This is a genomic window from Paenibacillus sp. UMB4589-SE434 (assembly GCF_030226685.1).
In the GTDB taxonomy this organism is placed as follows: domain Bacteria; phylum Bacillota; class Bacilli; order Paenibacillales; family Paenibacillaceae; genus Paenibacillus_B.
On sequence record NZ_JASOYK010000001.1, the window covers coordinates 749,727 to 807,397 of the forward strand.

32 protein-coding genes and 1 pseudogene (1 of these 33 only partly in view) are annotated in these 57,671 nt (G+C 44.8%); 29 read left to right on the plus strand and 4 right to left on the minus strand.

The window, feature by feature from the left end; all coding sequences use genetic code 11:
• Positions 1–123: 123 nt before the first annotated feature.
• From QP775_RS03285 to QP775_RS03320, 8 genes and pseudogenes are all read left to right on the plus strand, one after another.
• Positions 124–1,119, plus strand: a complete 996-nt coding sequence (locus QP775_RS03285; RefSeq protein ID WP_239327687.1) for a LacI family DNA-binding transcriptional regulator — start codon at positions 124–126, stop codon at positions 1,117–1,119.
• A gap of 240 nt (positions 1,120–1,359) precedes the next feature.
• Entirely contained in the window at positions 1,360–1,839 is a 480-nt protein-coding gene (locus tag QP775_RS03290; RefSeq protein ID WP_285103568.1) for a DinB family protein, read from the plus strand.
• Positions 1,840–1,972: 133 nt separating this feature from the next.
• A complete protein-coding gene (locus QP775_RS03295) occupies positions 1,973–2,779 on the plus strand; it encodes a PA14 domain-containing protein (protein WP_285103570.1) in 807 nt (268 codons plus the stop codon).
• Positions 2,780–2,788: 9 nt separating this feature from the next.
• A pseudogene (locus QP775_RS03300) lies at positions 2,789–3,834 on the plus strand (hypothetical protein); the annotation flags it as partial.
• A 30-nt stretch (positions 3,835–3,864) separates the two neighbouring features.
• The gene (locus QP775_RS03305) at positions 3,865–4,254 is read left to right on the plus strand and encodes a discoidin domain-containing protein (RefSeq protein WP_285105675.1); all 390 of its coding nucleotides are present in this window, start codon (positions 3,865–3,867) and stop codon (positions 4,252–4,254) included.
• A gap of 225 nt (positions 4,255–4,479) precedes the next feature.
• On the plus strand, positions 4,480–4,833 hold the full coding sequence (locus tag QP775_RS03310) for a VOC family protein (protein WP_285103572.1): 354 nt from the start codon (positions 4,480–4,482) through the stop codon (positions 4,831–4,833).
• Positions 4,834–5,033: 200 nt separating this feature from the next.
• On the plus strand, positions 5,034–6,044 hold the full coding sequence (locus QP775_RS03315; protein ID WP_285105677.1) for an ABC transporter substrate-binding protein: 1,011 nt from the start codon (positions 5,034–5,036) through the stop codon (positions 6,042–6,044).
• 430 nt (positions 6,045–6,474) lie between these two features.
• The gene (locus QP775_RS03320) at positions 6,475–7,128 is read left to right on the plus strand and encodes a FusB/FusC family EF-G-binding protein (protein WP_285103574.1); all 654 of its coding nucleotides are present in this window, start codon (positions 6,475–6,477) and stop codon (positions 7,126–7,128) included.
• A gap of 319 nt (positions 7,129–7,447) precedes the next feature.
• Here QP775_RS03320 and QP775_RS03325 read toward each other — a convergent pair whose 3' ends face one another.
• Positions 7,448–8,323, minus strand: coding sequence for a pentapeptide repeat-containing protein (locus tag QP775_RS03325; RefSeq protein ID WP_483311984.1), 876 nt, complete (start codon positions 8,321–8,323; stop codon positions 7,448–7,450).
• Between the two features lie 287 nt (positions 8,324–8,610).
• Between QP775_RS03325 and QP775_RS03330 the strand changes: the two genes are divergently transcribed.
• From QP775_RS03330 to QP775_RS03395, 14 genes are all read left to right on the plus strand, one after another.
• A complete protein-coding gene (locus QP775_RS03330) occupies positions 8,611–8,958 on the plus strand; it encodes a T9SS type A sorting domain-containing protein (protein WP_239327692.1) in 348 nt (115 codons plus the stop codon).
• Between the two features lie 631 nt (positions 8,959–9,589).
• A complete protein-coding gene (locus QP775_RS03335; protein WP_239327693.1) occupies positions 9,590–10,696 on the plus strand; it encodes a YheC/YheD family endospore coat-associated protein in 1,107 nt (368 codons plus the stop codon).
• A gap of 264 nt (positions 10,697–10,960) precedes the next feature.
• Complete coding sequence (locus tag QP775_RS03340) at positions 10,961–11,263, plus strand: alpha-helical endospore appendage domain-containing protein (protein ID WP_239327694.1); 303 nt, start codon at positions 10,961–10,963, stop codon at positions 11,261–11,263.
• A gap of 40 nt (positions 11,264–11,303) precedes the next feature.
• On the plus strand, positions 11,304–11,666 hold the full coding sequence (locus QP775_RS03345; protein WP_239327695.1) for an alpha-helical endospore appendage domain-containing protein: 363 nt from the start codon (positions 11,304–11,306) through the stop codon (positions 11,664–11,666).
• A gap of 110 nt (positions 11,667–11,776) precedes the next feature.
• Positions 11,777–12,463: a hypothetical protein gene (locus QP775_RS03350; protein ID WP_285103577.1), complete on the plus strand. Its 687-nt coding sequence runs from the start codon at positions 11,777–11,779 to the stop codon at positions 12,461–12,463.
• Entirely contained in the window at positions 12,426–13,349 is a 924-nt protein-coding gene (locus tag QP775_RS03355) for an MBL fold metallo-hydrolase (protein ID WP_285103579.1), read from the plus strand. The genes QP775_RS03350 and QP775_RS03355 overlap by 38 nt, the downstream gene beginning before the upstream one ends.
• 562 nt (positions 13,350–13,911) lie before the next feature.
• Positions 13,912–15,291 (plus strand): YheC/YheD family endospore coat-associated protein, encoded by a 1,380-nt coding sequence (locus tag QP775_RS03360; RefSeq protein ID WP_285103581.1) that lies wholly within the window; start codon positions 13,912–13,914, stop codon positions 15,289–15,291.
• Positions 15,288–16,397: a YheC/YheD family endospore coat-associated protein gene (locus QP775_RS03365; RefSeq protein WP_285103583.1), complete on the plus strand. Its 1,110-nt coding sequence runs from the start codon at positions 15,288–15,290 to the stop codon at positions 16,395–16,397. Before QP775_RS03360 ends, QP775_RS03365 begins: the two co-directional genes overlap by 4 nt.
• 38 nt (positions 16,398–16,435) lie before the next feature.
• Complete coding sequence (locus QP775_RS03370) at positions 16,436–17,524, plus strand: alpha-helical endospore appendage domain-containing protein (RefSeq protein WP_285103585.1); 1,089 nt, start codon at positions 16,436–16,438, stop codon at positions 17,522–17,524.
• Between the two features lie 301 nt (positions 17,525–17,825).
• On the plus strand, positions 17,826–18,140 hold the full coding sequence (locus QP775_RS03375) for an alpha-helical endospore appendage domain-containing protein (protein ID WP_239334048.1): 315 nt from the start codon (positions 17,826–17,828) through the stop codon (positions 18,138–18,140).
• A gap of 339 nt (positions 18,141–18,479) precedes the next feature.
• Positions 18,480–19,601 carry a glycosyltransferase gene (locus QP775_RS03380; RefSeq protein ID WP_285103591.1) on the plus strand — a complete coding sequence of 374 codons (1,122 nt, stop codon included), beginning with the start codon at positions 18,480–18,482 and terminating at the stop codon, positions 19,599–19,601.
• Between the two features lie 327 nt (positions 19,602–19,928).
• Positions 19,929–20,624, plus strand: coding sequence for a glycosyltransferase family protein (locus QP775_RS03385; RefSeq protein WP_285103593.1), 696 nt, complete (start codon positions 19,929–19,931; stop codon positions 20,622–20,624).
• A gap of 75 nt (positions 20,625–20,699) precedes the next feature.
• Entirely contained in the window at positions 20,700–22,964 is a 2,265-nt protein-coding gene (locus QP775_RS03390; protein WP_285103595.1) for a glycosyltransferase, read from the plus strand.
• Positions 22,961–24,205: a glycosyltransferase family 2 protein gene (locus QP775_RS03395; protein ID WP_285103597.1), complete on the plus strand. Its 1,245-nt coding sequence runs from the start codon at positions 22,961–22,963 to the stop codon at positions 24,203–24,205. The genes QP775_RS03390 and QP775_RS03395 overlap by 4 nt, the downstream gene beginning before the upstream one ends.
• Positions 24,206–24,332: 127 nt before the next feature.
• Here QP775_RS03395 and QP775_RS03400 read toward each other — a convergent pair whose 3' ends face one another.
• The gene (locus tag QP775_RS03400) at positions 24,333–25,001 is read right to left on the minus strand and encodes a class I SAM-dependent methyltransferase (RefSeq protein WP_285103599.1); all 669 of its coding nucleotides are present in this window, start codon (positions 24,999–25,001) and stop codon (positions 24,333–24,335) included.
• A 322-nt stretch (positions 25,002–25,323) separates the two neighbouring features.
• Between QP775_RS03400 and QP775_RS03405 the strand changes: the two genes are divergently transcribed.
• From QP775_RS03405 to QP775_RS03425, 5 genes are all read left to right on the plus strand, one after another.
• Complete coding sequence (locus tag QP775_RS03405; RefSeq protein WP_285103602.1) at positions 25,324–26,559, plus strand: alpha-helical endospore appendage domain-containing protein; 1,236 nt, start codon at positions 25,324–25,326, stop codon at positions 26,557–26,559.
• A 74-nt stretch (positions 26,560–26,633) separates the two neighbouring features.
• The gene (locus tag QP775_RS03410) at positions 26,634–27,860 is read left to right on the plus strand and encodes an alpha-helical endospore appendage domain-containing protein (protein WP_285103604.1); all 1,227 of its coding nucleotides are present in this window, start codon (positions 26,634–26,636) and stop codon (positions 27,858–27,860) included.
• Positions 27,861–27,892: 32 nt separating this feature from the next.
• Positions 27,893–29,143 (plus strand): collagen-like triple helix repeat-containing protein, encoded by a 1,251-nt coding sequence (locus QP775_RS03415; RefSeq protein ID WP_285103606.1) that lies wholly within the window; start codon positions 27,893–27,895, stop codon positions 29,141–29,143.
• A 123-nt stretch (positions 29,144–29,266) separates the two neighbouring features.
• Positions 29,267–30,139, plus strand: coding sequence for a hypothetical protein (locus tag QP775_RS03420; protein ID WP_285103608.1), 873 nt, complete (start codon positions 29,267–29,269; stop codon positions 30,137–30,139).
• A 467-nt stretch (positions 30,140–30,606) separates the two neighbouring features.
• Positions 30,607–31,467 (plus strand): SDR family NAD(P)-dependent oxidoreductase, encoded by an 861-nt coding sequence (locus QP775_RS03425; RefSeq protein WP_285103610.1) that lies wholly within the window; start codon positions 30,607–30,609, stop codon positions 31,465–31,467.
• A 75-nt stretch (positions 31,468–31,542) separates the two neighbouring features.
• Here the strand turns inward: QP775_RS03425 and QP775_RS25710 are convergent, their stop codons facing one another.
• The gene (locus QP775_RS25710; protein WP_350338955.1) at positions 31,543–31,902 is read right to left on the minus strand and encodes an alpha/beta fold hydrolase; all 360 of its coding nucleotides are present in this window, start codon (positions 31,900–31,902) and stop codon (positions 31,543–31,545) included.
• Positions 31,903–31,976: 74 nt separating this feature from the next.
• Positions 31,977–32,180: an alpha/beta fold hydrolase gene (locus tag QP775_RS25715; protein WP_350338956.1), complete on the minus strand. Its 204-nt coding sequence runs from the start codon at positions 32,178–32,180 to the stop codon at positions 31,977–31,979.
• A gap of 1,664 nt (positions 32,181–33,844) precedes the next feature.
• On the opposite strand from QP775_RS25715, the gene QP775_RS03435 reads away from it, so the two are divergent.
• Positions 33,845–53,731, plus strand: coding sequence for a non-ribosomal peptide synthase/polyketide synthase (locus tag QP775_RS03435; protein ID WP_285103612.1), 19,887 nt, complete (start codon positions 33,845–33,847; stop codon positions 53,729–53,731).
• Positions 53,732–53,898: 167 nt separating this feature from the next.
• On the plus strand, positions 53,899–57,671 hold the 5' portion of the coding sequence (locus QP775_RS03440; protein WP_285103614.1) for a non-ribosomal peptide synthase/polyketide synthase. 15,466 nt of this gene lie beyond the right edge of the window; the window shows 3,773 of its 19,239 coding nt (coding positions 1–3,773); its start codon is at positions 53,899–53,901; the stop codon falls past the right edge of the window.

Here is a 57,671-nt window from a genome sequence, read left to right on the forward strand (position 1 = left end):
TATAAATCGGAGTGTCTGAGAAAAGCTAGAAGATCAATTTATTTCTACTATCAATATAGGGTTTACAATACCATGCCCATACTTAAGAAGGTTTTGGTAAACCGACGGAGGGGCGGGGAAACAGTGGTCAGTATTAAGGATATCGCTAAAAAAGCGGGGGTGTCCATTTCAACCGTATCGTATGCCTTGAACGGCAGCAGTAAAGTGACAGACGAGACAAGTTCGAAAATATTGGCCGTGGCCAAAGAGTTAAACTATGTACCCAATGCGGCCGCAAGAACGCTTAAGAAGCGAGAGTCCAAGATTATAGGCGTATTCTTAACAGACTTTAAAGGGGATGTATACGGTGAGCTGCTCGGCGGCATGAAAGAAGTATGTAATGCGCAGGGATATGACCTGATCGTATGCAGCGGCAAACAGTCCCACCGCATGCTTCCTGAGCGGATGATTGATGGGGCTGTAATTTTGGATCAAACGTTTTCGAGCGAGGAATTGATTAAATACGCGGATCGCAATCATAAGATTGTGGTGCTGGACCGTGAGTTGGGACATCCCAACATCAATCAAGTGCTGTTGGACAATAAGGCAGGAGCTACATTGGCGACAGAGTATCTGGTAGAACAGGGACATCAAAAGATCTATGTCGTTACGGGTCCTTCCGGCTCGTTTGACTCTAATCAACGGTTGAAGGCTGTAAAGTTGGTAGCAGATCGGGCTGACGATGTGGAATGGATTGAAATTGCAGGCGATTTCAAGAAAAGCGGCGGTGAACGTGCTGCGGAACAAATCTTACAGGAGTATGCAGCGCCCGTTGCTGTATTTTGCCTAAATGATGAGATGGCAATTGGCTTATGCAGCCGAATCGCAGAGACCGAACTCCGAATTGGAGAGCACATTCATGTGATCGGCTTTGACCACATCGAGCTTACACGTTATATGCAGCCACCGCTCGCTACAATTGATTACTCTAAGCATAAATGGGGGGCTTTGGCAGCTGAGCAGCTCATCAAAATCATGTCCGGCAACAAGGTGGAGCATGAGCGGATTTATGTAACACTTGTGGAAGGCGAGTCCGTCCGTAAAAGGAAGCGATCTGAGCTGCATCCATCTGGTGCATAGCGTACGAAATATATTTTATGATGGCAAGACACAGGCATGCGTCATAGATTCGGTTTGTTGGCATTCAGTTGTCGGTAAATACGAAAATGATGAGCGCATGCTTGTGTCTTTTTTATGCCCATTTTCAAAATAATCGTAATGATTCTTGCTGCTCTTCAATAGCCAAAACAATATCCTTGCCGACTAATAATAATGAGGGTAAAATATTCCTGAAAATAGAAGTAAAGGGGTGTAGTTTAGATGAATGCAGCTGATTTAATCCTATTTAATTTTGAAGAGGTAAGGCGTAGAAGTTTAATAGTATGGAGAGCAATACCCGCAGACAAGTTAAGTTGGAAACCTGATGAAGAAGCTCTTACTTGCGCTGAAATGATTCGACATCTATTGCAAGCTGACTTTCTTTATCACCATGTTCTTATAGGAAGAGGTGAAAAGGGACTTGCTAATTTGTTTAATCCCTTTGAGGCAAAAGAATTTATTTCAGTAGAAGATGAACTTGAATTTGCACAGCCCTATCGTGAGGAATTCTTGAAATACATCAAAACCATTCATCTAGACGACTATGCAAATATCGAGATAGATCTCTTTGCAGCAGGGGGCTTTATTAGAACGCTTGGGGATATGTTATTACGTATTCCTTACCACGAGGCTGTTCATACAGGGCAGTTGTTAGACTATATGAGAACCATGGGAATTAATCGCCCTAAGATCTGGGATTGATTGTTTAAATCAGATCCTTGCAGCAATTTCGATGGTATGAGCTAGCCATATCTCTTTCTTGCTTGCTAGGGCGGCGGGAATTATGTTGCGTTAACTGCATTAGAACAGAATATAGAAGGAGTGAGGGCATCGAATGAAGTCTGCAAAGTGGGCAGTCTTAAGTGTGGTCATGGCACTGTTATTTACCATTCTACCCTTGTCAGTGATTGCAGCGGCCACAGGCGTGCCGGGTACACCTGTTGTAGCGCATGATAACTGGGATGGGGATGGCACCTACAAAATCTCTATGAATATGTATTGGGGAGAGAACGGGACGTCGCTGGAACTTTACGAAAATGGAAATTTGATCGATACCACTGCCTTGACAGATCATTCACCGAACCCGCAATCATCAGTAAAAGATTTTACTGGCAAAGCTATCGGCACGTATACCTACACGGCTAAGCTGATTAACACTTATGGGAGCACTTCCAGCCAGCCCGTTGTGGTTACTGTATCTAATGGCGGCACTAATGTACCAACAACCGGGAATGGCACAGGCTTAACAGGTTATTACTTCGATAATCAGGATTTGACTAACTTAAAGTTAAAGCGTTCAGACTCTGTGATTAACTTTGAATGGGGTACTAACTCGCCAACTCCAAGTGTGGATCCAAATACATTCTCCATTCGTTGGTTAGGGGAAGTCCAAGCACAGTACGATGAAACTTACACGTTTACAACCCTATCCGATGACGGAATTCGCCTATGGGTGAACAATCAACTGCTCATTGATCAATGGGACAGTCATGGTACGACAGAGCATTCAGGAACAATTGCTCTCCAAGCAGGCCAGAAGTACGCCATCAAAGTAGAGTACTACGATGATTCGGCTGATGCGACAGCTAAGTTATATTGGAGCAGCACGTCTACTGCAAAAGGTATCGTCCCGCAGACGTAGTTGTACCCATTGGCAGCACCTGATATTGAAGCAACCAATTTTACGAACAACGAAACGATCCATTACTCGCTGCCGCTCATTCGGGGAATCATCAGCGATACAAGCGCAATATCAATTACGTTAACCAACACTTCCTCCAATCGCAGCACAAAAGTGATGCAAGGCCTAGCGGAGCAAGGGCAGTTTAAAGTGTTTGCCGATCTGGTTCCAGGAGAGAACAACCTGATTATTCAGAACGGTACCAAGCAAACAGCATTAAAATTAAACTACGTGCCCCAGACCAACAAGGCAATTACTCGCATTTTCTGGTATGTCCCAAGTGATGGTAATACAAAGTACCAGACGCAATTAGCAAATGATCCTCAGAATTACACAGCAAAGCTCAGCACCTACATGAAAGTTGTCCAATCGTTTACCGCAGAGTCGATGAACAATAATGGATATGGCCGTGAGACTTTTAATCTGGAGCAGAATCAGACGACAGGAAAGGTCGAGGTGCACGTGCTAAAAAGTAATCACCCTGCCTCTTACTACTACAACACGACTTACAACAAAGATAATCTCTATGGAGAAGTAGCTGATTTAATCCCGCAGCAGCACCCTCAAGCAGGCACGAAGAATCTTGCTTTTGTTGGTTTTACAAAGTACGATGCGCAGCTGAGTATATGTACGCCCATATCGCGCTTGGTGGCGGTGATTATGGTGTGTTTGGAGGCTCTACAGTATGGTTATTCCCAAACGATGAGACCCAGATTCAGAGCAAATTTGCTGATCTGAGCGCGGTTGATCCTGATTATGTGGGTGAGCCGGCTGCTACGGTGCAGAAAGCAATCTCGATCGGCTACGGTGCAGCTTTGCACGAACTTGGACATGCTCTCGGACTCCCGCATGAGGGAGGTCCAAATTCAATCATGTGGCGTGGTTTTGATTGGCTGCACCGATTCTTTGTGTTGAAGGATGCAGGAGGTTATATCTTTAAAGATAACGAACTTCCAGTCTGGGACCCCGTTAGTGCAGTTACACTCCATAACAGTCCATTTTTTAAAACAAATCAGCAGCCTCAAGGCCTTACCGTAGGTGGAACAGTGACGGCAAGCAACTCGAATAGCCCAACCAGTGAAGGAAAAGAAAATGCGTTCGACCATAACGAGGCATCCAAGTGGCTGGTATTTGACAGCAATCCTTACATTCAATATCAATTTTCAGATAACGCTGCCTATGCAGTGAAATCATATTCAATTACTTCAGCGAATGATGCCCCTGAACGAGATCCATTGAACTGGACGCTGTCTGGCTCGAACGATGGAACGAACTGGACGGCGCTGGATACAAGGGCAAACGAGAGCTTCGCGAGCCGTTATCAGACGAAGTCGTACACGATAAGCAATACGAGCGCTTATCGTTATTACAAAGTCAATTTGAGCAACAATAGCAACGGAATACTGCAGCTTGCTGAGATTCATTTATACGATTGAATCGATAACGGAGAGAAGCAGCGGATTTACGAATTCAGCATCAATCTGCTTACAGCTTGTGTATAAATAACGAAGCAGCATACGCTTAGAAGCGCTTGCTAGCGCTGCTTCTAAGCGTATGCTTTATTTATAAGAGTCTGTATTTTGATAATCATTCTTTTGCTGAACAAGCTTAATTGTGTTCAAGTATGATCCTATTAGACAGGCATTGAATGGAGGTTGTACATGAAAGTTACACGAATCGTCGCTAATATCCATACGGATAAGATCGAAGCAGCCAAACGTTTTTATCAGGACGTACTTGGACTCGAGCTTTTGATGGATCATGGCTGGATCACTACTTATGGCTCACGTGAGAAGATGTGCGTTCAAGTTAGCTTTGCCTCCGAGGGAGGATCAGGCACACCCGTACCTGATCTCTCTATTGAAGTTGATGATGTGGATACAGCGTTTGAACGTATGACAGCTGCGGGATTTTCAATTGAATATGGTCCTGCGAATGAGCCATGGGGCGTACGCCGTTTTTATGTCCGCGATCCGTATGACAAGTTGATAAACATCGTTGCCCATTTGCAATGAACTGACTTGCTGCCAATAGAGAGAAGTTGGTAGAAAAGGTTGCGATAAATAGGATTATGATATTAGAATTGTACAAAACCAAATGCGGTTCTTGATTTTGTCCATTGTGATTCGTCTCCAATTTAGATAAGGTTAGCTATGTAAATGATAACGATTATCATTAACACAGCTTTATATCGATGCAGGAGGGAATTATCGTGATGAAGGTCGTAAACAAAACAATTGCAGTAATCGCGCTGACTACTGTGATGGGACTATTATTAATAGGGTGCACAGGAGGCGGTAAGGCGGCTGATCCAGCGCAGTCCAGTAACAGCAGTACAACGGATACAACTGCCAAGGGCAGCGCCAATGAAGAAACTGCTTCAACAGAGCAGGCATCTACCCGTACCTATAAAGATTACAAGGGTCATCAAGTAGACATTCCGGCAGCGCCGAAAGCAGTGGTGTTTGCAGGAGAAACAACAGGCGATTTGATCGAACTGAACATACCAATGATCGGCATATATGGAGATGAGCTGAAAGGTCGAGTTTATCAGGAGAAAGCAGCGAGCATTGAAAACGTTGGTTTCCCGATCAATTTAGAGAAAGTTACCTCTTTAAATCCTGATCTAATTATTGTTGGGGATACTGATGAGAAAATTTATGAACAGCTTTCCAAAATTGCACCTACGATTATGTTTGATACGTTCGGATCGCTTGATTATCGAATGAAAGAACTGGGTACTATTTTTGATAAAAAGACGGAGGTAGAGGCATGGCTCCAAGCCTATAACAAGAAGGCTGAAGAGATGTGGAAGCAGCTATATGCAACCGTGCTGAAGCCCGGTGAGACGGCATCTGTGTTTACTTATTATCCGGGGGATCGTTTGTTTGTGATGGCAAGAGCTGGACTGCCACAGTTCCTTTATGCGGAAGGTGGGTTTAAACCAACCGCCCCAATCCAGGGTATTCTGGATGCCAATGAAGGATTCAGAGAGATCTCGGCTGAGAAGATAAATGAATTTGCAGGCGATCGGATCTTTATTCTAGATCCTGTGAACGAAGAAGCTAAACAATCGACAGAAGCGCTGTTGAAGAGTCCTGTATGGAAGACGCTCCCTGCAGTGAAACAGGGAAAAGTATACCGCATGTATATCCAAAGATCCGATTCGGATGCAAATACGCGGCAGTGGATGCTGGAAGAGCTTCCTAAAATGCTGGGAAAATAATTAATAATTATTGCAGAAGTGATTCAGCAGAACGTAGAAGCAAGCTGTTCCAGCCATTGGTTGGACGGCTTGCTTATTCTGTTATGTCTTGTATTGAGGATAACAGCATACAAAAACGTTATCACCTGCATAGAACTGATGATAACTTTGATAAGATCTACATGTAATGACGTGAAGGTATTCTGACATAAGTTGCGAAAATGATGGTTTCTCTTTTATAATATTCTATATCTGGGAGGTGGTAAGAGGTGGTAATACATTTTGCCAGAATGAGCAACGACTCATGCAAAGCCTAACATAGGGGCGATACTTTGCGTGGGGTCGGACAATTAGGTAGTGGGATTATTGTCGCCCAAGAGAGCTGATATCGTTTCTAATAATGGGCTTTGCACCTTGTTTTCTTTTTATTATAAATAAGGGGCTGAAAAGCATGGTCAATCAATTTATTAGAAACCATCAATATAATATTATTAAGAAGCAGGTTGAATTGCTGCGGCGTGCCTGTAATACAGTATCTGATACTAAGGTAGTTGAGTCGGTAAGATACAGTACACATGACAAAGTGACAGCGTTGTTCCCAGACTCGGCAGAAGAGCGTGATCTGGTGGGGAGTTTTGCAGAACAAAGTACTGTGGAGCAATTCCAGCACTATTTGCGATCGTTGGAGCCTAGTCTGTTAGCATTTGAGCAGGTGACGGAGAAGCAGCTTCAGAAATTATTTCCTAAGAACAAGAAGCTGAAAGCTCCTGCGTTGCAAGCTATTGATTTCAGGCGGATTACCTATATTGGCTGGACGGATATCGCTACTAATAAGATGTTTTTGGCATACCATCTGGATGGCAAGTTGGTTGGTGTCGAGGGCAGATTTACCCGACTGAACAAAAAGAGTACTTGTTTTGTGTGCAGGCGGCAGGAGGAAGTAGCTTTATTCTCGGCAGTGACGAGATCTAAGCCAGCTAACGCAACGTCAGATTACTATAAAGCAATCGGTAACTATTTGTGTGTGGATAGCCGCACATGTAACAGCAATATAACAGATGTCAGTGCATTGGAGAAATTTATCCATCAGGTAGTGGATAAATAATATTATAATTCGAGAGGTTGTCGAAGTGATTCGGCAGCCTTTTTTTTGCGAATGTAGTCAGTGGGGTTGATAATTAGACGTTGTTAGTATACGGATCAGATGACTGCCTTTATTGGCAAGGCATGGTTATGGCTATCCAAAGAGAGGATCATAACCATGCAAGTACCGATATAGGATAATCGGATGATACCCAATTAGAGTTATTTGATGATTAGCTGTACATCAATTCTAACAAGAGGAATTCAAGCCTGTTGTTTATACAATTTCTTACGCTGGGTTACAAGCAAGTCGGATATTTGCAACGTATCCAATTGCTGTGCTAGGCAGTCCAATGTGTTGGGCGAGTAATGTGCGACGGCAACTTAGTAGAGGCATCACCCTTTGCCGCATTAAGTTGGGCTTGAGTCAGAAAAATACTGGTGGTGAGATCTGTTCCGCGAAGATCTGTATCTCGAAAGTCGGCCCCGATAAGATCCGCCCAGCTCAAGTCAGCTCCTCTCAAGTCAGCTGCAATTAAATAGGCACCTCTCAAATTCTCTCCTTTGAGATCAGCTTCTTTCAGCTTCGCTCCGATAAGATCTGCACCGCGGCCGTATGATTTGCGCTTGTGGCGTCCTTTGGTGCTTTTGTCTATACGAACTGCATCCGCCCGCACAAGTTCGCTGACTTGTAGAAGCAGTACATTTACACGGGCCCGATGAGCTGGCATATCAAGTTTGGCAAGTGATTCAGGCTCTAGATTCGTGAAGCCTTCCGTCTCATAAAGTGCTGTTCGAAGCGCACTGTGAATAGAGTGCGCGGATTGTAGCGTAAGCGCTTCGGTTAAGTACCAGAGCAATTCATGAAGCTGCCACATGATGGGGAACACGTCAAACATTTGCTGCGCAGATTCTGGAACTTGCCGCCAATCACGACCAGCATAGGTTTCTTGGGAGAGCTTTTGTCCCGCGCCAAAGCAATCATAGACGGTACAACCTCGAAAGCCTCGCTGCCGAAGGCTATTATGCACACCGCACAGGAAATTTAATTGCAAGTTGGAACAGGGTGTTCCTGCCTGCTTGTCTACCGCGAAATCTACCGAAGCTGCAAAGGGCAGCGCCACACAACATAAGCCAAAGCATTCTTCACACTTAGCGCGGAGATGTTGCCGATTCATATCTGGGAGCGTTCCCGTCACATCTTGATGATCCGACACGTTGTATTCTCCCTCCATCTCAAAATATTTTATAGTCATTATATCCTAGTACTGAATAGTTGTCCCGTCAATCGTTATGCAGCTAATAAGTCCAGTAGGAAACGAGTAAAAGGGATATATAGTAACGAAGGAGATGTGAAGTAGGCATAAATTGATCGATAACAAATAGTAATCACATCGTATTAAAAAATATATCGAATATTTTATAAACCATATATTTACTGTGACAAATTTGTGTATTATATTATTGTTGCAATCCATCCTACCAACGAAAGGAACGATGTGAAGTGAGAAAAAGAACACTAGTCTTCTTTCTTCTTTGTGTAGCATTATTTACCGCAATTCCTTTATCCATTGCATCAGCCGCTCCATTTTCTACACAGATTACAGGACAGGGTGAACTGGTTGTGACAGGCTCTTATTCGGCAGGTATTCCTAACCAGGGAGTTCCAGCAGAAATGGATGTCAACGTGTACAATCAGAACGGTCAGTTGGTCTATTCTACGACTTTTCTGAATGGATACGGTGGGGGAAGCTTCTACGCAAATACCGCTAACTTACCAAGCGGTACTTATACCGTCTCGTTATTAGGACCTCGATTAATCGTCTCAAATCTTCAAATTTATTTTAAATAACGTGCTTTTAAATATAATGAAATAAATTTCCAATCTACTACGGAGATTGGTCATTTCCCCTCATGGCGGACAACGTACTAAAGACATCTGGTTAGATGGACTTAACGTTGCTGACCGGAGGGGATTTTTTGTGATAATAACAGTGCGTACGGATTACAGTTGTCAAGAGGAGGAAAGTCTAGCGAGTGTAATAAGACATGGTAATGAGATCTATCGAGAGGTCGCAAAATTAACTTTGGATTGTGATATGGAATATGTATAAACACGGGGAACACAGCGTTAGAAAGGTTAATATAATCTTCTTAACAAGAATCTAATAGGGCTACTTTTTATCGATCGAGATATTCAACCTAGATATTCCGTTGTGTTATGTGGCACCATTAAGCCAATCTTACATATTCTGATTTATACGCTCTGTACAGACCTTTTCTCCCTATTGGAAGGAGGTCTGGAACAATAAATAATAAACATACATCAATAGGTGATTGTTTGTTGCTCAAACTCCAACAAGCAGTCACCATTTTTCCCATGGTAAGCAGGATGTACTTTTAACAAGAAGCTTCATATATGAAGTATTGCTTTCATGCAGTAAGAGCAAACATTCAGTTGACACATGAAAAGAGTTGATTACATGTCAAAACCTTTGTTAGGCATCCTGACGCTGTACAAGAATAAAAGGAAGGAAATTGAGGAACGTCATGTGTATGAAAAAATGATTGTGGCCGGACATCAATTGGATATGGACGTGTGTGTATTTACGCCTCAAGATGTAGATCATACCAGAAAGAAGGTACACGCTATGGTGTATCATTCTAACACTGGTGTGTGGACACGAAAGTGGTCATTATTGCCGGATCTCATATTTGATAGGTGCCGCAATCAACGCTCCGCACAGTTTTCATCCATGAAACATTTCCGTGCCAAATTTGGGCATTTAACTTTTCTTAACCAGCCGCTGCGTAATAAATGGAAGATCTACAAGATGTTATCCCACAGTCCTGAGTTCAGAAAGGTGCTGCCGGATACTGTACTTTACAGCGAACCCCAAGATATATACAACATGCTTAACAAAGTGGGTATGGTATACGTAAAGCCGATCAATGGTACAGGAGGTAGGGGGATTTTACGTCTTGAGCGCAAAAAGAATCATCCTAACTATCTATATGTAGAAGGACGCAACCGCAACCGCCGTGTGATCCGACCGCAATACGTAAAGCTAAATCGGTTAAGAACATATATGAAAGCTTGGGCGCAGCAGGATCGTTATATCGTGCAACGGGGCATCGCACTCAAGCTGTCAAATGGTAAAGTTCATGACTATCGGATGCTAGTCCAGAAAGATGAATATGGGAAATGGTCTATAACGGGTAGTGTGGGCCGAGTGGGGGCGCATAATAGTGTTACTTCTAATCTACATGGTGGTGGTCATGCTGTTCCCATGAGGGCTTTGCTGCAACGTTGGATCGGAGATCAGCGTCGCATTGATTCTATTCAGCACAATGTCGAGAAGGAAGGTATCCGTATTGTTAAATTTCTTGAAAAAAAATGTGGGTCATTATGCGAGCTGGCGCTGGATTGGGCAATAGATAAGCAGGGCCGCTATTGGTTGTTGGAAGTGAATCCCAAACCTTCACGAGAAGTGTTTAAAGGAATTGGCGACAAGGCTGCGTATCATAAAGCGGTTATCCAACCTATCCGATATGCTAAGTGGATATATATGAATAAGTCTAAACGATAGATGCGTATTCCTCCTTGATGTTCAGCACAGCTAGATGAAGACTAAGGATTTGACATAGAATCTCAGGTCAGCGTGTGCCATCCATCCTAGGTGCGCGCTGTTTGAGCTGCACTGAAAGCCATTGCGTATACGTCTATCCCCGTTCAATTGTATTCATAATTAAATGGATAATCTCATAAGAATATGTCGAGTGTAAACAAGCGTGATGGATTAGGGTGGAGTGTGTTTGTATCATCTAAAAGGGTTAAAGGGAGATGAGAGTCCATGTCAATGCCAAATATTCCAGATATTAAACCTGAAATCGTCTTAAAACGGAACGAAGTCATCAATTTACTGCTTACCTCAATTGCACTGGAAGAGATCGGAATGTCCCATATTATAAATGCCGAAGGTGAGAAAATACAGACGATCTTAAAAGACCACTGTGTCACACTTGACGATGCGTTAAGAATAAACCACAGTGTTGAGCGAATGCTGCGAAACGTCATTAAAAATCAAATGCTGCTGCAGTTTAAGTTGGAGGATATTATCTCATTGGAAGAACGCGAAGAGTTTTTCGAAGAATAATTCATAATTCGCGATACGATCAGAAGGAAGGAGGAGTACTGTGAAAATAAATGACGAGTCTTTTTACGAGGAAACCAATTCGAAAGATCAAGCGGTAGCCCATTTAATTAAGGCAATTGCTTTAGAAGAAGAAGCGTTGTCCAAGTTAATGAATACAGAAGCAGACAAGGCTCTAGCGTTTGTTGGTAAAAACCTCGATTTTCCAACAGGCCCCTCTACATCGGAGATTATCCAGTTTAATCATACGGTCATTCAGCTATTGGATACGATGCTCATGGCAGAGTGGCTGCTTCTTAAGAAGATCGACACGTTATCTTTTGTTCATGACTATCGCTCTACAAGTAAGCCAGAAGAAAGGAAAAAACATGAAGTTTCTTATCATGATGACGCATTTGATTATTAAAAAATCAATAAAAAGTAGAGGCGTTAAGGATGTTACACTCTAATACACGAATCAGCGAAATTCCTTTCTCTCGTATGGAAAGTGCAATCTTATATTTAGTTAGAGGTATGATGTCGAGACGTCAGCATTCGAATAAACAAGAAACTACGACTTTTGAATTTCATATTCGTTCGCTGTTGCATATCATAACGGAGCTGCATCGATTTCAAGAGCGTAGGGGCAGCAGGATACAGCCGGATCATGCACCAGAAGAACCGAATGTCCAGAAAAAACAGATTATATCCGAAATTATGAATTCAACACAGCTCATCCGAGATAGTATGAACGAGCACCCGTTTGACAACCTTGTACATATGGATCTCATGAATGTAAAGTTAGATATTATTGTAAAATATCATACAGGAAGCCAGTCTTATGACTACAATTCATCTGAAGCGCTTCAAATTACCCCAGTCATACAGGAAAACGGTACTGAAAGTGAAGTGGCTGCAGTTCACCAGGATACAAATGTGATAGAGGTCGTATCCGAAATGATGGAGACGGACTCCGACTCCATCGTGCATCATGAGGATATATCCTTCTTGTATGCGCCTAAGCAGGTCACAACCTTTATTAGAAAGCAACCAAACAAAAATACGAAATCCAGTTCATTACAAATACCTCCTGTGACGAGCTTTATTAAGGCAAAAGTGGGGAGTATGATTTATGAACAAAATATAGAATATGAAGCCGGAACCTTCACTAAAGGGGAATCCATCCATGAAAGATACAAAGTTAGAACTGATAAACGGCAATAGCTACATGTATGATGCTAATTTGGCAGTAGGCGTTTATTTTAATGAGAATAGTCGTGCAGCATTGCTGATTGACAGTGGTGCAAACGAAAACGCCGCGAAGCGGATTGAACATTTTGTCAAGAAAAAAGGATACTACATTTCATCTATTATTGTGACCCACGGACATCTCGCACAGTTGGGCGGACTCCCGTATTTTAAGAAGAACTATGCGAATTTGAGGGTATATGCAACTTCGTGGACAGCTCAATTTATGGAACACAGAGCTCTGGAGAACTGGTTATCTGGGCATATTCCCTGTGTAGTCAATGAAATCGAAGAAGAAATGGTGAAGAACGCGGTGACTGACATCATACCATTTCGAGATCATGATATCGTTATTGATGAGATAACTTTTTCAATCGTGACTCTTCCAGGGCATTTTCCAGGAATGGTAGGAGTCGTGACACCTGATCAAGTATTTTATAGTGCAGATGCTATCTTTGGAAATAAGACCTTAATCAAACAAAAGTTATTGTATTACACAGATATTAAAGGGGCTAAAGATTCCTTAGATAAACTTGCTGCTCATAAACATGCATTCTATGTGCTGTCTCATGGCGGAAAGTATAATGATGTTAAGTTGTTGATCCAACAACACCAACATCTGATCGATGAAACCTCTAATTTTATTTTTGGAATTATTAGTGAGCATCCGCTGACACTGGAATCCATCGTGCAAAGAGTGATGAAGGAATATCAACTGAAGAATAAACCGGGTCATTATACACTTACGAATACCATTGTTCGATCTTACCTGACTGCATTACATGACGGCTCCAAATTAAGAGCCTCGGTTAACGATGGGATATTGTATTACTATGATCGTGCCTCTGTCGTGCTTGTCTAGTCGCTATTCCTTCCCTCCTTAAGGATGATAATAGATCATGTTAATCATGAAAATAACTAAAAAGATTATCAGGAGATAACGTCTTCACATATGTACCTGTAGTATGCGTTCCGTCATACAGGTACAAACGTGAAGACGTTATTCTATTTTGTAGGACTGCTTGTTACAAATGTCCCGACTGTTAATAGACTAGGTTCTCATAAGCTTCGTTTAGGTTCATCTTGCACTTGAACTATATACATTAGGAACAGGACCTAAAGTAAGTAGTTTATAAGAAAGATAATGGAGTTATCCTTAGCAAAGGTAGAAAAAGGTTTGGACAAATATTAAAAGTGAATGTAAATGGTGTAAACTATCACTTTTCACATTAAAGTAGCTGTGATTAAGAACTAAATAACATATTATGAGCGTCAATTGGACATACATTCATGAGTCAGCTCTTAAAGTGATTTTAGTATAGTTAAATTACAAAAATCACATCAGTCACCAATGCGATCCCCTCTCCGTATAATGTAGCCTCCAACGATCTAGGCAAATGTAATGAATGGCAGGAGGTACATCTATGCACTTCACATCGTCCCCCTCTAAATTTAAGCATTTTACTGCTACTGTCAATCAACTATCCAATCACATATTGGAACAGTTTAAACGCAAAGAGCAATCTGTCCGTTATCAACAACCAGAAAGAGAGAGTAAACCTGCTGCAGCTGAACAGAAACGAAGACGGGTTAAACAAATGATCATTAGAAGAATACGTGAGCACGAAACGGAAGGTCCTTCAGTTCGACACAGCAAAGCAGATACTGTTCCAAATCAGCCCAATATGCACTCGAAACCACTAATCGGTATACTGACGGATGTCGTGTTGCCCTCTACACAATATCCATTTGGTTCACGTACGCCTTTTATTAGGCAATTGGTGAGTGAGGGATTGCACAAAGGTAAATTCATCATTTTTGGCCCTGACGATATACGTTTGCGGGAAAGCAGCGTGCTCGCCTATAGCCTGGATGAACGGGGACGATGGGATCGTCATCTATCACGACTGCCGGATGTGGTTTACAACCGGCTACTGAATCGGAAGATGGAACAGTCCGTTGGCATTAAACAGGTGCGACAATTATTTCAGAACAAAAAAATTCCTGTGTTCAATTGGAGTTACTTTAATAAAACAGATGTTTATCAACTCGTATCCAAGAATAAAGCGATGTACAAACATATACCAGAATATTATGTCAATCCTACGATTAAACAGCTCCATAATATGCTTTCTCGCCATCAATTTGTATACCTTAAGCCGACGGCGGGAAGTCTTGGCATTGGTATTTATAAGATTGCTTCGCAGCCTGACAAGAAGTATCTGGTGCGTTATCGTCAAGATGGATCGAACAAACAGGAGAGCTTTCATGGGCTTCAAGAGATGATGAAGTTTCTCCGCCAAAAAGAGGGCAGTAGACTGAAGCAGTATTTTGTACAACAGGGTATTCAACTGATCGAGCTTCATCAGTGCCCAGTGGATTTCCGTGTCCATGTCCACAAAGATGGGGATAAGGGCTGGTGTATCGCCGGTATCGGAGCAAAGAAGGCTGGCCTTGGGAGCATCACGACCCACCAAAGAAGCGGGGGCCAGATTATGACTCCTGAACAGGCACTTAGCCCGACTTTCGGCAGATCAGCAGCAAAATTGTTACAAGATGCTAAAAGTGTGGCCATTCATCTTGCACAGGCAATCGAACATCAGTATGCACATTTGGTTGGCGAGATCGGATTTGATCTTGGAATTGATAAGTCTGGGCGGATCTGGATGTTCGAAGCGAATTCAAAGCCAGGGCGATCGATTTTTAAACATCCTGCGCTGAAAGCAAAAGGTAAAGCTTCCATTAGATATATCGTGAATCATTGTGTTTATTTGGGAAAAGCCCGTGGGAGGTCAACAAATTGAAAAAGCGTAGAGCACCACTGGTCGTAGCTGTGTTAACTGCTGCAGACAAGCGGCGCAGTTTCAAAGGCGATCACCGTAATTTTAAAGATATTATTAAAACAGGCACTTCAAAGGGGATACTCACCTATATTGTAACTGTTGAAGATCTTCGATTACGTCAATCCCAAATATGGGGGTACCATTATGTAAAAGGAACTCAGAAATGGGAAAGAAAGAAATCTCCACTTCCTACCGTTATTTACAACCGCCTGCCTTCACGTAGAGTAGAAAGAAAGGCATATGTCAAAAAAAAGCTCCGCGCATGTTTGACAAGCGAGAAGATCAAACTCTACAATCCCTTTTTTTTTAACAAGCGCCGCTTGTTTGAAGGTCTAAAAAAAGGAACATTGTCACGTATTCATCTCCCTGCAACAGAACCGCTTACACCATCCTCTTTTCGTCAAATGGTAACCGAATTTGATCTCTTATACTTAAAGCCTGAAACAGGAAACTCTGGCAAAGGAATTATGACAGCTGCCTATGATCCGACCAATCCGCAGCCGTATTTAATAAAAATTCAAAATAGTCGGCAATCCTCAGCTGTTCGTCATTCAACTAAACAAGAAGCATGGCACACCATTCGAGCACACGCCAAGAACAAGGCTTATATTATTCAACAAGGGATTCAATTGGCGACCATAAAAGGTAGAGCTTTTGATCTCAGGTTGTTGGTCCAAAAAAATAATGATGGGATATGGAAAGTAACGGGGGTCGGCGCCAGGATTGCAGGCACTAAAAGTATCACTACTCATATACCGCGCGGAGGAATGTTAGGAAATCCGGCTGCAATGCTTCGAACTTTATTTGGGAGCAAGAAGGCAAGTGATGTAATGAAGAATGCTAAACTTGCAGCTCTAGAGACGGCAGCTTTTATTGAAGTGAATGAGAAGTACAAACTTGGAGAGATGTCACTCGACGTTGGGGTGGATACAAAAGGGAATTTATGGTTGTTTGAGGCGAACGCAAGGCCGATGAAGTTTGATGAAAAGAAAATTCGTAAGTTATCGCTAACCCGCATTTTTCAGTATTCCTCTTACTTAGCACGTTTGAAAAAGGATAACTCATAAGCGGCTTGCTCGTGAGTTGCGTAGGGGAGAGAACAACCATGTCACAAGCTAATATTCCGAATGTTACACCAAGCATTACGTTAACACGTGATGATTCATTTAACTTGTTACTGTCATCTATTGCCATCGAGGAACTTGGATTAGGTCATATTATTAATGCAGAAGCAGAAAAAATACAGTACGTTGTAGGCTCGCTACCAGGTCTGACAGTGCCAGCTACAATTAGTGACTTATTACTGATTAACCAAAGTGTAAAATCAACACTGCAAGAAGCGATCAAGACAGAAATTTTGTTAAATAACAAATTAGACTCTATATTATCGGTACTTCCTGGCGCTACAGGAACAGGTGTTACAGGAGCGACAGGTGCCACAGGTGGAGCGGGAGCAACGGGAACGACAGGTGCCACAGGCGGAACGGGAGCAACGGGAACGACAGGTGCCACAGGCGGAGCGGGAGCAACAGGAGCGACAGGTGCCACAGGCGGAGCAGGAGCAACGGGAGCGACAGGTGCCACAGGCGGAGCAGGAGCAACGGGAACGACAGGTGCCACAGGCGGAGCGGGAGCAACAGGAGCGACAGGTGCCACAGGCGGAACAGGAGCAACAGGAGCGACAGGTACCACAGGCGGAGCGGGAGCAACAGGAGCGACAGGTGCCACAGGCGGAACGGGAGCAACGGGAACGACAGGCGCCACAGGTTCTGGGACGTCAGTTAACAATGCAAAAGTGGCAAGTTTCGTTCAACAAACGGTGGATCCTGGGAATGCTTATATATTTGAGGTAAACCTTGCGATTAACGGTACGGACATTTCGCATACTCCGGGCTCCACAGATATTATTCTTGCCCCCAATAACACCTATCTTATTCTAAGTTATTTGGAAGGCTTCCAAGTTCCATCTGAGGGAATTGGCTACGCTCTTCGCTTAGACGGTATTCCTTTGTTTGGCAGTCATGTCGGTAATGGCGGTGCCACGGGAGTAGAAGAACAATTATCGGGGAGTTTTATTCTGACGACAGGTGTCGTCGCAAGTGTACTCCAGATGTATAATGATCGTGCTTCTGATACCACGACAGCGTCCGATGGCTTTCCTGGTGCATCATTAACGATTATTCGATTGGCGTAAATGGATTTGAGAACATCTGAAAAAGTTGTATCTATTCTCCCGTGTTTGGTCGCGAATCACTAAACTAAAATAACTGCGGCTGGATACTGAGAGTGATGAATTAAAAATATTCGAATTGGTTCAGTTGGATAGGTTATGGTGCATAGACATAGAGGGAGCGAGTCGATAGGAGAGGCAAGAGCGACTACTATAGCAGAGAATTAGCTTCACAAATGGTTTGGCCTATGATTTAAGTGCCTCAGTTATGGTTTTACGGTATGTGGAGCGCCCAAACTTAAAAAAATTATGAGGTGATCTGAGTATGTCTCAAGCGAATATCCCTAATATTACCCCAACGATTTCCATTACAGTTGGTAATTCGGTTAACCTATTGCTCGCATCTATTGCTCTTGAAGAATTGGCTCTTGCTCACATTGTGAATGCTGAGGCAGAGAAAATTCAGTATGTGTTGGGTACATTGCCTGGGGGCGTAACATTGTCTCCAGCAGCTACGATCTCTAACTTGCTTGCTATCGACAACAGTGTACAAAGAACACTTCAAGATGTCATCAAGACACAAATCTTGCTGCAGTTCAAATTGGAAAATATTTTAAGTAGTTTACCAATTACACCTTAATAATCTAAGCGCTTCATGTATAAGCAGTGCATACATCAAAGTATGACGAATGATCAAGTCCTATTATATTACGACATATGCTAATGTAGTTGCTCAACCCTGCTCTTCATTCCACTCGTTCCAACTTCGTGATGTTGACTTGTTCACATAGATCAATTTTAGTAAGACCAACTCCACACAACAAAAGTCTCACCTCTCCATTAAATAGGCTGCCGTATAGTTTTGGCAGTCTATTTGACATGTGTTTGCGTATACGCGATAAGTTCTGTTGTAACAGCAGCACGCATATCGTCACTAGTAGAGCTTTTATTTCATTTGGAGTGGGCAGGAGGAATAGTAGTGGAGTATCCGAAAATATCCTTATGTATGATTGTTAAAAATGAAGAAGACTGTATTGCTCGCTGTTTGAATAGCGTTAAACATGTAGTTGATGAGATTATTATTGTTGACACGGGGTCTACTGATAACACAGCTGACATCTGCCGATCATTCGATGCGCAGATTGTGGAGTATACATGGAATGAGCACTTTGCCGATGCCCGCAACTATGGTCTTCAATATGCAACAGGAGATTGGATCTTATGGATGGATGCGGATGAGGAATTAGATCCTAATGATGCTTTACAATTAAAACAACAAGTAAACACTGCTTCAGAAGCTATTCTGTGGATCCATTTAATTAATTTTATAGGGAACGAACCAGATGCGAATGATGCTTTTCATATTGCACATTCGCGTATGTTTCGCAATCATATCGGATTTAAATTTACAAAATCTATACACGAAATGTTAAATTTGGAAGAAGTATTACCCGAATATGATCCCTCTCAACAACAAACGCTGCCGATCAAGATTTATCATTATGGATATATGAATGAATACATCATTAATAAAAAGAAATCTGAACGTAATATCCGTCTCCTCGAACAAGAGCTACATAAAGAAGACCACCATCCGTGGATCAAGTATCATATTGCGACGGAATACTATCGACTCAAACAGTATCAAAAGGCGTTTGAATATGTGAACTTAGGCATTGTACATTTTCTTCAAGAACGGAAGGCTCCTCCGTCTCTGCTGTACAAGTTAAAATATTCGATTCTTATCACGTTAGGAAGTGTAGAGGGGGCTTGGCAAGGGATAGATAGAGCCATTCTGATGTACCCTGACTATGTGGATTTGTACTTCTATAAGGGTGTTATTTATTACCTGAAGGAATGGTATTCACAAGCGATTGAAGTGTTTCAACAATGTATGATTTTGGGTGAGAATAATATTAAGCACCTGACGCTTAAGGGTGTAGGCAGCTTTCATGCAAGTTATTATATCGGTTTGTGTCATGAGAAGTTGGGAAATATGGAACATGCTGTTCAAGCCTATGAAGCTGCAATTCAGATCTTCCCGAATTATAAGCCGGCACTGGAAGCTATAGGGCAGATAAGTGGCAGCCTAAATAGCTGAGCTACTTGTATGCATAACAAAAACATCTCTTTCCATTATGTTGGAAGGGATGTTTTTGTTATGCGACGGAACATGTAACTGGCATCAAAACAGTTCAGTATTCAAATCACCATTGGAAGTGAGGTGTCCAGTGCAGTATATACCTGGATGCGTAATTTCCAACGTATGAAGTAATTTTTAGAAGCATATATATTTTATACCTTGTGCATTTTTCTGGTTTTTGGATTAGATGTCTAGATGAGAAGTGTGGGGCACGTAGCCAAGAAGGATACAGAGATATGACAGTATATCGGTCAGCTCCATTCTGCTCATTTATACTAGTCATCGATGACAGCAGCGGAAAGGATCGAGAACATTATGGGACTACAGCGGATCTTGTTTGTGATATGTGTTAATAACGATACATTATACGAGCAAACAAAAAGGCAGGTTGCCAATTTGATTGTACCGCCTGGCCATTCGGTAGAAATTTATGAGATCCGTAACGCAGACAGCATGGCCAGTGGATATAACTATGCCGTTCACATGGATGCAGCTTTCAAAATATATATCCATCAAGATACTTTTCTAATACACAGAGGAATGTTGGTTGATTTGATACAATTATTTCATCATCATCCAGAACTAGGAATGGTGGGGCTTGCCGGATGTGTAGATATGCCTGCCAATGGAATTTGGTGGGAAGGAACTAAGCTTGCTGGTCAAGTTATCGAGCATCGACAGGATACGTACCAACTCCTGCGTTTTGACCATGGTTGGCACGAATCGGCTGATTATATTGCCGTCCAGGCCATTGACGGATTATTTATGGCAACTAAGGTGGATATTCCCTGGAGAGCAGACTTGTTCAACGGCTTTCATTTTTACGACTCCTCCCACTCAATGGAAATACAACGTGCAGGTTATGTAGTAGGTGTTCCCGTCCTACAAAGCCCGTGGTGCATTCATTATAATGGAGACGATTTTGATCAGGTGACTTATGAGCAATATCGAACAATTTTTGTTCAACACTATATGTCATAACAAGGTTCTTTATATGCTACATATCAGAGGGTATGGCGAGTTATATATGTCTTTTTCACGGAAAGGATGACCGGGATGTATCAGGCAAACGCAAGCAATCCGGTAGAAACTCGATTGTCTTTATGTATGATTGTCAAAGATGAAGCAGCACTCATTGGAGCATGTTTGCACAGTGTAAAAGATGTTGTCGACGAAATCATCATTGTGGATACTGGATCGACGGATGACACTGTCGCTATATGTCAATCATACGGAGCGCATGTATACAAACTGGGGTGGAGGAACGACTTTGCTGAAGCGCGCAATTACAGTCTGCAGCACGCAACAGGAGATTGGATCTTATGGATGGATGCGGATGAGCAGCTCGATCAGGATACGGCTTCTTCTTTACGAGACATACTTGCGGTGCAAGACTCCGACATTGCCGTCATTGAACTAATTAACTACATCGGCAGTGAACCGGCTAATAAGGATCTTGCTTACTTGGTACGTCATCACCGGCTATTCCGTAATCATAGAGGTTTTCAATTCAAGGGTGCCATACATGAGCAATTAAACGTTCAAGAAGTGTTAGGGACAAATATTAATGTGTATATACTGCCTGTTAAGATTCACCACTATGGCTATATGGACGTTCATGTAAAGAATCGTGAGAAGTCTGAGCGTAATATGAAGTTACTTGAGCAGGAAAAGCTGAATGAAGGGTACAACCCATGGATTGATTATCATCTGGCAAGTGAATATTACCGTCTTGGACAGTATGAGCAAGCTTATGCGCAAGTGAACGTCGGCATAAAGGGATTTATTGAACGGGGAAAGTTGCCTCCTTCATTATGTTACAAGTTAAAATATGATGCACTTCTGGCTAACGGAAGTTATGAGGGTGGCTGGCCATCCATCGAAAGGGCTATTCAACTGTATCCCGACTACGTTGATCTTTATTTGTACAAAGGTATTATCCTGTTCCACAAACAAAAGCATGAGCTCGCACTAGAGGCATTTCATCAATGTCTCACGCTCGGTGAAGAGAACTTACAGCATCTAACGATGCGTGGGGTAGGCAGCTTTCATGCCTGGTATCATATCGGATTATGCTACGAGAAGCTGGGTCGGCCTAAGGAAGCTGTTCATGCTTATCAGCAAAGCCTTGCAGGCTATAGCCAGCATGAGAAAGCGAGGGAGGCCCTTTCGCGTCTGCTTCAACAGGAACAAGAACAAGCTGCTTCCATTAAGATAAGCTTGTGTATGATTGTAAGGAACGAAGAAGAAAGCTTGCAGCGCTGTCTGGATAGTGTGATTGGACTTGTGGATGAGATAATTATTGTAGATACCGGATCAACCGATAATACGAAGCAAATTGCAACGCAAAATAAGGCTAAAGTATATGAATTTGAATGGATTGACGACTTTGGGGCCGCAAGGAACTATGCATTTAGTAAAGCGACTCAAGAGTATATTTTATGGTTGGATGCAGACGATGTGATACAGCAGAAAGATCATGCTGCGTTTAAGGAATTAAAGCAAACCTTGTCGCGTGATATCAAAAGTGTCACGATGGCCTATGTTCTGAACACAAACGAGGCAGGTGAACCTTTATTCTCTATCCGACGCAATCGGCTTGTGCGACGGGATGCTAATTTTAAATGGCATGGCCCCGTCCATGAATATTTAGCAGTTGGCGGACAAATTCAACATAGTGATATCGCCGTATATCATAAAAAAGATAAGCAATACACGGATCGCAACCTGCGCATCTATGAAAATCGTTTGGCAGCGGGCGAACAATTTACACCACGTGATTTGTATTATTACGCTAATGAATTAAAGGATCATGCTCGATATGAGGATGCATTGGAGTTCTATGAGAAATTTTTGCAAACAAAACAGGGGTGGGTGGAGGATTGTATTCAAGCTTGTCTGAAGATGGAGACTTGTCATGATAAGCTGAACAATGAAAGCAAGCGGCTTACTACTTTGTTCCGATCCTTCGAATTTGATAAACCGCACTCCGATATATGCTGTCAGATCGGTGAAATCTTGCTGAATGATCAGCGTCTTCATCAAGCCATTTACTGGTTCGAGCAGGCAACTCAGCTCGTTATTCCTTCAGATCAATTAACGATGACTCAAGAATCTACCTGGACATGGGTTCCGCATTTAAAATTGTGCGTTAGTTATGACCAAATCGGTCAAACGGAGAAGGCATGTTATCATAATGAGATTGCCCTAAGTTATTTGCCTGACCATCCAAGCATGCTGTATAATCGCGATTATTTTAAGCAAAAGCTGGGAGATCGCTTTGAGTTTGTGACAGCAAGCAGTGGGAGGGAAGTTCTTTGAAGACGAGTATTATCATATTGACACGAAACCAATTTCATCTTACTGTCCTATGTCTGGAAAGCATCCGCAAGTATACCCCGCAACCTTATGAGATTATCGTGGTTGATAATGGCTCGACGGATTTGACAACAACCTATTTGAAGATTCAGTTGGATATTACTCTCATCTGTAACGAGGATAATGCGGGTTTTGCAGCAGGCTGCAATCAGGGATTGGCAGCAGCTACTGGTGACAATATTTTGTTTTTAAACAATGATACAGTAGTGACGCCTCATTGGCTAACATCGATGTTGGAAGTGCTGTATTCCAGTCCTGATATTGGTATGGTGGGACCACTTACCAACTATTCGAGCGGGCATCAAATTATTCCGGTGACGTATACAGACCTGCTTGATCTGAATCAATTTGCGCATGAACATGCCGCCCGTTACCAAGGAAGTACAACAGAAGTAAGACGATTGATCGGATTTTGTATGCTTGTCAGACGGAAGGTGCTTGATGAAGTTGGGGGCTTTGACGAGTTATATGGACTTGGAAACTTTGAAGATGATGATTTATGTTTGCGGGTCGCACACGCTGGCTACCGGTTATTTATTGCCAATGCCAGCTTTATTCATCACGTCGGTCACGCAACGATGAATGACATAAAGAAAGATAATGTGCAGCATCTGATGGCCATTAATCGACATCGAGCACAGGAAAAATGGGGAGCCGATATTTTTGATTTAATTTATAAAGAAGACATTCGACTGACTTGCTGTGTGTTGGCAACATCGAAGTGTGCGGCTACAACGCTAACCTTGGACTCCATTAAAGATATTGCAGATGAGGTTGTACTTATAGATCAACAAGGTGAATGCGCAGATGTGTTAGAGTCTTATGTTGGCAAATATGTAGAAGGACATTCTGAGCGAAACAAGATCAAGCTGTGGAAGCTTGGGATCGAACAGGCAGCGGGACCCTATCTTCTGTTGATTGAAGCTGGAGAATATATATCTGATGAAGACAGAAGGCAGCTCAGAGTCTTAAAAAGATCGATAAAGCCTGAAGTTGCTGCTGTATTAATGAAGTGCGAATATAATGGCATCTTAAATGATTCCTATCAAGTACGATTATTCCATAACTCCTTTCCATTTCCCTATTTAGATGACTTAAGCCTACACGATCGTGAAGTGCTAGAAAGTGAAATTGAGGTTAAACATGTTCTAACTAAGACATATGATATGGGGATACCCACATAAATCGTACTTCCATGTGAACAACAAACCGCGCAATGTCTGTAAAGACGTTTGCGCGGTTTGTTGTTGTGATGATGTCCGTGTTAAAGCATCAGAATTGATACTAATGAATTCATATGTGTGCTCCTTATTACATGCTTACGTAGCCGCCTTTTAATTCTTCCCATTGGTCGAGCAGCTGTTTGGATGTATGATGAACGCCTTTTGGAAATAAAATGCCTAATCCGCCTGAATGCTCAAATTGAAGTGCGGGATATTGCTCTTTTAACTCCGACCATAGTTTCCATACTCCAAAACCAAACCCATGAACGGAAATATCATGGAACAAAATAATCCCGTCTGGTGCTAATTTGGGCAGCCATGATTCATAATCATGCTTTACGGCTTCGTATTGGTGAAAACCGTCTATATGAAGCAAATCAATAGAGGCATCCTGAAATTGAGCCAGAGCTTCGTCAAATGTGGTTCGCAGAAGCGTTGCATGGCGGGGATATAAAGAGGAGGTGATCGACACTACGTTATTGTACACTTCATCATCATAGCCTCCAGAATGAGGGTCGCCCACCCATGTATCAACAGCGTAACATAAAGTCGACAAGTTCCCATCCTTTATACCTTGGCACATGCTAAAAAAGGATGCCCCCCAATGTGTACCTAACTCGACTAGCAGACGAGGCTGATAAGACCGAACCAGATCGTAACTAAAATGACGATGACCTACCCAGGCAGAATGCTGCAGGACACGTGAGTCAACTTGTTCGTATTCAAAGACAGGGCAGTACTTGTTCCAGTCATTCATAATTCACCTACTTCATTCAATTTTCCAATGACCATGCAGAACTATGATCGGTCTCTGATGGTTTACTATGATTAAGTATATGAGGTGATATCACATTTAGTTCACCTAGGCATGTTCTGATACTGAACCATACTGTTATGTACGGCGTGTGGACAATGGATCAGTTCAGTTACAGGCAACACGAATCCACACAACTAGAAATAATTTTCCATACAATATGGAGGTCATTACTCACTTAAGCCTGTCCTTGTGTATTAAACAAATTTGACCTGCATGAGCATGGGATGGAGATAAAGTATTATTTGTAGGGAGGAGTCCGTACATGTCACAAGCGAACATTCCTAACATATCACCCCAGATTACTATTACCCGCGACGATGCCATAAATTTAGTCATTGCGTCTATTGCACTAGAAGAGTTAGGGCTAGGTCATATTGTTAATGCAGAAGCAGAGAAGATTCAATATACGCTTGGAACGCTGCCAGGACTGAGTCAGCCAGCTAGTATCAGCGATATTTTGCAAATTAATTCAAGCGTTAGGGAAATGCTGCAAGTTGTCATTGCCAAAGAGATGGTATTGGAAACAAAGCTGAAGAGAGTATTGGAATCTGAAGTATCAACTGGTCCAACGGGAGCGACTGGTCCAACAGGAGCGACAGGTATTGGTGCTACCGGTCCAGAGGGAGCTGCAGGTGTGACTGGAGCGACTGGGGGCGTAGGTCCAACGGGTGCAACTGGAGCGACTGGTGCTACCGGACCTAGCGGTGCAACGGGAGTGACCGGAGGGGACGGAGCGATTGGTGCTACTGGACCGATAGGTGTTACGGGCGGAACCGGAGAAACAGGAACAGCTGGTGCCGTAGGCCCAGCAGGAGCTGCTGGGCCTACAGGTGATACTGGAGCGGACGGTGCAGCAGGATCAATAGGCGCAAATGGAACGGCAGGAACCGCAGGATCCACAGGACCAGACGGACCGACAGGGTCGACGGGCTTAACAGGACCATGTCCGCCTGATTGCCCGCCAGGTCCAACGGGTCCAACAGGTCCTGATGGAGTCGGAGCTTCTGGTGCAGCGGGAGCAACTGGTAGTGCAGGAGCTGCGGGTAACACTGGGGTAACGGGATTTACAGGGGCGATTGGAGCGACGGGCATCCTCATAACGGTTAACAATGCAAACTTTGTAACCGAGGGAACACAGACGGTTGCAGATGGAGCACCACTCATTTTAGACACTAATCATACTGTAAATGGGTCTTTGATCACCCACACCCCACTTACTTCTACGATTACATTAGAACCGAATCATGCGTATTTTGTTGATTATGAGACTCAAGCCACCACTGCTGGCACCACAGCTGCGGCCACACTTCGCTTTAACGGCGTCGATATAGTTAATACGACAGCAAGTTACGAGACCTCTGTAGGAGTGCTCGTTGAATTGTCTTCCCATACGATTATCCAAACGGGAGGCACTCCAGGAACGCTAGAGATTATCAATACCTCTGGAGTAGCGACTGATTTCACAAATATATCTATTTCGGTTATTGCATTGCAATAATACTGAATATCCTCATTATTTTCAGTATCTCCTATGTCTTGGACACTAGGAGGATGATAAGGAGTGAACCTTAGATGTCACAGGCGAACATACCCAATATTACACCTACTATTATCATTTCAAGAGACGATGTTATCCCTTTACTGCTCTCTTCAATCGCGCTAGAAGAACTGGGACTTAGTCATATTTTGAATGCTGAAGGAGAGAAAATTCAGTATCTGCTTGGCACGCTGCCTGGTATAAGCGGTGTTGCCACAATCAGTGATCTGCTTAATCTGAACACCAGTATTGATGATAACCTTAAAACTGTGCTCAAACATGAAATGTTATTGGGATTGAAGCTTGATGGGATATTACAACAGGATGTGTCTAGAGGAGCAACAGGAACAGCAGGCGCAGCAGGCGCGATCGGTCCGGCAGGAGCTACGGGAGTAACAGGAGCCACAGGACCCGCAGGTCCGGCTGGAGCCGCTGGTTCGACGGGAGCGACTGGTGATACAGGGGGAGTGGGGCCTACTGGTCCGACAGGTCCGACAGCGCCTACAGGAGCAACGGGTGCAACGGGACCAACAGGAGTATCAGGTGCAACAGGTAGCACAGGTGCAACTGGGGCGACGGGTGCAACCGGAGCAACCGGAACTGTTGGCTCTGCTGGAGTTACAGGTGCAACGGGACCAACAGGAGCAACTGGCGCATCGGGGCCAACGGGCGAAACAGGGGCGACGGGAATAGACGGACCAATTGGACCTACGGGTACGTGTCCAACTGGATGCCCGACTGGAGCCACAGGTGCAACTGGTGACCCTGGCGCAGCGGGTCCTACCGGGGCAACCGGTGTGAGTGGAGCGACCGGAGCGACCGGTTTAACAGGTGAGACGGGTGCGACGGGCGAAACAGGGGCAGCGGCATTAGCGACAGCCGATTTTGCAAGCATCGTGACCGTCGGCGATGCAGGACCACAGGGATTTCTGACGTTAGATAGTAACAGACTGTTGAGTGGAACGCTGATCGCTCATACTCCTGGCTCGGATACAATTGAGCTTGCGGGTGGGCATACGTACTATATTGCGGCACAAGTAGACGTAGATGATAATGCTCTGGCAGGCGGTCTTGACGCTATTCTTGAGTTCAATGGAATATCTGTGCTTACTATTTTTATGAGTAATCCAGCTGGTGACTTTGTGACAATAAAGGGCAGTGTTATTGTTGATGCTCCTGTTGGCGGACCATCCATAGTCAGACTATTTTCGAGATCAGATAGTAATCAGAATGTAAATATAAGTATATTTGCACTCAATTAAAATCAGGACAGTCAGGCAAGGGAGTGAAAACAATGTCACAGGCAAACATCCCTAATATTACTCCGAGTATTACTGTCACATTAAATGATTCGCTCAATTTATTAATCGCATCTGTTGCATTAGAAGAACTCGGAATCAGTCATATCATCAATGCAGAAGCTGAGAAGCTTCAATATGTGCTGGGCACATTACCCGGATTAACGATTCCAGCTACAATTAGCGAACTGCTTGCAGTCAACAGCAGTGTCAAACGCACAATTATAGACGCATTAAAATTAGAAATGACCTTGGATTCTAAGCTGGAACAAATCATTAATACACCTTTAAAAGGTCCTACCGGCGCAACAGGTTCAGCCGGAGTTGATGGCGTAACGGGAAGTACGGGGGAGACTGGAGCCACAGGTGCTGCAGGTGCAGCTGGCGCAACAGGAGCAGAAGGAACCGCGGGTGCAACTGGTGCTGATGGATTAACAGGAGCAGCAGGTCCTCCAGGTAGTACTGGTGTGACCGGTATAACTGGTTTTACTGGTGCACCGGGACCTGACGGTGTAACTGGGCCAACGGGCACTACAGGAACAACTGGGGCGGAAGGAGCAGTCGGAGCGACAGGAGCGACAGGTGCTGTGGGACCGCAAGGCATTACAGGTTTGACTGGCGCAACTGGTGTTAGTGGGAATACTGGGGCAACAGGTGCAACGGGAGCAACAGGTGAATGCCCCTGTGTAACAGGGCCGACTGGTGCGACAGGCAGTAGCCTTACAGGTCCAACTGGTGCGATGGGGTCGACGGGCGCAACTGGGGCTGCCGGAGCGACAGGAGCAACGGGAGAAACAGGGCCAACTGGTGAAACAGGCATACAAATCACAACAAACAACGCCTTTTTTAGAACGGTTGATTCTGTTCTCGTCACACCTGGAAGTGCAATCCCATTTGCGGAGAACTTCACGTTAAATGGAACAGAGATTACACATACGCCTGGCTCAACAGACGTACTGCTCGCGCCCGATCAGACTTACTACATTGCATATCGTACGAAAGCTGAGCTGCCGACAGCTGGTACCATCACTACACATGTTGGACTAGAATTAAACGGAACGCTCATTCCGGGAACAGAGTCACAGATGCAATCATTGCCTGGCGCTCCGCAAGCCATCACATCATTAATATCAAATACAATCATTAATACGGCAAGTGGCGCATCAAGCATATTAACACTAGTAAACTTGGAAGCCGTAGATCGTGCGTTCGATCAAACAACGATGACTATTATCAAATTAGAGTAGGCTATGATCCAATAAACTTGAACGGATAGTGTCAAATGAATTGTACTATGGGTATCATGTCGAGAGCAGTTGTGTTCATTTGACACCAGCTTTTGCGGATTCATGTGTAAGGGAAGGTGATTCATGATGGCAAGCAGTGCTGATTTTGGTTGTTCTGGAGGATGTGGGGCTATACCTGTAAATGGGGCACCCGCTATTCTGGCAACTATTGTTCAGAATGGTTCTGCTATTAAACTGCAGGGGCTCTCCAATATTATGCTTGCACCAAGTACTACTTATTTTGCGGAATATAATGCGGAGTTCAGTACGCCAACTACAGGGAAAGTCGTATCTGCAGAGTTCCGCTTAAACAACGTACTTATTCCGGGTTCCCAAGTCCTCTCTTTTCCCACCGCCATACCACCAGGACAAAATACGCCTGTAGCAAGCGCGTCAGGTGGGGTTGTATTTAACACGCCTGCCAGTCCAAATCCAAGCGTATTGCAGCTCGTAGGGTTTCCGCCAGTTGGGGTGGTAGGTGTTAATTTTAGTGGGGTAAATATACGGATTACGGAGATCGCTTCTACAACTTGTTTACCAGTTACCGCTAATAATGCGGCGATCTATGGGTACGGCTATGTAGATGTGGGACATAATGAACCGGTACCTTTTCTGAAGGCGGAAGTCATTAATGGCTCAGGAATTGCTTTTAGCAGTGCTGCCCCTACATTTATTTCGCTAGCTCCCCACGTCACTTATTTTGCTGCTTACAACTTTATAGAGTGCCCTTGGGTAGATAACTTGCCTGTTCGAGTCATGCTGACATTAAATGATCAGCCGTTGTATCAAAGTTTATCTATTGCTCCACCGCTTGCGGATGGGGCGCAGAGATCAGGAGGGGCAGGGTCTGCAGTATTTAATACAGGCTCGGGCTCGAATCAATTAAAACTAATTAACACTAATCTCGAAGAAATCAAGTTTGTTGCAGCGAATATTAACATTATGCAGATTGGATAGAGAGAATAATGATTGTATATATTTATGCCCTGAATTTCTATTGTCGTATGTTTTTTAAACCTTAGTTTTATGCATTTGTTTGTATACTGTTTACTTTGGTTGCTATGAATATGGCGGATGATTTTCATCTTTGTCGAATTGACTATAAAGTAATGATCACTGCTGACAGAGTATTTATATAAATGGCTTTCGCTGGTGATGATCCAACGAAAGCCATTTTATTTTTCGACCATTACCAGCGAGCTTTAATTTAGAGATTTAGGGATAGAACTTAGGAACTCAGCAACAGCAGCGATGCTTTGCTTTGGAATTTTCATAATCAAGTATTAGGAGTACAACGATATCGCCATCTGTTGATAAGAAAGAAATATAAATGACGGATTATATAAATAACGTAGACGAAAATAGTTAATATCTAATATAATATAAACAAAATTAAATTTTGTTTATATTATGGAGGTGAAATAATGGGGAGATTTAATAATAAGAATGCTATTATTACGGGGGCGGCAAGTGGTATTGGCAGGGCGTTGGCAAGCCGTTGTGCTGCGGACAATATGAAAATTGTACTTGCCGATATCGAAGAGGAAGCCCTGTATAAAGCTGATAAGGAGCTAACAGAGACAGGTGCAACTGTCTTGAGTGTTGTGACAGACGTAGGGAATGAAGGTCATATCCACACCCTCGCTGAAAAAACACTGAGCTCCTTTGGGGGCGTTCAACTGTTGTTCAATAATGCTGGAGTTGGTGGAGGATCTAATATATGGAGCAGTTCCATTGCTGACTGGCAATGGGTATTAAATGTGAATTTATGGGGCTCTATTTATACTACGCGGGTATTTGTGCCGATTATGTTGGAATTGCAAGAAGATTGCCATATTGTCAACACCGCTTCTCGGGCAGGACTCGAAACTGGTCCAGGCAATAGTATTTATCGTGTAAGCAAGCATGCATTAGTCAGCTTGACGGAAACGCTCTATCACGAATTAAAGCTAACTCAATCACGAATTGGAGTGTCCTTACTTTGCCCTGGATTTGTTAACACGCGAATCTGTGATGCGGGACGTAACCGACCTTCTGAGTACAGTAAGCCTGGTGATATCACACCCCCTTCTCTACAAGAGAGTATGATTATTGAATTTATTAGAGCTGGTGTGGAGCAGGGGGTGTCTCCTGATCAAGTAGCGGCATTTACCTTTAATGCCATTGAACACAACAAGTTTTACATCCTGCCTGATTCAGAAAGTAAGGATGCCATACAACAACGGATGGAACACATTCTGAACGAGCACAACCCTACATTTATAATACCGGAAACGCAAGAGTAAAAGCCTGGGTTAACGTATTGCTAGGCGCAATAATAAGCACCTGTCACTCCATTTCAAGGAGGTGTAGGTGCTTTATTAATGTTGTAGCGATGTCAACAGCTTTCCTTTGTAGAAAGCATTTTTTGCATAACATAGGTCTGTATGACTATACGTTTCTATTTTAACTTCTCCAGGGATCAGGAACTGGTTCACAACATCAAAATAACGATCGGAATCGCAAGAATGAACATTATGACCACACTGTTCAAATATAGAAAGTGTTGCGTTAGGTCGTCTGGATACCAGAAGAGCAGCTTGATTCGAGTCCAACACAAAGCTATTTTGACCGTGAATAAGCAGTAAAAGACAAGTAGAGAAGAGCCAATCCTCCCACCCTACTTCATTGATATTCTGCTGCGAAATACCCAGACCTAATAGATCAGATCGGAATCCCAACCGAGCTCATCCTGAAATACACTTCCTACAAAGTAATGCATAGACTTAAACGCCTGCATGCTTTAGTAATTCTTTCAGTTATCCAATGTGTCAGAGCGCATAGGAAGTTTCTTTGCGAAGGATAGATTGGCGTAAATTTTAATACCAATGTCTCCGACAATGACAGCATTAACCAGCTCAGGGTGTCGAGCCGCTAACTGATAAGCATTAATTCCACCTAACGAATGTCCAACTATGGTTACGTGTTTCCCACCTAGTTCTATTTGAACCAAATTCAATATGTCGTTAGTTTATATAGCTATCTCTGGAATAATCGAAATCAGGTGTATGATCACTCCATCCATGTCCTCTTTGGTCAAGATCAATTCCACGCCTTTTCTTGATTTGAGCAGCTAATGCTAAAAATGTTTGTGCATTATTCAAATTTCCATGCAGAAAAAGCAATACTTGTTGACTATCCCGACCAAAGTCAAGATAAGAAAGTTTGAGATTGCCGGACAAAATTCATGCTCTGCGACCATATGGTTGAGGTAGAGCCTTCAACGTTAACGGTGAAAGATCCTGCCCTCATACAACTTGAAAATGGAGATTCTGATTGTCAAACAGCAGAAGACTGCATTCCTGTTCTGGTAGTGTTAACAAAAATGGGGATACAAGTATGCGAAGCTGAACCCTGGACAAGCTCCAATCTTCATAAACGAGAGGATGAAATCGGCTGGCTTAAGGGGAAATTCCGAGAAAGGATATTTCCTTTTTTTCTTGTTTTTTATAGGCGTGTGTCATGAAGTAGAAGTCATTCATTGTTCGGAATTAATGATGCACATAAAGAACAAGTTATCACAGCTAATGGGTAAGTATAACCATGACATTGAAAATAAGGGGTAACATTTAACAAGAAAGTTATACGTTCGGATATTTATTAAGTGCATTAATATTAACTGGGTTAAATTTAAAATATATAAATACTTTTATGTTTATATTGAAACGATGACAGTTAATACCCAGTATTAGCAGCGAAAATTGTCTGCTTTTACATGGACTAATTTATATTTTTTCTACTAAGGGTGGACAAGGCTGCGAAGCTGCGTTACCCTATAAACAGGTGAATAATACCAGATCAAAATATGGAGATTTACAGGGTCAATCGTACACGAGGTTAAGCAAGAGGCCTATCTATGGGCTGATTTCTGATCATGATTATGAGACTTTTTTCTTATTTGGGAATGGCAAGAGCATGAAGTTCAGGCGTTGTCGAAGGCATTTAATAACTAGCTATTTTATGTGAATTTTATGCGTTAATGGCTTATAATCGGGAGCATTTGACTCGAGAGGTTATCAGGTGATGACCACGATGTCGGGACGAAAGCAAGTACAATATCGACAAAATTATGAATTTTTTTATAGTCGAACTTCGCTGACATTTGTGTTAGGCTGTAATCGACAAGTAAGTTATTCGCCTTAATATAATTTATAGTAAACCATATTGTTAAATACCCAGATTAACGTATATAATACGTCATACGTCGTATAATTCATGAGCTTATCTAATGTCGATTCTTGGAGTCTATATTTCTTAACCATATTTTATATCATTTATGTTAAGGAGGTGAACAGACTGCTTCCAGAAGCAACGCTCAATAAGAATCATATATGATCATCTGACAATGTTGCCCCATTATGGTCAGGGACATGGATATTTTCCACACCACAGCTATTTATGAATTCCCCAAGAAACATTACACCTATCTAACTTCACATCACATTTATGTTTCTATTCTGCTACTCATTCAGACACTTTTGCCAGGCGCTTCTAAACGTCTCCCAACTTCATACAGCAACGAACTCCTACTTTTCTGCGGAGATGTTTGCAAGCTCATCCTGAAATTTTTCAATTGGTTGTTTCAAAAACGCCAGAATATTTCATTATTAGGGGAGAGTCTACGTGAACGTGAATCCTAACAGATTGTTTCCTTTGACGCAAGCACAACGCAGAATTTGGTACATGGAAATGATGCATCCGAATACGTCTGCTTCTACAGTTGCCGGAACGTTATTCATACGAGGCAAGGTAGATTTAGAAGTGTTAAAACAAGCCGTTTATTTGGTTATCAAGCAGCATGATGCTTTCCGTATTCAAATTAAGTCGGAAGACAACCAGCCTATGCAGTGGTTTAGGCCTGAAGAAGAGGTCATTCCTGAAATTGAGTATTTGGAATGGGACAATTTTGTGGAGGCTGAGGCTTGGTTAGAGCAATTTAATCTTGTTCCCACGAGCATTTTTGATGCTAAGTTATATCATGCCGTTATTTTTAACATTAACAACGAAGAACATTGGTTTAACCTCAAGATTAATCATATCATTGCAGATGGTGTCTCTTCTCACCTTATAGCTAACAAAATCATGCAAAACTATACAGCTATAGCAAGTCACACGATGCCTTCAGAAGACAAGAAAAGCACTTATTTTGACTACATATTTGCAGAGCAAGAATATGAGAAGTCGGAAAGATATATGAAAGACCGTGCATTCTGGCTGGATAAATTCCGTACGATGCCGGAAATGATGGGAATTAAACCGTATCCGCCTTTCTCGATCGGAACAGAAGCGCAGAGGTCTAGCTACATATCCGTGGCGGGAGAACAGTACGAACAACTACAACGATTCAGTGAACAGCATAATATCAGCTTGTTTACTTTATTTTTGGGTGCGTTATATGCTGTTCTCTACAAAACATCAGGAAACGAAGATATTGCAATCGGCACAGCCTATGCGAACCGAACATCAAAGCAAGATAAAGATACACTTGGTATGTTCGTAAGTACGGTAGCAACTCGATTGTCAATAGACCCCGATCAAGATTTGATCACTTTTCTACATATGGTATCTAAAGAGCAGAAGTCCATACTTCGCCACCAAAAATACCCGTATAACAAGCTAATCCTCGACCTGCGCGAACAGTACAACAATATCGACATCCAGGATTTATATCGTATCTCCATCGATTACCTGCCTATTCACTGGACAAGCTATGGCGATCTATCCGTCCGGCAGCGGAGCAGCTTCTGCGGTCATGAAGCAGATGATTTTGCCGTTCACGTTGAAGATATGCTGGATGATCACCAGCTGATGATCAGTATTGATTATCGAATTCAGCTGTTTGAAGAGCAAGAAATGATCCGAATAATGGAGCAGATGCTAACTATTGTGGAGCAGGTTTTGCACAATTCGCAGCAGACTATGCGCCAACTGTCCATGCTTAACGAGAAAGAATCCAACATCATCTTGACGCAATTTAATGAGCCAACAGCTGATTATCCAAGAGACAAGACGGTGCATCAACTGTTCGAGGAGCAGGCGGACCGCACACCAGACGAAATTGCGGTCGTATACGCTGAACAGCATTTGACTTATCGCGAATTAAATACGCGTGCGAATAGCCTAGCACGAACCTTACGTGCGCAAGGCGTAACACCGGAGCAGCTCGTCGGAATTATGGTAGACCGTTCCTTGGAGATGATCGTCGGCATACTGGCCATTCTGAAGGCTGGTGGAGCTTACGTTCCGATCGATCCTGAATATCCGGAGGAACGTATTCGGTATATGCTGGAGGATTCTGATGCCCATGTATTGGTCAGCCAGGGTCACCTGCACAGTCGTGTAACCTTTACGGGTACTTGGATTCTGGTTGACGACGAAAGCTCCTATCTTGCGGATAGCAGCAATTTGAAGCCTGTAAACGAACCCGCTCATCTGTCCTATGTCATTTATACTTCGGGAACTACAGGGAAACCCAAGGGTGTAATGATTGAGCACAGGCAGTTAGTTGCAATGGCGAACGCTTGGAAGCGTGAATATCGCTTGAACGAAGCAGGATTCAGATTGCTGCAATGGGCGAGCTTTTCATTCGATGTCTTTACAGGTGATATGGTTCGAACACTGTTGTTTGGCGGGCAGCTTGTTCTTTGCCCGAATGAAGCAAGGGCGAACCCATCTGCGCTTTGTGAGTTGATTGGGAAGCATCACATACAGATGTTTGAGTCGACACCAGCCCTTGTGATCCCGTTGATGGAGCATGTGTACGAAAACAGGATCGACATCAACAGTCTGAAGTTGCTAATTGTCGGTTCGGATCATTGTCCGACAAGTGAGTTCCGCAAGCTGAACGAGCGTTTCGGCTCGCAAATGCGCATATTAAACAGCTACGGTGTAACAGAAGCGTGCGTGGATGCTTGTTATTATGAGCAAACTTCTTCGAATGCGTTATCCATTTTACCAATTGGCAAGCCAATGCCTGCCGTTACCATGTATATTTTGGACAGCAATCAGTCCCTGCAGCCTATCGGACTTGCTGGAGAGCTTTATATTGGTGGTGCAGGAGTTGGGCGCGGTTATTTGAACCAATCGGATCTAACAGATGAGAAATTCGTAGATGATCCGTTCAGTCCAGGAGCGCTGATGTACCGCACTGGTGACTTGGCCAAATGGCTTCCTGATGGCAACATTGAATATTTGGGACGCATAGACTATCAGGTGAAAATTAGAGGTTACCGGATTGAAATTGGAGAAATTGAGACGCAGCTGCTTAAACAGGCGCATGTGCGTGAAGCGGTAGTTATTGCACGTGAGGATCATGAAGGTCCGAAGGAATTATGTGCTTATTATGTAGCAGACAACGAGTTGACTGTACATGAATTGCGTGAAGCCCTGGCTGAAGATCTTCCAGCCTATATGATTCCATCATATTTTGTGCGTATGGATCGGTTGCCGCTTACGCCAAACGGAAAAGTAGACCGTAAAGGGTTGCCAGCACCAGAAGGGGAGGCACATACCGGATCGGAATATGTTGCACCTCGTACGGAAGCTGAGCACACATTGGTAAATGTTTGGCAGACTGTGCTTGGTGCGCAGCGTGTCAGCGTGCTGGATCATTTCTTTGCGCTTGGAGGCGACTCCATCAAATCGATACAGGTCGCTTCACGTTTGCAGCAGGCAGGTTATAAGCTTGAGATTCGGGATTTATTCAAATATCCGACTATCGCACAATTAGCCCCTCAGATGCAGTTGATCGTGAGAAGAGCGGAGCAGGGTGAAGTGAGCGGATCGGTGGAGCTAACTCCTATTCTGCGCTGGTACTTTGGACAGAATGCCGCAGATATGCACCATTACAATCAATCTGTCATGCTGTATCGGGAAAATGGGTTTGACGAAGCTGCATTACGTAAGGCTCTTAACAAGTTAGTAGAGCACCATGACGCGCTGCGGATTGTGTTCCGACGCACTGCAGAAGGATCATGTACAGCCTGGAATCGCAGCGTACAAGAAGGCGAACTGTTCAAGTTGGATGTGGTCGATTATACAAGCAATGCTGGAATGGAACAGATGCTTGCGGCAAAGGCTGAAGAGATACAGAGCAGCATCGATCTCGAGACAGGGCCATTGGTACGCGGGGGATTGTTCCATTGCTTGGATGGCGATCATTTGTTGATTGTCATTCACCATGCTGTTATTGATGGTGTGTCCTGGCGTATATTGCTGGAGGATATTACTGCTGGATACGAACAGGCTTTGCAGGGCGAAGTAATTCGTCTGTCCGCAAAGACCGATTCCTTCCGCACTTGGTCCAAGCAGCTAGTACAATACGCTGACACTACAGATTTACAGCAGGAACAACAATACTGGAGGCATATTACACAGTTGGATGTCCTGCCATTACCAACAGACACGGTAGAGACGTACGCATTGCAGCTTGATAGCGAATCCGTCACCGTCACATGGAGCAGGGAACAGACGGAACAACTCCTGAAGCAAGTTCACGGCGCCTATAATACGCAGATGAATGATATCTTATTGGCAGCTCTAGGTTTGGCGATACACAGGTGGAGTGGTCATGATCGTATCCTCGTTAATCTAGAGGGACATGGTCGTGAATCTATTTTATCAGACATAGACATTACACGAACGATTGGCTGGTTTACTAGCGAATATCCAGTAGTGCTTGAACTGCTGCGAGACACGGGTCTCGGCAACTGGATCAAACAAACTAAAGAAAATCTCAGACATATTCCGAACAATGGTATTGGTTACGGCATATGCCGCTACATGATTAATGATGTAGAACCTCTTGATGAGTGGGGGGCAGCACCAGAGATCAGCTTTAACTATTTGGGTCAATTCGACCAAGATTTCCAGCAAAATGGGTTGGCTATGTCTTCTTATTCCACCGGTCGTGATATTAGTGGTGAGCAAGCTCGTCCGTACCTACTAGATATGAACGGGATGATCTCAGATGGTGTATTGAAGTTCGATATTAGCTACGGCCGCACTCAATATCACTGCGATACGATGAATCGGTTAGCCGTGTTGTTTGAGGAAAGCCTACAGGAAATTATTGCGCATTGTGCAGCCAAAGAGCGATCAGAACTAACGCCAAGCGACGTCACCTTGCAGCATATTAGCTTACACGAATTGGAACGAATCATTGAGCAGACAACGGATATTGGGGTAGTTGAAGATATCTATTCCTTAACGCCAATGCAAAAGGGCATGTGGTTCCATACAGCTTTAAATCAGCAGACGGGGGCGTATTTTGAGCTGACACGCTTTACGCTGCAAGGCGATCTTAATATCGGAGCCTTTGCTGACAGCTGGAATGCACTTACAGCCCGACATAGCGTATTACGCACAAACTTCCAAATGGGTTCCGATGGTGAACCTTTACAAGTCGTATTTCAAAATAAACGAATTGGATTTACGTTTGAAGATTTGCGCGGGATGGAACCGGAAGAACAAGCGGCATACATGGAGAAAGCAGTTGGAAGAGAAAGAACTCGTGGCTTTGATCTGGAATGTGGCGAACTGATGCGTGTGATGGTACTGCGAACCGCAGAACATACTTATCAGGTGTTCTGGAGTTCTCATCATATTTTAATGGACGGCTGGTGTTTGCCACTTGTTGCAAAAGAAGTGTTTGACACTTACGCAGCTTACGTGTGGAACAAGCAGCCTATGCTGAATACAGCTCCATCGTACAATCAGTATATCCGATGGCTGGAACAGCAGAATGAAGTGGCGGCCGCAGCATATTGGACGGCATACTTGGCTGGATACGATGAGCCGGTAGCACTGCCGCAAGCCAAAGCGTATGGTCAAAACGAGACGTATGCCGCTGGACAAGTCGTATGCCAGCTCGGGAAAGACTTGAGTGCAGCCGTTAATCGAGCCGCAACTCAGCATCAAGTAACGTTAAATACACTGCTGCAAGCAGCGTGGGGCGTTCTTTTACAAAAGTATAACCGGACTACGGATGTCGTGTTTGGTGGTGTTGTGTCAGGTCGCCCGGCTGAATTGAACGGAATAGAAGAAATGATCGGATTGTTTATTAATACGATTCCGGTTCGTGTGCGCAGTGAGGCCAATACTCCTTTTATAGACGTGATGACGCAGCTTCAAGAGCAGGCGTTGACATCTGCAAAGCATGATTACTTCCCGTTGTATGAGATTCAGGCACAAAGCGCACTGAAGCAAGATATGATCAACCACATCATGGTGTTTGAAAACTATCCGATGGAGCAAATGGAACAATTGGAAAGCTTGGACGGCAAAGGGCTTAAGCTGACGGATGTGACGGTCTCGGAGCAGACGAATTATGACCTGAACCTGATCATCGTACCAGGCGATAATATCGCTATTCGTCTTGATTATAATGAGCATACGTTTGACCGTGCTGCGATGGAGCTGTTGAAAGGGCATATCTTACATGTACTGGAGCAGATCTCAGCTAATCCATACGTAACTGTAAGCGAATTGGAGCTTGTGACAACCGATGAGAAAGCGGAAATTCTAAACGTGTTTAACGACACAGCTACCGCTTATTCTCGGGAAAAGACGATCCATCAGCTCTTTGAAGAGCGGGTTGTGCAGTCACCTAATGCAATTGCAGCGATGTTTGGAGATGAGCAGCTTACTTATTCGCAGCTGAATTCAGCAGCTAATCGGATGGCTCATCGACTTCGGACATGTGGGGTAATAACGGGATCGCTAGTAGGTATTTGCGCAGAACGATCTTTTGAGATGCTGATTGGATTGCTTGCCATTCTTAAAGCAGGCGGGGCATATGTGCCGATCGATCCGGCTTACCCGCAAGAGCGGATCACCACGATGATAGAGGATACAGCCATCAATGTGTTATTGACGCAGGAGCATCTTCAAGCCAACTTGCCAACGCAGATCGAAATTCTACTACTCAACCATGATGTAGAAACAGCAGCTGATGATACTGCCCAATCCAATTTAACGAGTGAAGTAACGGGTGATGATCTAGCCTATATCGTTTATACGTCCGGTTCAACGGGTATGCCAAAAGGCGTTTGTGTTACACATCGTGGTGTTGTACGGCTTGTCAGCTCTACAACGTATGTGGATATTAACGAGTCGGATGTGTTTTTACAAGGCTCTACGATATCGTTTGATGCGGCCACATTTGAAATATGGGGGAGCTTGCTGAACGGTGCAGCTCTTGCCATCTTGCCTGCGGGCGACTTGTCCCTCACGGACTGGACACTTGCTATGCGGACACATGGAGTAAGCATTTTATGGTTGACAGCAGGATTGTTCCAAGTGATGGTAGAGCATCAACTAGAGGGCTTGCAAGGAATTAAGCAGTTATTGGTAGGCGGCGATGTCGTATCCTCGCAGCATGCTCGTAAGGTGCTGGAGCTGTACAGCGGAATACGACTGATTAATGGTTATGGGCCTACGGAAAATACGACCTTTACATGCTGCCACGATATTACACTTGCCGATTTAGAGCGTACTTCCATTCCGATTGGACGTCCGATCGGCAGCACGAAAGTATATGTGCTTGATGAGTCAGGCAAGCTTTTGCCGACAGGGGTAATAGGCGAACTATACACGGGCGGAGATGGTTTAGCGCGCGGTTACTTAAACCGACCTGAGTTGACCGCAGAAAAATTCGTGGAAGTTCCATTCCTTCAAGGGGAAAGGTTATATCGAACAGGGGATTTGGCACGGTGGCTTCCTGACGGCACGATTGAATATATGGGTCGCAGCGACGAACAGGTTAAAATAAGAGGTTTCCGAATCGAATTAGGCGAGGTACTGACACATTTGCTAAAAGTGGAGGCCGTGCGTGAAGCAATTGCGGTGGCAGTAGAGGATACCAGTGGGCAGAAAGTGCTGTGTGCTTACTTTACAGCTGACGACAAGCTGGCTGCAGCCGAGCTGAAAGCCGTTTTATCCGAACAATTGCCTTCCTATATGGTTCCCTCACACTTTGTGCAAATTGAAGAAATGCCACTTACACCTAACGGAAAAGTAGATCGGAAGGCTTTGCCTTTGCCAGAAGAAGGACTTATCGCAAGTGAGCAAATTCAGCCACGGACGCCGTTAGAAGCCAAGCTTGCACAGCTTTGGCAGGACGTGCTTGGACTAGAACATGTTGGTATCACGGATTCGTTCTTTGACATTGGTGGGCACTCGCTGCGTGCAACTACACTTGTTAGCAAGCTGCATCAAGAGATGAATGTGATAATGCCGCTGCGGGATGTGTTCCGCTACTCTACGATTGAAGAAATGGCGCAAGTTATTAGTCAGATGGAGCATCAAGCCTACAACACGATTCCTCTGACAGAGATGCGAGACTGGTATCCAGTATCCTCGGCTCAGAAGAGACTCTTTATCTTGCATCAAATGGAAGGCGCTGAACAGAGCTACAACATGCCAGCTGTACTGACTATGGACGGAGTGTTGGATCGCGAGCGGTTCGCAGCGGCATTTCATAAACTCATTCAGCGGCATGACACGCTCCGGACAGGCTTCGAGATGATTAATGGCGAGCCTGTGCAAAGAATACATGAGCATGTTGAGATTATTGTTGATTATTGGCAGTCTGGTGAGGCGGAAGCCGAGCATATCATCCGTCAATTCATTCGTACGTTCGCTCTTGAAACGCCTCCGCTGCTGCGTGTGGGTTTGATCGAGCTGGCACACGACCGACATCTTCTTTTATTTGATATGCATCACATTATTTCAGATGGAGCTTCGATTGGTATTTTACTTGATGAGTTTGTGGCTTTGTATAGCGGAGAAGAGCTTGCTCCACTACGCATTCAATATAAAGATTACGCGGTATGGCAGCAATCTGCTTCCTTCCGGTCGCAGATGGAAGTGCAAAGAGCGTACTGGCAGGGAGCATTAAGCGGTGAACTGCCTGTCCTGCAGTTGTCTTCAGACTTTACACGCCCTACATTCCGCAGTTATGAGGGTAACACGCACGAGTTTACCATTGATGTGGAGAAGCTGGGTCAGTTAAAGCAGCTGGCAGCCGAAACAGGTACAACCTTGTACATGATGCTAATGGCACTGTATACAGCAATGCTGCACAAATATACGAGTCAAGAAGATATCATCGTGGGGATGCCAATTGCAGGAAGAACACATGGTGATGTGCAGCCACTCATTGGTATGTTTGTGAATACCCTTGCGATTCGCAATTATCCAGCGGGCGAGAAGACGTTTATGTCTTATTTAAAAGAGGTTCAGCAAACAACTCTGCAGGCATATGAACATCAGGATTACCCGTTTGAGGAATTGGTTGACAACATTCAAGTTACGCGTGATGTAAGCCGGAACCCCGTATTTGATACGGTTTTAGTGCTGCAAAATACAGAGCAGGGCGAGTGGGCAATAGAAGGACTTCGTGTGACGCCGCAGATGGCATCACATCCCGTTGCAAAATTTGATCTTACTCTGCAAGTGGAGGAAGGCGAAGCTGGGCTTACGTGCAGCATGGAGTATGCAACTGCTTTGTACAAGCAGGATACGATAGCACGAATGTCTCAGCATTTTAGTCAGTTGATAGACGGTGTTATTCTACAGCCTTCTGCTCGATTGGATCAGTTAGATATGGTGACAGCACAAGAAAGGATTCAATTGATCGAACAGTTCAACGATACGGACGCAGAGTATCCGCGAGATCATACGATCCATCGTTTGTTTGAAGAGCAAGCTGAGCGTACGCCGGATGCGATCGCCGTAGTTGCTCCAGATGCAACATTAACCTACAAAGAATTAAACGAACGAGCGAACCGCTTGGCATGGATGCTGCGTTCACAAGGTGTACAGGCAGATACATTGGTTGGAATAATGGCAGAGCGCACCTCGAGTATGCTGATTGGACTTCTTGCCATATTAAAAGCGGGAGGAGCTTACGTTCCAATTGATCCAGAGTATCCGGAAGACCGTGTTAGCTATATGCTTGAAGATTCCGGTACAACTGTACTATTGCTGCCACGTCATTTAAGGGAGCAAGTTACGTATAACGGTACTATCCTATTCTTGGATGAAGAAGAAGCATACACTGCAAACAACTTGAATCTTCCAAACATTAATAAATCATCAGATCTGGCCTATGTGATTTATACGTCGGGAACGACGGGTAAGCCGAAAGGAACCCTAATCGAGCATAAGAATGTCGTGCGGCTGTTGTTTAACAGCAGGAATCTGTTTGACTTTAGACCATCCGACACGTGGACACTGTTCCATTCCTTCTGCTTTGATTTTTCTGTCTGGGAAATGTATGGGGCTTTGTTATATGGCGGCAAGTTGGTAATTGTTCCGCAGCTTACAGCTAAAAATCCGGCAGCATTTATGGAATTACTTGCTGAACAGCAAGTAACGATCTTAAATCAAACGCCAACATATTTCTATCAATTGCTGCGTGAAGCATTGGCTGATGGCAGCCCAGAGCTGAAGATTAGACAAGTTATCTTTGGTGGTGAAGCGTTAAGTCCGCAATTGCTGCACGATTGGAGACAGAAATATCCGCATACCCAATTAATCAATATGTATGGAATTACGGAGACAACGGTTCATGTCACTTACAAAGAAATTACCGAACTTGAGATTGAACAGGCGAAAAGTAATATCGGATTCCCGATCCCTACATTGAAGATTTTCGTCCTTGACGCAAGTCGCCAATGCGTACCAATAGGTGTGGCAGGTGAAATGTATGTAGCGGGCGACGGATTGGCGCGTGGGTACTTGCATCGTCCAGAACTGACAGCTGACAGATTCGTGGATCACCCGTGGGAACCAGATGCGAAGATGTATAAGACGGGTGACTTGGCGAGATGGCTGCCTGATGGCAACATCGAGTACTTGGGACGAATCGACCATCAGGTGAAAATTCGTGGTTATCGGATCGAACTTGGTGAAGTGGAAGCGCAGCTGTCCAAGCTTGATGCTGTGCGGGAAACAATTGTCATCGCGCGTGAAGATGCTGGCGGTGACAAGCAGTTGTGTGCTTATTTTGTAGCCGATCGTCTGCTCACGGTTGGTGAATTAAGAAGTGAACTGGCAGAAGAACTACCAGCTTACATGATCCCGGCCTATTTTGTTCAGCTGGAGCGCATGCCGCTCACCTCGAACGGGAAGGTGGATCGTAAAGCGCTGCCTGCACCTGAAGACAGTATCAATACGGGATCTGATTATACAGCTCCACGGTCACCCCTTGAGGCACAGCTTGCAGATATTTGGCAAGAAGTCCTTGGCTTGGCAATCGTCGGCGTGCAAGATAACTTCTTTGAAGTTGGTGGCCATTCCTTACGTGCTACGACGTTGATTAACAAAGTTCACGAGCAATTACATGTTAATCTTCCGCTGCGAGAAGTATTCCGACTCCCTACGATTGAAGCTCAGGCAGCAGCTATTGCATCATTATACAATGAGCAGTTATCCTATTCTGCGATTCCAGTTGCGGAAGAGCAAGCTTACTACCCGGTTTCTTCTGCACAAAAACGGTTGTATATTCTACATCAGCTCGAGGGCGCGGAGCAAGGATATAACATGCCTGGCGTGATGCTGCTAGAAGGCACGCTTGATCGAGATCGATTTGAAGCCGCCTTCCGGAAGCTGATCGCGCGTCACGATATTTTGCGTACCGGCTTTGAACTGGTACACGGCGAACCAGTGCAGCGAATCTATGGCGAAGTTGAGTTTGCAATTGCCTATATGGAAGCAAATGACGATCAAGTGCAAGAACTGTCCCGGCAATTTGTGCGTACGTTTGAGTTGGAGCAGCCGCCATTACTTCGACTTGGTTTGATTGAGCTTACAACTGAGCGACATGTGCTTCTGTTCGATATGCATCACATTATTTCAGATGGAGTCTCCATGGGTATTGTGCTGCAGGAGTTCGCTCTTCTGTACAGAGATGAGGCTCTTACACCGCTCAAAATACAGTACAAGGATTATGCCGTATGGCAGCAAGCCACATCACAGCAGGATCGTATGAAAGAGCAGGAAACATATTGGCTTGAAGTATTTCATGGCAATCTGCCTATTTTGGAATTGCCGACAGACTATGCGCGGCCAACGATGCAAAAATATGACGGGCTAACGTATCCATTCCGAATCGACCAGCAGCAGAGTCAAGCTTTGCACGAAATCGCTGCAAATACAGGAACTACCTTATATATGGTGCTGCTGGCTGCCTACACGATCTTGCTCCATAAATACACGGGTCAAGAAGATATTGTGGTGGGTACTCCTATAGCAGGCAGAACACACGTTGATGTCCAGCCCCTTATTGGGATGTTCGTAAACACGTTAGCGATCCGCACAAATCCAGAAAGTCATAAAACGTTCCGGTCCTATTTAGATGAGATTAAGGATATGATGTTGGGTGCTTATGAGCACCAGAATTATCCGTTTGAACAATTGGTGGAGAACTTGGAGCTGACGAGGGATTTAAGCCGCAATCCATTGTTTGATACTATGTTTGCTTTGGACAATACAGATAGCAAGGACTATTCGTTAGGTGAGCTTCGGATGAAGCCATATCCACAGGAATATAAAGTATCCAAATTCGATCTTAGTCTGGACGTATCGACAGACGAGCAGGGCTTGGATTGCAGCATGGAGTATGCAACTGCTTTATTTGCTTCAGATACGGTCGAAAGAATGGCGAAGCACTTTGGGCATTTAATCGGAGCAATCATTGATAACCCTGAGGCGAAGCTGGACGAACTCGGCATAATGACGACAGAGGAGCAAGCAGCTGTCTTATCGCTTTATGATGCAGCCGCCGCATTCCCGTCAGGAGATACCATTCATCGCCTGTTTGAAGAACAAGCAGCGCGTACGCCAGATCAGGTAGCTGTTGTATATGAGAATGAACAGCTCACGTATCAAGAGTTAAACGAACGCACGAATCGGCTGGCGAGGTCGTTGCGTCATCAAGGTCTCAGTCCTGATCAGCTTGTTGGTATAATGGCGGATCGTTCGCTTGATATGATTGTCGGCACTTTAGCAGTGCTAAAGGCTGGCGGAGCTTACGTTCCAATCGATCCTGAATATCCGGAAGATCGTATTCGCTACATGCTGGAGGATGCGAACGCTCAGATACTCCTGACCCAGAGCCATCTACAGACCAAAGTGTCGCATGCAGGCGCTTGGATCATGATCGATCAGCCTGAATTTTATCACGAAGACAGCTCTAATTTGGAACTGGTTAATGTTGCAACGGATCTGTGTTATGTCATTTATACGTCAGGAACAACAGGGAATCCAAAAGGGGTTATGATCGAACACAGGCATCTAGTCGCTATGTCCAGTGCTTGGAAAGTGGAATATGACTTGCAGGAGCCAGGCATTCGATGGCTGCAATGGGCGAGCTACTCATTTGACGTATTTTCTGGTGATATGGCTCGTGCGCTGCTGCATGGTGGAGAATTAGTCATTTGTCCAACAGAGGCACGCGCAAATCCGGCTGATATTTGCGAGCTTATTCGTAAACATGATATTCAAATGTTCGAGTCTACGCCTGCACTAGTTATTCCACTAATGGAACATGTGTATGAGCACCAACAAGATATCAGCAGTCTGAAAATGTTGATTATAGGTTCAGATCTTTGCCCAACACAGGAATTCCAGAAGCTGCTAGATCGGTTTGGTGTACAGATGCGGATTATCAACAGCTACGGGGTTACAGAAGCGTGCGTGGATGCTTGTTATTACGAGACCCCATCGACGGCCTCGGTACGAGCACTGCCAATAGGCAAACCACTTCCTGCTGTCAGAATGTATATTCTGGATGCCAAGCAAGCTATTCTGCCACTCGGCCTCACTGGAGAATTGTACATCGGCGGAGCCAGTGTTGGTCGCGGCTATTTGAATCGACCGGAGCTTACAGCCGAGAAGTTCATCGAAGATCCATTCCGACCAGGGGAGCACATGTATCGAACCGGTGATTTGGCAAGATGGCTGCCAGACGGCAATATGGAATTAATTGGCCGAATGGATCATCAAGTTAAAATTCGTGGATACCGCATTGAAATAGGCGAGGTGGAGTCTCACCTCCTGCGAGTAGGCGATGTGCGCGAAGCTGTCGTTGTTGCCAGAGATGATGATAGCGGCCGTAAAATGCTTTGTGCCTATTACACATCTGATCGTGTGCTGACAACAGGCGAGCTCAGAGACGCATTGGGACAAGAGCTTCCAGGCTACATGATTCCGGCGCATTTTGTGCAGCTAGATCGTTTACCGTTGACGCCTAACGGCAAGATCGACCGCAAAGGTTTACCTGCACCAGAAGGCGGAGCATATTCGGGAATGGAATACACGGCGCCTCGAACGGCAGTCGAGAAGGTATTGGCCAACGTCTGGCAGACTGTATTAAATACAGAACGTGTCGGGATTATGGATCATTTCTTCGAACTTGGCGGCGATTCCATCAAGTCGATTCAAGTGTCCTCTCGATTGCATCAGGCGGGTTACAAGCTGGAAATACGCGATTTATTCAAATACCCGACAATTGCGCAATTAAGTCCGCATCTGCAATTACTTGCCAGAATAGCTGATCAAGGTGAGGTGTCTGGGGAAGCAGAGCTGACTCCGATCCAACGCTGGTACTTTGAGTTGGAACTCGCTGACCCGCATCATTACAACCAATCGATCATGCTGTATCGTGCAGATGGTTTTGATGAGACTGCGCTGCGCAAGTCACTTATGCAGCTGGTGGAGCACCATGATGCTTTACGGATGGTATTCCGCAAGACGGCGCAAGGATACGTCGCATGGAATCGATCTATCGCTGAAGGTGAACTGTATAGCTTCACTGTGGAGGATTTTACAGGTGAAGCAAACGTGGAACAAGCGATTGAAGTCCGGGCCAATGAGATTCAAGCCAGCATGGACTTACAAACAGGGCCATTAGTGAAGGCAGCATTGTTCTGCTGTGCCGAAGGTCATCATTTGTTAATCACGATCCATCATGCGGTTATTGACGGAGTCTCATGGCGTATTCTGCTTGAAGATCTTGCTGAGGGCTATGAACAAGCAAGCAAAGGTGAAGAAATTCGCTTGCCGTCCAAGACAGATTCCTATCTTGTCTGGTCACAGCAGCTTGTCTCTTATGCAGCAAGTGAGGCGTTAAACAAGGAACGTCTTCACTGGGAACATATTATTCTCGCTGCCCCTGCCTCACTTCCTAAAGATTTTGAAGCGGCTGTCAGCTTGCAGCAGGACAGTGAATCTGTGGTCGTGGAATGGAATTCAGTGGAGACAGAGCAGCTTTTGAAGCAAGTTCACCGGGCATACAATACAGACATGAACGACATTTTGCTGACAGCCTTGGGCTTGGCGCTTCGGGAATGGAGCGGACTTGAGCGAGTGTTGGTTAATCTGGAAGGTCATGGACGGGAGCCAATCGTATCGGATATCGATGTTTCTAGAACCGTTGGCTGGTTCACGAGCGAGTATCCCGTACTGCTTGAACTGGAATCGGATCGAAGCCTATCCTACCTCCTTAAAAAGGTGAAGGAAGATTTACGTCGGATTCCGAACAAAGGAATCGGTTACGGCATTTGCCGTTATTTGGCTGAATCTAATTCTGAATATGAAGCAGGCCCTAAATGGGGAGTTGCTCCTGAAGTAAGCTTTAACTACCTGGGACAATTTGACCAGGATTTACAGAACAATGGTTTCGAGCTGTCATCTTATGCTAGCGGTGATTATGCAAGTCGTAAGCAAGCTCGTCCATATTTACTTGATATAAATGGTGCTATTGCCAACGGTGTACTCTCTTTTGATTTGAGCTATAGCAAGCATGAATATCGCAAAGAGACCGTTGAACGGTTGGCCAAGTATTTGCAAATCAGTCTGCAGGATATCATCACGCATTGTTTGTCACAACAACATGCGGAGTTGACGCCTAGCGATGTTCTACTGCAAGGGCTGAGCATCGAGGACATGGAGCAGATCGTCGCCGATACAAAACATATCGGTGAGATCGAAAATATGTACATGTTGACGCCGATGCAAAAAGGCATGTGGTTCCATAGTGTCATAGACGGACAGGCAAGTGCCTATTTTGAGCAGACACGCTTTACCCTAGAAGGTGAACTGGACGTGGATGTGTTCATCAATAGTCTAGAAGTGCTAGCTAATCGACATTCTGTTTTGCGGACAAACTTCTACAGTTGGCACGGAGAACCATTACAAGTGGTGTTCCGAGATAGACATATTGAATTTACACATGAGGATATGCGCGCATATCCATTAGCCGAGCAGGTAGCTTTTATGGAAGAGATAGTAGCTCGTGATAAGCAGCGCGGCTTTAATCTGGAGCAAGATGCACTTGTACGTGTAACGCTTGTTCAAATTAGCCATACAAGAACTCATGTACTATGGAGCTCTCATCATATTTTAATGGACGGCTGGTGCCTGCCGCAGTTGACAGAAGAATTGTTTGATAGCTATACGCTCTTTATGAAGCAGCCAGATAGTCCAGCAGCCAGCGCAGAGAGCAATCTGTCACCTTACAGCCAATATATTGAATGGTTGGCACAGCAAGATGCAGAAACTGCAGCGCAATATTGGGATGACTACTTAGCAGGCTATAACCAGCAGACAGTCGTACCACGCAGCAGCACGACGGATCGCAGTGGAGCGCCTTATGTACTGGCTCATGCCGCTGCTAACTTGAGTGCCGAATTGAGCTCGCGTATGCAGCGCGTGGCAAAGCAGCATCAAGTAACATTAAACACACTGGTACAAGCGGCATGGGGCATTCTGCTGCAGAAGTACAATGGCACAGAAGACGTCGTGTTTGGAAGTGTCGTATCGGGAAGACCTGCAGAAATTGCTGGTATTGAATCGATGATTGGTTTGTTTATTAACACAATTCCAGTTCGCGTATCCTGCGAAGCAGATACTGCGTTTGCTGAGGTGATGCAGCGACTGCAAGAGCATGCGCTGGAGTCGGGTCGATACGATTATTACCCGCTGTACGAGATACAGGCCAGAAGTACACAAAAGCAGGATTTGGTCAACCATATTATGGTATTTGAGAATTATCCGGTTGATGAGCGGATGGAACAAGCTGGCGACGACAATGACAGATTGACTATTGCAGACGTCCAGGTTTCAGAGCAGACAAACTATGACTTCAATTTGATGATCGTACCGGGTGAAACACTTGTTGTACGGTTTGATTACAACAGTCAAGTTTATGAACCCGCAAGTATGGAGCGGCTGCAAAGTCATTTGCAGCATGTGCTTGAGCAAGTGACGGCTAATCCGCGTATTGCCGTAGGCGAACTGGAGTTGGCAACCGCTGATGAGAAGGCGGAGCTGATGAAGTCGTTTAACGATACGGCGGCCGATTATCCACAAGATCAGACGATTCACCGGATGTTCGAAGAGCAAACTGCTCTGACTCCGGATGCGATCGCGGTTATGTTCGGGGAAGAGGCACTAACCTATCGAGAGTTGAACGAGCAAGCTAATCGCCTGGCACGAACGCTGCGTAACATCGGAGTGGTGCCAGATCAGATCGTTGGGGTGATGGCTGATCGTTCCCTGGAAATGATGGTGGGCATTATGGCCGTGCTGAAAGCAGGCGGCGCCTACGTGCCAATCGCACCGGATTATCCAGAAGAACGCATTCGTTATATGCTGGAAGATTCAAAAGCACAAGTCCTGCTCATTCAGGGCAGCTCGGGAGAAGGCCTTGACTTTGCCGGACGTGTCGTGCAATTGGATGACATTCACATGTACGATGCAGACGGCACGAACCTTGAACTGATCAACCAACCGCAGGATGCGGCATACGTGATCTACACATCAGGTACGACAGGTCGTCCGAAAGGCGTTATGGTGGAGCATACTTCCGTCCTCAATCGCCTGCTCTGGATGCAGAAGCGGTATGAGATCGGTGCGGAAGACACGATTATGCAAAAGACGGCGATTACGTTTGACGTCTCCGTCTGGGAGTTGTTCTGGTGGGCCTTTGTGGGCTCCAAGGTATGCCTGCTGCCGGTAGGTGGCGAGAAAAATCCGGCGGTCATTCTGGAGACGATTGAACGTGAACGCATAACGACGATGCACTTCGTGCCATCTATGCTGCATGCCTTCCTCGAGCATGTGGAACAGCTGTCGCAGGCCGAGCGTGAGCGCAGCTTGCAGCCGCTGCGGCAAGTGTTTACGAGCGGCGAAGCGCTGCTCGCATCACAAGTCGAGCGCTTCCAGCGCTTCATTGCACCTGTGAACGGGGCAAGGCTGATTAACCTGTACGGACCGACGGAAGCCACCGTCGACGTCACGTACTTTGATTGTGAAGCTGGCCAGCCATATGTGAGCGTACCGATCGGCAAGCCGATCGACAATACACGGATCTATATTGTAAGCGAACAAAATCAGCTGCAGCCTATTGGTGTGGCGGGTGAGCTGTGCATCGCGGGCGTGGGACTGGCGCGCGGCTACTGGATGCGGCCGGAGTTGACGGCTGACAAATTTGTGACGCTGCCGTCTATGCCAGGTGAGCGCATGTATCGCACAGGCGACCTTGCAAGATGGCTGCCTGATGGCAACATTGAATACTTGGGTCGCATTGACCACCAAGTGAAAATACGCGGATACCGCATCGAGTTGGGCGAGATCGAGACGCAGCTGCTGCAAGTCGAGGCGGTACGCGAGACGGTAGTCGTTGCTCGGGAGGACGAGAGCGGACAGAAGTCGCTCTGTGCTTATTACGTCGCAGAGGGTGAGCTGACGGTAGGCGAGTTAAGAGCGGCGCTGGCAGAGGAATTGCCAAGTTATATGATTCCGTCGTACTTTGTACAGCTGGAGCGGATGCCGCTTGCGCCAAATGGCAAGCTGGACCGCAAATTGCTGCCTGCTCCTGAAGGTCTAATTAATATCGGCACGGTCCATATTGCGCCACGTACACCGCTAGAGGTAAGACTTGTTCAAATCTGGCAAGAAGTGCTTGGTGTTGAGCGTATCGGGGTGAAGGAAGACTTTTTCGAATTGGGTGGACATTCGTTGCGTGCTACTACGCTGGTCAGCAAAATACACAAAGCGCTTCATGTTCATTTCCCGCTGCGGGACGTATTCCGGTTCTCTACGCTGGAGGCAATGGCGAGCGCGATCGAAGGGCTGGAACAGCAGCAATTCCATGCTATCCCAACAGCGGATGTCAAACCATATTACCCGCTCTCTTCTGCGCAGAAACGAATTTATATTTTGCATCAGATGCAGGGGGCTCAACAAAGCTATAACATGCCAGGTGCCATAACGATCCGGGGACATCTCGATCGTAATCGCTTGGAGGCAGCATTCCGTGAGCTGATTGCTCGTCATGAGACATTACGTTCCGGCTTTGAAATGGTAGAGGGTGAAGCCGTGCAGCGAATTCATCCACATGTTGAATTTGCAATCGAGTATATTCAAGCAGAAGGTGAAGAGGTTGAACAGATTGCTTCACAATTCGTTCGCGATTTCGAGTTGGAGCAACCTCCATTGCTGCGTGTTGGATTGATTGAAATTGCCCTAGAACATCATCTCTTGTTATTTGACATGCATCATATTGTGTCTGATGGTGTTTCAATGGCGATATTGGTTGATGAATTTACCCGTCTTTACAGTGGGGAACAACTGCCGCCGCTCCATATTCAGTACAAAGACTATGTCCAATGGATGCACATGGAATCGCAGCATGAACGTTTGAAAGACCAGGAGGCTTATTGGCTGCAGAAGTTGGATGGTCAATTACCGTTATTGGAATTGCCTACCGACTATGCAAGACCTGATCAGCGCAGCTATGAGGGCGATAAGCTCCAATTTGTCATCGATCTCGAGCAGAGCGAGCAATTACAGCGTCTAGCTGGCAATGCAGGAGCCACGTTATACATGGTCATGCTTGCGGCTTATACAACATTGCTGCACAAGTACTCGGGACAGGATGATATGATTGTCGGCACGCCAATTGCGGGCAGAACACATTCGGATACAGAACCGCTCATCGGGATGTTTGTTAACTCATTGGCGATTCGTAATTATCCGCATGCAGATAAGAGCTTCAGCTCTTATCTGGAAGAGATTAAAGCAACCACTCTTCAGGCGTATGAGAATCAAGATTATCCATTCGAGGCGCTTGTAGAAAAGCTGAAGGTCGCGCGCAATCCAAGTCGGAATCCATTGTTTGATACGATGTTTATTTTACAGAATACAGAAAACAACAGTGTCAGTCTGGGCGATCTGTCGGTCGAGCCTTACAATCAGAACCATTCTGTCGCGAAATTTGATCTTACATTAGAAATTACCATGGAAGACGGGCTGATGAGTGGACATTTCGAATACTGCACCAAGCTGTTCTCAGCAAACATGATGGATAATTTTGCTGAAGACTTATTGAATATATTATCCCAGATCTGTGAACAGCCTGATATTCGGCTTGGGGAGATTCAATTAAGTGGAGTGACGGAGCACGAAGAAGTGCTGGAAGCCGAAATTGACTTTGCTTTCTAAACAGAAGATCGACTTCCTCGCGTGTATAAGGAATTTATATGGAACGATGAAGAACTAGTGTGATGTTGTTTATCCTAGGGTGCATGAGGTTGCTGCTTGACTGCATGTACCCTGGGATAACAAGCTCTTTCACAGTTTTGCCCGATTAGAGAGGGGAGAAGATCAGAATGGCATTTGATAAAGAAATCGTTTTTTGGCAGGCAAAACTCGATGCTGAAGATACTCCTACGACACTACCATACAATAAGCCTCCAAGCAGCGAAGCAACTTCGTTTTATTCCATTTCAAACATATTGCCAGCCCATACTTCCCAACGAATTATCCAGATGGCACGGGGCTCTAACATGGCAATTTACATGATCTTGCTGGCAGGCGTTCAAAGTCTGCTGTACAAATATACGAATGAAGAAAAGATCGTTATAGGCATGCCGATCGTACCGAAAGTGGATGACACTAGGCGTCCGATCAACCATGTGGTCATCCTTAAAGATAAAGTGGATGTCGACACTACTTTTAAATCGTTACTTTCCGCACTCAAGTCAACGCTACCTGATGCTATACGTCATCAACATATCCCTTTTCGTATGATGACAGAACAGCTGCAATTACAAGCCGTAAACGCATTGCCTGTTGTAAATACGATGGTTGCTTTGAAAGAGATACATACCATAAGCTTCACACAACATGTCGTAGCAGACTTGTTGTTCCAATTTGAGCTTGAAAACGATCAAATTCTTCTAAATGTAGTCTACAACGAGAACGTCTACTCTTCAGACTTCATTGCACAGATTATCAACCACTTACAGCACGTATTCACTGCAGTATTGTCCGATCCGGAACAGAAGCTGAGTGAAATGTGCCTACTCTCGGAGCTAGAAACCACAAAGCTGTTATTTGAATTTAATGATACGTTTAAGGAAAATACGCGCGAATATACAATTCACCAATTGTTTGAGGAACAAGCAGAGCGCACGCCAGATGGGGCTGCTGTTGTATATGGTCAGCAACAAATGACTTATCGAGAGTTAAATGAGCGGGCGAACAAGCTAGCCCGAACATTACGTGCAGCAGGTGTAGTGCACGATCAATTAGTTGGTATCATGGTCGAACGTTCGCTGGAAATGATGGTGGGTATTCTGGCCATTATGAAAGCAGGCGGAGCTTACGTGCCAATTGATCCCGAATATCCGCAAGACCGCATTCACTACATGTTGGAGGACTCAGGCGCGCAAGTACTTTTGCTGCAGGGTCATCTGTGTGATCGTGTCTCTTACAACGGTCGTATCGTGGATGTGAATAATGAAACCAACTATGATGTGGACGGTACCAATCTTGCAAATGTTGCGGACCCGACAGATTTGGCCTATGTCATATATACATCAGGAACGACTGGCAATCCAAAAGGGGTTATGATCGAGCATCAAAACATAGTCAATGCATTGCTGTGGAGGAAGCAATTTTATGCACTGGATACTGCTGATCGAGTGCTGCAATTGTTCTCGTTCTCTTTTGACGGTTTTGTGATGAGTACGTTTGTATCCTTAGTGTCAGGCTCTAGCGTACATATGCTGCGAGAAGAAGAATCAAAGGACCCACTTGCTTTGAGTACGATCATGACAGACTCGGGTATCACACATTTTATTTGTGTGCCGAACCTGTACGGTGCGCTGCTTAATATCGTGAACGCAGAATCTGCCTCAACACTACGCAAGGTGACATTAGCTGGTGAGAGCGTCAGCCCATCACTTGTGGCCCGAAGCCAGCAGTTGCTTCCACACGTAGAATTATTTAATGAATACGGTCCGACTGAAAATAGCGTGGTGACTACGTGTTCCAGAAAGCTGGAGCAAAATCAGCCTATTACAATTGGTACCCCAATTTCAAATACGCAAGTCATTATCGTGAATGCACTCGGCCAGCTGCAGCCGTTAAACGTTCCAGGGGAATTGTGCATTGCGGGTCAAGGATTGGCCAGAGGCTACTTGAACCGCCCAGAGCTTACAGCTGATAAATTTATCGAGAACCCTTTTGCTCACGTGTATGGCGACCGTATGTACCGGACTGGCGATTCAGCCCGATGGCTGCCCGATGGCACGATCGAATATTTAGGACGCATTGATCATCAAGTAAAGATTCGCGGTTTCCGTATCGAATTGGGAGAAATTGAAGCTAGTTTCCTGAAGATAGATGATGTCAAAGAAGCCGTTGTAATTGCTCGACCAGATGACAATGGACAGCAAGCGTTGTGCGCCTATTATACAGCTGATCGCAACCTGACTGTAAACGAGTTGAGAACTGAACTAGCTGTTGGACTGCCTAGCTATATGATCCCTTCTCATTTTGTGCAGTTGGAGCAGCTTCCGCTAACGCCTAATGGCAAGCTGGATCGTAAATCTCTCCCTGATCCGTTGGATAGTATCGTAACTGGCACGGAGTACGTTGCGCCACGAACAGAACTGGAAGAGCTGCTTGTTCAAATATGGCAAGAAACTCTTGGTATAGCTGTAGTAGGCGTAAACGATAACTTCTTTGAACTTGGCGGTCACTCTCTGCGTGGTGCTGATCTCGCAAGCAAGCTGCATAAAGAGTTAGGTGTTAGTGTGCCGCTGCGTGAATTGTTCAGTTCTCCAACGGTTGCGGAACTTGCTCAATTGATAGGTGGTAAGGAGCAGCAGGAGTACAATGCAATTGCTCCAATAGAAGCGAGAGATTTCTATCCAGTCTCATCATCGCAGAAGCGGCTATATATTTTGCAGCAGCTAGAAGGTGCGGAACAGAGCTATAACATGCCAGGCGTCATGCTGCTTGAAGGCGAGCTTGATCGTGATCAATTTGAAGCTGCATTTCGTAAGCTGATCGCACGCCACGAGACGCTGCGTACGGGATTCGAGCTGGTAAACGGGGAGCCTATGCAGCGCGTGTACCGCGACGTTGACTTTGAAGTGGAGTATATGAAGGTTAGTGAGGCTGAGGCTGATCAGACTGTTCGTGACTTCGTTCGTGCATTTGATCTGCAAACACCGCCACTGCTGCGAGTCGGTCTGATCGAGTTGGCAAATAATCGACATATTCTTCTTTATGATATGCATCATATTATTTCTGATGGTGTGTCGATGGGGATCGTGGTGGAGGAATTTACCCACTTGTATGCAAACGAAGTGCTTCCTGAGCTGCGCATTCAATACAAAGATTATGCCGTATGGCAGCAATCAGCAGCGCAGCAGGAACGGATGAAGCAGCAGGAAGCATTCTGGTTGCAGTCATTCAGTGGCGAGCTGCCGATACTTGAAATGCCGACGGATCATATGCGGCCATCGATACAAAGCTATGAAGGTGATACGTTTGAATTTACGATAAAAGGTGAGATTGGCACGGCGCTGCAGCGTCTTGCGACAGATAACGGGACTACACTGTATATGGTGCTGCTCGCCGCTTACACTGTATTGCTGCAGAAGTATACGGGGCAGGAAGATATTATTATAGGAACTCCGAATGCAGGCAGAACACATAGTGACATGCAGCCGCTTATCGGGATGTTTGTTAGTACGCTCGCGATCCGCAATTATCCAGCTAAAGAGAAAACTTTCTTATCCTACCTCGAAGAAGTTACACAGAATGCATTACGTGCATTTGAGCATCAGGATTATCCATTTGAAGAGCTCGTTAACAAGCTTCAAGTCCCACGTGACATGAGCCGAAATCCACTTTTTGATACAATGTTCTCCTTGCAAAATGCAGCTGCAGGCAATGATTTCGAATTGCCGGGATTACAATTGAAACCCTATCCAAGCGAGCACAACATATCGAAATTTGACTTGACTCTGGACGTTGCTGAAGGGGCCGATGGATTTGCATGCAGCGTGGAATACGCAACTGCTTTGTACAAGCGTGACACCATCGTAAGAATGACGAAGCATTTTGTAGAGCTGCTTGATTCCAT

Bases quoted from the DNA above. Each gene is read 5' to 3' on its own strand.
- QP775_RS03290 (WP_285103568.1), top strand. From the start codon at position 1,360: ATGAATGCAGCTGATTTAATCCTATTTAATTTTGAAGAGGTAAGGCGT.
- QP775_RS03295 (WP_285103570.1), top strand. From the start codon at position 1,973: ATGAAGTCTGCAAAGTGGGCAGTCTTAAGTGTGGTCATGGCACTGTTA.
- QP775_RS03310 (WP_285103572.1), top strand. From the start codon at position 4,480: ATGAAAGTTACACGAATCGTCGCTAATATCCATACGGATAAGATCGAA.
- QP775_RS03315 (WP_285105677.1), top strand. From the start codon at position 5,034: ATGAAGGTCGTAAACAAAACAATTGCAGTAATCGCGCTGACTACTGTG.
- QP775_RS03320 (WP_285103574.1), top strand. From the start codon at position 6,475: ATGGTCAATCAATTTATTAGAAACCATCAATATAATATTATTAAGAAG.
- QP775_RS03335 (WP_239327693.1), top strand. From the start codon at position 9,590: ATGTCAAAACCTTTGTTAGGCATCCTGACGCTGTACAAGAATAAAAGG.
- QP775_RS03340 (WP_239327694.1), top strand. From the start codon at position 10,961: ATGTCAATGCCAAATATTCCAGATATTAAACCTGAAATCGTCTTAAAA.
- QP775_RS03350 (WP_285103577.1), top strand. From the start codon at position 11,777: ATGTCGAGACGTCAGCATTCGAATAAACAAGAAACTACGACTTTTGAA.
- QP775_RS03355 (WP_285103579.1), top strand. From the start codon at position 12,426: ATGAAAGATACAAAGTTAGAACTGATAAACGGCAATAGCTACATGTAT.
- QP775_RS03360 (WP_285103581.1), top strand. From the start codon at position 13,912: ATGCACTTCACATCGTCCCCCTCTAAATTTAAGCATTTTACTGCTACT.
- QP775_RS03370 (WP_285103585.1), top strand. From the start codon at position 16,436: ATGTCACAAGCTAATATTCCGAATGTTACACCAAGCATTACGTTAACA.
- QP775_RS03375 (WP_239334048.1), top strand. From the start codon at position 17,826: ATGTCTCAAGCGAATATCCCTAATATTACCCCAACGATTTCCATTACA.
- QP775_RS03385 (WP_285103593.1), top strand. From the start codon at position 19,929: ATGACAGCAGCGGAAAGGATCGAGAACATTATGGGACTACAGCGGATC.
- QP775_RS03390 (WP_285103595.1), top strand. From the start codon at position 20,700: ATGTATCAGGCAAACGCAAGCAATCCGGTAGAAACTCGATTGTCTTTA.
- QP775_RS03400 (WP_285103599.1), bottom strand. From the start codon at position 25,001: ATGAATGACTGGAACAAGTACTGCCCTGTCTTTGAATACGAACAAGTT.
- QP775_RS03405 (WP_285103602.1), top strand. From the start codon at position 25,324: ATGTCACAAGCGAACATTCCTAACATATCACCCCAGATTACTATTACC.
- QP775_RS03410 (WP_285103604.1), top strand. From the start codon at position 26,634: ATGTCACAGGCGAACATACCCAATATTACACCTACTATTATCATTTCA.
- QP775_RS03415 (WP_285103606.1), top strand. From the start codon at position 27,893: ATGTCACAGGCAAACATCCCTAATATTACTCCGAGTATTACTGTCACA.
- QP775_RS03420 (WP_285103608.1), top strand. From the start codon at position 29,267: ATGATGGCAAGCAGTGCTGATTTTGGTTGTTCTGGAGGATGTGGGGCT.
- QP775_RS03425 (WP_285103610.1), top strand. From the start codon at position 30,607: ATGGGGAGATTTAATAATAAGAATGCTATTATTACGGGGGCGGCAAGT.